Origin of the sequence: Hymenobacter sp. H14-R3, assembly GCF_030063445.1 — a bacterium.
Taxonomy (GTDB): domain Bacteria; phylum Bacteroidota; class Bacteroidia; order Cytophagales; family Hymenobacteraceae; genus Hymenobacter.
Genome location: NZ_JASITD010000002.1, coordinates 78,334 through 134,435, shown reverse-complemented (window position 1 = coordinate 134,435; position 56,102 = coordinate 78,334). Strand labels below are relative to the sequence as shown.

53 protein-coding genes and 1 tRNA gene (1 of these 54 running past the window's edge) are annotated in these 56,102 nt (G+C 62.3%); 21 read left to right on the top strand and 33 right to left on the bottom strand.

Features of this window, described 5'->3' with window-relative positions; genetic code table 11:
* The 4 genes from QMK33_RS02585 to QMK33_RS02570 form a co-directional block, all read right to left on the bottom strand.
* Positions 1-1,624, bottom strand: partial view of an ABC transporter ATP-binding protein gene (locus QMK33_RS02585; RefSeq protein ID WP_283562986.1) — the 5' portion only. It extends 227 nt beyond the left edge of the window; 1,624 of the gene's 1,851 nt are visible here — the first part of the coding sequence; its start codon is at positions 1,622-1,624; its stop codon lies off the left edge, out of view.
* A 370-nt stretch (positions 1,625-1,994) separates the two neighbouring features.
* On the bottom strand, positions 1,995-2,504 hold the full coding sequence (locus QMK33_RS02580; RefSeq protein WP_283562985.1) for an energy transducer TonB: 510 nt from the start codon (positions 2,502-2,504) through the stop codon (positions 1,995-1,997).
* A gap of 59 nt (positions 2,505-2,563) precedes the next feature.
* Positions 2,564-4,066 (bottom strand): sodium:solute symporter, encoded by a 1,503-nt coding sequence (locus QMK33_RS02575; RefSeq protein WP_283562984.1) that lies wholly within the window; start codon positions 4,064-4,066, stop codon positions 2,564-2,566.
* Between the two features lie 154 nt (positions 4,067-4,220).
* Positions 4,221-5,234, bottom strand: coding sequence for an MBL fold metallo-hydrolase (locus QMK33_RS02570; protein ID WP_283562983.1), 1,014 nt, complete (start codon positions 5,232-5,234; stop codon positions 4,221-4,223).
* A 120-nt stretch (positions 5,235-5,354) separates the two neighbouring features.
* Between QMK33_RS02570 and QMK33_RS02565 the strand changes: the two genes are divergently transcribed.
* Positions 5,355-6,083 (top strand): Bax inhibitor-1/YccA family protein, encoded by a 729-nt coding sequence (locus QMK33_RS02565; protein WP_283562982.1) that lies wholly within the window; start codon positions 5,355-5,357, stop codon positions 6,081-6,083.
* Positions 6,084-6,297: 214 nt separating this feature from the next.
* Here QMK33_RS02565 and QMK33_RS02560 read toward each other — a convergent pair whose 3' ends face one another.
* The 3 genes from QMK33_RS02560 to QMK33_RS02550 all read right to left on the bottom strand — a co-directional run bounded on the left by QMK33_RS02560 (position 6,298) and on the right by QMK33_RS02550 (position 9,933).
* Positions 6,298-6,978, bottom strand: coding sequence for a hypothetical protein (locus QMK33_RS02560; RefSeq protein WP_283562981.1), 681 nt, complete (start codon positions 6,976-6,978; stop codon positions 6,298-6,300).
* Between the two features lie 182 nt (positions 6,979-7,160).
* Positions 7,161-9,044: a M61 family metallopeptidase gene (locus QMK33_RS02555; RefSeq protein WP_283562980.1), complete on the bottom strand. Its 1,884-nt coding sequence runs from the start codon at positions 9,042-9,044 to the stop codon at positions 7,161-7,163.
* 202 nt (positions 9,045-9,246) lie between these two features.
* Complete coding sequence (locus QMK33_RS02550; protein ID WP_283562979.1) at positions 9,247-9,933, bottom strand: class I SAM-dependent methyltransferase; 687 nt, start codon at positions 9,931-9,933, stop codon at positions 9,247-9,249.
* A 240-nt stretch (positions 9,934-10,173) separates the two neighbouring features.
* On the opposite strand from QMK33_RS02550, the gene QMK33_RS02545 reads away from it, so the two are divergent.
* Together QMK33_RS02545 and QMK33_RS02540 are read left to right on the top strand one after the other, a co-directional pair.
* A tRNA-Leu gene (locus QMK33_RS02545) sits at positions 10,174-10,255 on the top strand.
* A 149-nt stretch (positions 10,256-10,404) separates the two neighbouring features.
* On the top strand, positions 10,405-11,130 hold the full coding sequence (locus tag QMK33_RS02540; RefSeq protein WP_283562978.1) for a phosphatase PAP2 family protein: 726 nt from the start codon (positions 10,405-10,407) through the stop codon (positions 11,128-11,130).
* Here the strand turns inward: QMK33_RS02540 and QMK33_RS02535 are convergent.
* The 4 genes from QMK33_RS02535 to QMK33_RS02520 form a co-directional block, all read right to left on the bottom strand.
* On the bottom strand, positions 11,123-13,501 hold the full coding sequence (locus QMK33_RS02535; protein ID WP_283562977.1) for a GAF domain-containing protein: 2,379 nt from the start codon (positions 13,499-13,501) through the stop codon (positions 11,123-11,125). The genes QMK33_RS02540 and QMK33_RS02535 overlap by 8 nt on opposite strands.
* A 75-nt stretch (positions 13,502-13,576) precedes the next feature.
* Positions 13,577-14,152 carry a hypothetical protein gene (locus QMK33_RS02530; protein WP_283562976.1) on the bottom strand — a complete coding sequence of 192 codons (576 nt, stop codon included), beginning with the start codon at positions 14,150-14,152 and terminating at the stop codon, positions 13,577-13,579.
* A gap of 95 nt (positions 14,153-14,247) precedes the next feature.
* A complete protein-coding gene (locus tag QMK33_RS02525; RefSeq protein ID WP_283562975.1) occupies positions 14,248-14,907 on the bottom strand; it encodes a hypothetical protein in 660 nt (219 codons plus the stop codon).
* Between the two features lie 206 nt (positions 14,908-15,113).
* Positions 15,114-16,526 carry a dicarboxylate/amino acid:cation symporter gene (locus QMK33_RS02520; RefSeq protein ID WP_283562974.1) on the bottom strand — a complete coding sequence of 471 codons (1,413 nt, stop codon included), beginning with the start codon at positions 16,524-16,526 and terminating at the stop codon, positions 15,114-15,116.
* Between the two features lie 129 nt (positions 16,527-16,655).
* Between QMK33_RS02520 and QMK33_RS02515 the strand changes: the two genes are divergently transcribed.
* Entirely contained in the window at positions 16,656-17,660 is a 1,005-nt protein-coding gene (locus tag QMK33_RS02515; protein ID WP_283562973.1) for a dipeptide epimerase, read from the top strand.
* Between the two features lie 98 nt (positions 17,661-17,758).
* Here QMK33_RS02515 and QMK33_RS02510 read toward each other — a convergent pair whose 3' ends face one another.
* The gene (locus tag QMK33_RS02510) at positions 17,759-18,328 is read right to left on the bottom strand and encodes a DUF6799 domain-containing protein (RefSeq protein ID WP_283562972.1); all 570 of its coding nucleotides are present in this window, start codon (positions 18,326-18,328) and stop codon (positions 17,759-17,761) included.
* 143 nt (positions 18,329-18,471) lie between these two features.
* Between QMK33_RS02510 and QMK33_RS02505 the strand changes: the two genes are divergently transcribed.
* Positions 18,472-18,927: a MarR family winged helix-turn-helix transcriptional regulator gene (locus QMK33_RS02505; protein ID WP_283562971.1), complete on the top strand. Its 456-nt coding sequence runs from the start codon at positions 18,472-18,474 to the stop codon at positions 18,925-18,927.
* Between the two features lie 91 nt (positions 18,928-19,018).
* Positions 19,019-19,657, top strand: a complete 639-nt coding sequence (locus tag QMK33_RS02500) for a YceI family protein (RefSeq protein ID WP_283562970.1) — start codon at positions 19,019-19,021, stop codon at positions 19,655-19,657.
* A gap of 92 nt (positions 19,658-19,749) precedes the next feature.
* Here QMK33_RS02500 and QMK33_RS02495 read toward each other — a convergent pair whose 3' ends face one another.
* Both QMK33_RS02495 and lpdA read right to left on the bottom strand, forming a co-directional pair.
* Positions 19,750-20,433: a hypothetical protein gene (locus QMK33_RS02495; protein ID WP_283562969.1), complete on the bottom strand. Its 684-nt coding sequence runs from the start codon at positions 20,431-20,433 to the stop codon at positions 19,750-19,752.
* A gap of 111 nt (positions 20,434-20,544) precedes the next feature.
* Entirely contained in the window at positions 20,545-21,939 is a 1,395-nt protein-coding gene (lpdA, locus tag QMK33_RS02490) for a dihydrolipoyl dehydrogenase (RefSeq protein ID WP_283562968.1), read from the bottom strand.
* 207 nt (positions 21,940-22,146) lie between these two features.
* Here lpdA and QMK33_RS02485 point away from each other — a divergent pair, with 207 nt between their 5' ends.
* The gene (locus QMK33_RS02485; RefSeq protein ID WP_283562967.1) at positions 22,147-23,001 is read left to right on the top strand and encodes a tetratricopeptide repeat protein; all 855 of its coding nucleotides are present in this window, start codon (positions 22,147-22,149) and stop codon (positions 22,999-23,001) included.
* A 92-nt stretch (positions 23,002-23,093) separates the two neighbouring features.
* Here QMK33_RS02485 and QMK33_RS02480 read toward each other — a convergent pair whose 3' ends face one another.
* Positions 23,094-23,627 (bottom strand): YfiT family bacillithiol transferase, encoded by a 534-nt coding sequence (locus QMK33_RS02480; RefSeq protein ID WP_283562966.1) that lies wholly within the window; start codon positions 23,625-23,627, stop codon positions 23,094-23,096.
* A 12-nt stretch (positions 23,628-23,639) separates the two neighbouring features.
* The gene (locus QMK33_RS02475) at positions 23,640-24,173 is read right to left on the bottom strand and encodes a YfiT family bacillithiol transferase (protein ID WP_283562965.1); all 534 of its coding nucleotides are present in this window, start codon (positions 24,171-24,173) and stop codon (positions 23,640-23,642) included.
* A 396-nt stretch (positions 24,174-24,569) separates the two neighbouring features.
* On the opposite strand from QMK33_RS02475, the gene QMK33_RS02470 reads away from it, so the two are divergent.
* Complete coding sequence (locus QMK33_RS02470) at positions 24,570-26,282, top strand: cellulase family glycosylhydrolase (RefSeq protein WP_283562964.1); 1,713 nt, start codon at positions 24,570-24,572, stop codon at positions 26,280-26,282.
* Between the two features lie 167 nt (positions 26,283-26,449).
* Here the strand turns inward: QMK33_RS02470 and QMK33_RS02465 are convergent, their stop codons facing one another.
* Positions 26,450-27,799, bottom strand: a complete 1,350-nt coding sequence (locus QMK33_RS02465) for a YfcC family protein (protein ID WP_283562963.1) — start codon at positions 27,797-27,799, stop codon at positions 26,450-26,452.
* Positions 27,800-27,874: 75 nt separating this feature from the next.
* On the opposite strand from QMK33_RS02465, the gene QMK33_RS02460 reads away from it, so the two are divergent.
* Positions 27,875-28,120 (top strand): hypothetical protein, encoded by a 246-nt coding sequence (locus QMK33_RS02460; RefSeq protein WP_283562962.1) that lies wholly within the window; start codon positions 27,875-27,877, stop codon positions 28,118-28,120.
* A 64-nt stretch (positions 28,121-28,184) separates the two neighbouring features.
* Here the strand turns inward: QMK33_RS02460 and QMK33_RS02455 are convergent, their stop codons facing one another.
* Positions 28,185-28,535, bottom strand: a complete 351-nt coding sequence (locus tag QMK33_RS02455) for a hypothetical protein (RefSeq protein ID WP_283562961.1) — start codon at positions 28,533-28,535, stop codon at positions 28,185-28,187.
* A gap of 203 nt (positions 28,536-28,738) precedes the next feature.
* Entirely contained in the window at positions 28,739-30,031 is a 1,293-nt protein-coding gene (locus QMK33_RS02450) for a PAS domain-containing protein (protein ID WP_283562960.1), read from the bottom strand.
* Between the two features lie 203 nt (positions 30,032-30,234).
* Here QMK33_RS02450 and QMK33_RS02445 point away from each other — a divergent pair, with 203 nt between their 5' ends.
* The 3 genes from QMK33_RS02445 to QMK33_RS02435 all read left to right on the top strand — a co-directional run bounded on the left by QMK33_RS02445 (position 30,235) and on the right by QMK33_RS02435 (position 33,087).
* Positions 30,235-30,645 (top strand): hypothetical protein, encoded by a 411-nt coding sequence (locus QMK33_RS02445; RefSeq protein WP_283562959.1) that lies wholly within the window; start codon positions 30,235-30,237, stop codon positions 30,643-30,645.
* A gap of 349 nt (positions 30,646-30,994) precedes the next feature.
* Complete coding sequence (locus QMK33_RS02440; RefSeq protein ID WP_283562958.1) at positions 30,995-32,161, top strand: sensor histidine kinase; 1,167 nt, start codon at positions 30,995-30,997, stop codon at positions 32,159-32,161.
* Between the two features lie 95 nt (positions 32,162-32,256).
* Complete coding sequence (locus QMK33_RS02435; RefSeq protein ID WP_283562957.1) at positions 32,257-33,087, top strand: LytR/AlgR family response regulator transcription factor; 831 nt, start codon at positions 32,257-32,259, stop codon at positions 33,085-33,087.
* An 81-nt stretch (positions 33,088-33,168) separates the two neighbouring features.
* Here QMK33_RS02435 and QMK33_RS02430 read toward each other — a convergent pair whose 3' ends face one another.
* From QMK33_RS02430 to QMK33_RS02415, 4 genes are all read right to left on the bottom strand, one after another.
* On the bottom strand, positions 33,169-33,756 hold the full coding sequence (locus QMK33_RS02430; protein WP_283562956.1) for a Uma2 family endonuclease: 588 nt from the start codon (positions 33,754-33,756) through the stop codon (positions 33,169-33,171).
* 38 nt (positions 33,757-33,794) lie between these two features.
* Positions 33,795-34,115 carry a LytR/AlgR family response regulator transcription factor gene (locus QMK33_RS02425; protein ID WP_283562955.1) on the bottom strand — a complete coding sequence of 107 codons (321 nt, stop codon included), beginning with the start codon at positions 34,113-34,115 and terminating at the stop codon, positions 33,795-33,797.
* 56 nt (positions 34,116-34,171) lie between these two features.
* Positions 34,172-34,417 (bottom strand): hypothetical protein, encoded by a 246-nt coding sequence (locus QMK33_RS02420; protein ID WP_283562954.1) that lies wholly within the window; start codon positions 34,415-34,417, stop codon positions 34,172-34,174.
* Between the two features lie 436 nt (positions 34,418-34,853).
* Positions 34,854-35,291: an ABA4-like family protein gene (locus tag QMK33_RS02415; RefSeq protein ID WP_283562953.1), complete on the bottom strand. Its 438-nt coding sequence runs from the start codon at positions 35,289-35,291 to the stop codon at positions 34,854-34,856.
* A 330-nt stretch (positions 35,292-35,621) separates the two neighbouring features.
* Here QMK33_RS02415 and QMK33_RS02410 point away from each other — a divergent pair, with 330 nt between their 5' ends.
* Positions 35,622-37,115, top strand: a complete 1,494-nt coding sequence (locus QMK33_RS02410; protein WP_283562952.1) for a TlpA family protein disulfide reductase — start codon at positions 35,622-35,624, stop codon at positions 37,113-37,115.
* Positions 37,116-37,207: 92 nt separating this feature from the next.
* Positions 37,208-37,966: a hypothetical protein gene (locus QMK33_RS02405; RefSeq protein ID WP_283562951.1), complete on the top strand. Its 759-nt coding sequence runs from the start codon at positions 37,208-37,210 to the stop codon at positions 37,964-37,966.
* 225 nt (positions 37,967-38,191) lie between these two features.
* Here QMK33_RS02405 and QMK33_RS02400 read toward each other — a convergent pair whose 3' ends face one another.
* The 5 genes from QMK33_RS02400 to QMK33_RS02380 all read right to left on the bottom strand — a co-directional run bounded on the left by QMK33_RS02400 (position 38,192) and on the right by QMK33_RS02380 (position 42,137).
* Positions 38,192-39,088 carry a DUF481 domain-containing protein gene (locus tag QMK33_RS02400; protein ID WP_283562950.1) on the bottom strand — a complete coding sequence of 299 codons (897 nt, stop codon included), beginning with the start codon at positions 39,086-39,088 and terminating at the stop codon, positions 38,192-38,194.
* 6 nt (positions 39,089-39,094) lie between these two features.
* The gene (locus QMK33_RS02395; protein ID WP_283562949.1) at positions 39,095-40,225 is read right to left on the bottom strand and encodes an AMP-binding protein; all 1,131 of its coding nucleotides are present in this window, start codon (positions 40,223-40,225) and stop codon (positions 39,095-39,097) included.
* Between the two features lie 24 nt (positions 40,226-40,249).
* A complete protein-coding gene (locus tag QMK33_RS02390; protein ID WP_283562948.1) occupies positions 40,250-40,699 on the bottom strand; it encodes a hypothetical protein in 450 nt (149 codons plus the stop codon).
* Between the two features lie 94 nt (positions 40,700-40,793).
* Positions 40,794-41,369, bottom strand: coding sequence for a riboflavin biosynthesis intermediates N-glycosidase (ybiA, locus tag QMK33_RS02385; protein WP_283562947.1), 576 nt, complete (start codon positions 41,367-41,369; stop codon positions 40,794-40,796).
* A 21-nt stretch (positions 41,370-41,390) separates the two neighbouring features.
* On the bottom strand, positions 41,391-42,137 hold the full coding sequence (locus QMK33_RS02380; protein WP_283562946.1) for a DUF1266 domain-containing protein: 747 nt from the start codon (positions 42,135-42,137) through the stop codon (positions 41,391-41,393).
* A gap of 247 nt (positions 42,138-42,384) precedes the next feature.
* Between QMK33_RS02380 and QMK33_RS02375 the strand changes: the two genes are divergently transcribed.
* Entirely contained in the window at positions 42,385-42,576 is a 192-nt protein-coding gene (locus QMK33_RS02375) for a hypothetical protein (RefSeq protein ID WP_283562945.1), read from the top strand.
* 61 nt (positions 42,577-42,637) lie between these two features.
* Here the strand turns inward: QMK33_RS02375 and QMK33_RS02370 are convergent, their stop codons facing one another.
* From QMK33_RS02370 to QMK33_RS02350, 5 genes are all read right to left on the bottom strand, one after another.
* Entirely contained in the window at positions 42,638-43,108 is a 471-nt protein-coding gene (locus QMK33_RS02370) for a DUF305 domain-containing protein (protein WP_283562944.1), read from the bottom strand.
* A 222-nt stretch (positions 43,109-43,330) separates the two neighbouring features.
* The gene (gene menB / locus QMK33_RS02365; protein WP_283562943.1) at positions 43,331-44,155 is read right to left on the bottom strand and encodes a 1,4-dihydroxy-2-naphthoyl-CoA synthase; all 825 of its coding nucleotides are present in this window, start codon (positions 44,153-44,155) and stop codon (positions 43,331-43,333) included.
* 110 nt (positions 44,156-44,265) lie between these two features.
* Positions 44,266-46,104, bottom strand: coding sequence for a 2-succinyl-5-enolpyruvyl-6-hydroxy-3-cyclohexene-1-carboxylic-acid synthase (gene menD, locus QMK33_RS02360; RefSeq protein ID WP_283562942.1), 1,839 nt, complete (start codon positions 46,102-46,104; stop codon positions 44,266-44,268).
* A gap of 50 nt (positions 46,105-46,154) precedes the next feature.
* Positions 46,155-47,390 carry a chorismate-binding protein gene (locus QMK33_RS02355; protein WP_283562941.1) on the bottom strand — a complete coding sequence of 412 codons (1,236 nt, stop codon included), beginning with the start codon at positions 47,388-47,390 and terminating at the stop codon, positions 46,155-46,157.
* Positions 47,390-47,824, bottom strand: coding sequence for a hotdog fold thioesterase (locus tag QMK33_RS02350; protein WP_283562940.1), 435 nt, complete (start codon positions 47,822-47,824; stop codon positions 47,390-47,392). The genes QMK33_RS02355 and QMK33_RS02350 overlap by 1 nt, the downstream gene beginning before the upstream one ends.
* Positions 47,825-48,031: 207 nt before the next feature.
* On the opposite strand from QMK33_RS02350, the gene QMK33_RS02345 reads away from it, so the two are divergent.
* The 6 genes from QMK33_RS02345 to QMK33_RS02320 all read left to right on the top strand — a co-directional run bounded on the left by QMK33_RS02345 (position 48,032) and on the right by QMK33_RS02320 (position 56,032).
* Complete coding sequence (locus QMK33_RS02345; protein ID WP_283562939.1) at positions 48,032-48,655, top strand: histidine phosphatase family protein; 624 nt, start codon at positions 48,032-48,034, stop codon at positions 48,653-48,655.
* Positions 48,656-48,741: 86 nt separating this feature from the next.
* The gene (locus QMK33_RS02340; RefSeq protein WP_283562938.1) at positions 48,742-50,451 is read left to right on the top strand and encodes a dihydrolipoyl dehydrogenase family protein; all 1,710 of its coding nucleotides are present in this window, start codon (positions 48,742-48,744) and stop codon (positions 50,449-50,451) included.
* Between the two features lie 105 nt (positions 50,452-50,556).
* Positions 50,557-51,576: an IS701 family transposase gene (locus tag QMK33_RS02335; RefSeq protein WP_349361670.1), complete on the top strand. Its 1,020-nt coding sequence runs from the start codon at positions 50,557-50,559 to the stop codon at positions 51,574-51,576.
* A 126-nt stretch (positions 51,577-51,702) separates the two neighbouring features.
* Entirely contained in the window at positions 51,703-54,252 is a 2,550-nt protein-coding gene (locus QMK33_RS02330) for a TonB-dependent receptor (protein WP_283562936.1), read from the top strand.
* Positions 54,253-54,407: 155 nt separating this feature from the next.
* Positions 54,408-54,953, top strand: a complete 546-nt coding sequence (gene hslV, locus QMK33_RS02325) for an ATP-dependent protease subunit HslV (RefSeq protein ID WP_283562935.1) — start codon at positions 54,408-54,410, stop codon at positions 54,951-54,953.
* A gap of 107 nt (positions 54,954-55,060) precedes the next feature.
* Complete coding sequence (locus tag QMK33_RS02320) at positions 55,061-56,032, top strand: deoxyhypusine synthase family protein (RefSeq protein WP_283562934.1); 972 nt, start codon at positions 55,061-55,063, stop codon at positions 56,030-56,032.
* Positions 56,033-56,102: the final 70 nt, after the last annotated feature.

The following is a 56,102-nucleotide window of genomic DNA, read 5'->3' as shown; positions in this document are numbered from 1 at the left end:
AGGAGGTGGCTTCGTCGAGAATGAGGATGGCGGGGTTTTTCAGGATGGCGCGGGCGATGGCCACGCGCTGGCGCTGCCCGCCCGACAGCTTGATGCCGCGGTCGCCCACCACCGTATCGAGGCCCTCGGGGAAGGCCGAAATAAACTGCCAGGTATTGGCGCGCTGGGCGGCTTCAATGATTTCGGCCTCGGTGGCGCCGGGCTTGCCGTAGGCGATGTTCTCGCGGATGGTGCCGCCGAAAAGCAGCGTTTCCTGGGGCACGATGCCGATGTGGCGGCGCAGGCTGGTGAGGTCGTAGTCCTTTACGTCGTGACCATCGACCACGATGCGGCCGCCGCTGAGCGGGTAAAACTGCATGAGCAAGCCGGCAATTGTGCTTTTGCCCGCGCCGCTGGGGCCCACGAGCGCGATTTTCTCGCCCGATTTAATGTGGAAGTCAATGTCTTGCAGCACGGCCACGTCGGGCCGGGTGGGGTAGCGGAAGGCCACGTGCTCGTAGCGAATGTCGCCCTTAATCTGGCTGGGCACCAGGCCGATAGCTGGCTCCAGGTGCGTGGGCTCGGGCGTTTCGTCCAGTATTTCCAGAATGCGCTCGCTCGCGCCCAGCGTGCTCTGCACCTTGCCGTAGAGCTCACCCAGCCCCGCCACCGAGGCCCCGATGTACACCGTGTAGAGCAGGAACGACACTAACTGGCCGATATTGAGGTGGTTGGGGTCGGTTATGGGCGTGTGTACCAGCGTAGCGCCGCGCCACAGCACCAGAATAATACCCCCAAACAGGCCGATAATCACGAACGACACGAAGCCGCCGCGGTAGAGGTTGCTTTGCAGCGCCGCCTGCACCACCTTGCGCAGCGAGGTGGTGTAGCGCCCAATTTCAAACTGCTCATTGGTGAACGCCTTCACCGAATTGATGGCTTGCAGGGTTTCCTCCACAATGGTGTTGGTGTGGGCCAGCTCCTGCTGCACCGTCTTGGCCAGGGTGCGGATTTTGCGCCCGAACAGGCCCGCTACCAGCACGATGGGCGGAAACGTGACCAGCATAAATACCGACAGCTTCCACGACACAAACATGATGAAGGCCAGGCCCGCCACCAGCGTAAATATCTGCCGAAACAGCTCGGCCAGCGTCAGCGAAAACGAGTCCTGAATCTGGGCTACGTCGCTGGTAATGCGCGAGGTGATGGCCCCCACGCGGTTTTGCTCGAAAAACGGAATGGGCAGCTGCACGAACTTAGCGTAGAGCGCCTGCCGGATGTCGCGCACCGTGAACTCGCTCACCTGCGTAAAAAACCAGATGCGCCCGAACGAAAACACGCCCTGCAATATCGTTACCAGAAACAGCCCCAACGCAATGTGGTTGATATCCAGCACCATACCGCCGGGCAGCGTGAAGGGCTTGTCGGTGGCCGCATCCACCAGCTTGCCGCCTATCCACGGAAATGACATGGTGCTGAGGCTGCTGAGCACCAGCAGCACCATGCCCACCGCAAACTTGCCCCGGTAGGGCAGCACGTAGCGAAAAATCCGCAGGCTGCGCTTGAGCGACTCTTTGTTAACTTTTGGTTTGGGTAGGTCGGCGGTTGCGTCGTTGCCGCTGGTATTCAGTCCACTTCTTGCCATAATTCAATCGGGCCGGCGAGGGGCCGGCCGGCTTATATACTAGACGCAAACAAGTCAAAATTGCTTTGAACTGTTTGCTAAACTTCTACAAAAGAACGTCATGCTTCGCCGGCGTCCACGCCGCTGAGCACAACGTTTTTACTTAGTAATCAACCTGAGCTACCAGCCAGCGCAACACCCAGGGGAGTTTCGCATCAGCCGGCCGACCGGTTGTCGTTGACAAATGCGGGCCGACTAGTTGTTAGTAAAAAGGTCACCCGCCCAGTCATCATTAAAAAACGCGGGCCGCCCCGTTACTACTGAAAATCAAGCGCCTACCAGAATAAACCGGTCGGCCGGCCCACGCCGGCCGGCTGGCGAGCGCCAAAACCTAGTTCAGCCCCGGCGCGTCCTTGGCCGAGCGCGGCACCTTGCGGTCGTTCTCAAACTTGACCACGCCCGCGTTGTCGAACGGCACGGGTACTTGTACCATTATGGGCACCGGCACGCCGCGCCGGGTGGCGGGCTGCCAGGCCGGCAGGGCCTGCACCACGCGCAGGGCCTCGGCGTTGCACTCGGGCGTTAAGCCCTTGGCAATGATGGGGTTGGTGAGCTTGCCGTCGGTGCCCACGGTGGCGGTCACGAGCACGTCGCCGGTCACGCGGGCCTGCTTGGCTTTCACCGGAATCTTCACATTTTGGGTGAAGAACTCGCCCATGGCCTCCTCGCCGCCCGGAAACTCTGGCGCGTGGTCGGGGCGGTTGTCGGCCCCGCCGCCGGCTTGCAGCTTCATGTTGCCGGGCGCGAGCACGATGGGGGCCTTGGCCGCCGGGGCGGGCCTGGTTTGGGCCAGGGTAGCCAGGGGCGCGGCCAGGGCCAGCAGAAATAAGCTAAAACGCATAGAATCAATAGGAAATGAAAAGTACGGGTGCTGCCAAAAGCGGCTACCCACACCCCAAGTTAGGACAATTGCGGGGCGGCTTCGGTTCGGTCGCCGGGCCGCGAAATCAAGAGTAGCCCCAGGTAGATGAGCGCGCCATTGAGCAGCAAAATCTCGAAGCCGAACTTATAGCCGCCCAGCCACTGCACCGAGTGCGACACGATGAGGTAGGTGAGGGCCACGCCCGCCACGCAGGTGGGTAGCACCAGCCGTTCGTGCAGCCGCCGGGTGGTGAAAATACCGAACGCAAACAACCCCAGCAGCGGCCCATAGGTGAAGCCGGCCGCCTTGTACACGGCATCAATCAGGCTTTGCTCGTTGAGGGCTCGGAAAATGAGGATAATCACAATCAGCACTATCGACCAGCCCATGTGCGTGAGCTGGCGCAGCTGCGTTTGCTTGGCCTCCGAATACTGCTTAATATCCAGAAAATCAATGCAAAACGACGTGGTGAGGGCCGTCATGGCCGAGTCGGCGGAGGCGTAGGTAACGGCGATAATGCCCAGAATAAAGATGATGCCCGCCGCCAGCGAAAACTGCGTGGTGGCCAGAAACGGGAACACCTTGTCGGTATCGAGGGTACCCTTCACGTTGAGCAGCTGCGGCAGGTGGGCCAGGTCGAGGCCCCGTGCGGCGGCGTATTTATACAGCAGCACGCCCAGCGTGAGAAACAAGATATTGACGCTCACGATGACGGGCGTGAACCAGAACAGGTTTTTCTGGGCCTCGCCGAGGCTGCGGCAGCTCAGGTTTTTTTGCATCAAATCCTGGTCGAGGCCGGTCATCACGATGGTGATAAACATGCCGGAGGCAAACTGCTTCCAGAAAAACTTATCATCCCGAAAATCAGCGAAATACACCTGCGACATGGGGCTGTCGTGCACCGTGCTAATGAGCTGCTTGAAGGAATAATTGAGCGCATCCGACATGAAGTAGATGCTCAACCCCACGCAGCTCAGCATGGCCATCGTCTGGAAGGTATCAGTCCAGAGAATAGTCTTGAGCCCACCCTTAAACGTGTAGAGGTAGATGAATAAAATACTGACCACCACCGTGATGGAGAACGGTACGCCCATCGAATCGAACACCGCCAGTTGCAACACGCCCGCCACCAGGTACAGCCGCAGGGCCGAGCCCAGCGAGCGCGAAATCAGAAAAAACAGCGCCCCCGTTTTGTAGCTCCAGTAGCCAAAGCGCTGCTCCAGGTATGAGTAAATACTCACCAATTGCAGCCGATAATAGAGCGGCAGCAGCACGGTGCCAATCACCACGTAGCCCGCCACAAAGCCCAGGGCCACAGCCAGGTAGCTCCAGCTTTTGCCATACACATTGCCCGGCACCGAGATGAATGTGACGCCCGAAAGCGAGGTGCCAATCATGGCGAAGGCCACCATGTACCAGGGCGCGTTGCGGTTGGCAATAAAAAAGCTTTCGCTCGTGGCCTTGCGCGAGGTGAGTATCGCAATAATGATGAGCACGGCGAAGTAGCCGGCAATCAAACTCAGAATAAGGGTTGGCGACATGTTGTTGGCTGTTAGCTATTGGCTGCTAGCTGTTAGCTTTTTATACCAGTCCAATAAGCCGACAAAGCTAAAAGCTATTGGCGCTTAACCGCTAGCCTGGTCCAGGGTTGAGAAAGCTAACAGCTAGCAGCCAACAGCTAACAGCCAAAAAAACCTATTCCCACTTCGTCCAGTCGAGCACTTCGCCCACGGCGGGGGCGTGCAGCTCGCCGCGCAGCAGGCCGCCGGCCGCCACCTCCGTAAGCAGGCGCAGGGGCTCGGAGGCGGGCTCATCGCTGAGGTCGAAGGTGCCGTGGTGCATGGGCACCACGTGGCCGGCGCGCAGCACGTTGGCCGCCTTGGCGGCCTCGTGGGGGTTTTGGTGGCTCTGGTGCATCATAAACGGCGGCTTGTAGGCCCCGATGGGCATGAGCGCAATGTCGATGGGCCCAAACGTCTGTTCAATCTGCTCGAAGTGGTCGGCGTAGCTCGTGTCGCCGGCGAAGTAGATAACCCGGTCCTCCGTCTTGATTAAAAAGCTGCCCCACAGCACTTTATTAAGGTCAAATACCCAGCGGCGGTGCCAGTGGTCGGCCGGCAGGAAGTAAATTTCGAAGGGCGCGGCCGGCCCCAGGTCAAACTGCTGCCACCAACCGGCCTCCTGCACCGGCAGGGTGGGGGCCATGCCGCGCAGCAGCGCGGCCGTGCCCAGCGCCGAGAGAGCCTTCATCTGCGGGTTTTGTGTGGCTAAGAGCTTGATAGTCTGCTCGTCCATGTGGTCGCGGTGGCCGTGCGAGAGCAGCAGGTAGTCGATATTGCGCACATCGGTGGGCTGGCAGGGCAGCGCGTGGCGGTGGCGCAGCGCTACTGAGCTAAACAGCACGGGGTCAAGCAGTAAGCTCACGCCCGCAATGCGCAGCAGAAAGCACGAGTGGCCCAGCCACACCAGCATGTCATCGGTCGAGAAAAAAGCTTCGGCGCAGGGCACCACGCGGGGTGCCCAGGTGTCGCGCTTCTTTTCCTCCTTCTGGGGGTTGGCCGTGAGCTGCCAGCGCAGCAGGGTGCTCAGCTGCGGCTCGTAGAGCGTGTCGCCGTTGCAGTATTCGGCGCCGATGAGCTTGTTGCCCAGGTAGCCGGGGCGAATGGTGCGCAGCGCCTCGTTGCGGCGGTAGTGAATGGAAGCAGACATAAAGGCAGGCAAAGCAAATGGCACAAATCGGCCGCAAAGTTGTTATAGTACCGTCGTTGTCGGCCAAAGTTCGTAAGTTGAGCTGCACAACGCCTTTCATCTGCCTAACTACCTTTTTTCATGAGCGATAACCAATTTTCGCCCGGCCGGTCCACTGCCCATCAGCTCTCCGCTGAGGATGCCGCCCGGATTCAGGCCAATTTCTTTGCCCAAGTCTACGGCTGGATGGCCGCCGGCCTGGCCCTCACCGGGGGCGTGGCCATGTTTGCCGCCGGCACGCCCGCCATCACCGATTTTATCTTCGGTACCAAGTTCGTGTTCTTCGGCCTCATCATCCTGGAGCTGGTGATTGTGGGCTTCCTATCGGCCCGCATCTTTCAGTGGAGCCGCACGCAGGTGCAGGCTGCTTTCATCGGCTACGCGCTACTTAATGGCCTCACGCTGAGTGTGATATTCTTGGCCTACACGGCCAGCTCCATCGCCTCCACCTTCTTCACCACGGCCATTATGTTTGGGGTGATGAGCGCCTTCGGCTACTTCACCAAGTCGGACCTGTCGGGCTGGGGCAAGCTGCTGAGCATGGCTCTAATCGGCCTGGTTATCGCCATGGTAGTCAACATGTTCTGGGGTAATTCGACGTTGAATCTGCTTGTGTCGTTCATCGGCGTCATCCTCTTCACCGCCCTCGCCGCCTACGATACGCAGAAGCTCAAGCAGCTGGCCTTCCTGGGCGTAACCGAAGGCGAGGATGTGCACGACAAGGCGTCCATCCTGGGTGCCCTCACGCTGTACCTCGACTTTGTGAATCTGTTCTTATTCCTGCTGCGCTTCTTCGGTCGTCGCCGTTAGGCTGCAAGTAATCAGTTAGTTAAAAGGCCGCGCCCAAAATTTGGGCGTGGCCTTTTTCGCGAAAGAACGTCAGCTTTGCGTAGCAGTAAGTAGCAGCAACAAGAACGTCCTGCTGAATGCAGCGAAGCATCGCGCTCGCCTCATTCAACAATGCGAGCGAAATGCTTCACTTTATTCAGCAGGACGTTATTTTTTATAAAAACTTGACTAACAGTTACTTGCTATTATTAATCAAAAAGCCTTCCGCCGCTTTGCGGTGGGCTTGCAGCTCGGCCAGCGCCGTGGACTGCGCCAGTTCGTAGCTAGCCAGCGCAACCTGAGTTTTTTGGCGCTCGGCGGCTAGCTGCCGCTGGGTATCGGCCAGTTGCTGTTGCTTGGCTTGCAATTGCTGGCTGAGGGTGGCCAGGTCGGCAGCCAGCTGGCGTTCCTGCTCGGCCAGCTGCACCAGGGGGCCGGGCGCGCCGGGGCCCACGGCCTCGCCCAGCTTCTCGCGGTGGCGCGCCAGCACGTGGTCGCGGTCGGCGGCCAGGGCTGCCTCAAACTGGCCGGCGGAGGTCAGCAGGCCCGGTACGGTGGCCCCGTTCACGGCTGAGAAGGCATTGAAGGAGGTCTGGTAGAGCATGGGGCCGTTCAGGCCCGCCGCCGCCAGGCTCTTCACCACTTTCAGGTAGGCCGGAAAGTCCTTGCCATCGCCGGCCAGCAGCCCGGCAACGTGGTCGAGGTGGCGCTGTTCGGCCTGGCCAGTAACGGGTAGCCCGGTGGCCTCGGGTGCGGCGAACGCTGGGCCCGTGTTGGCCCGGGCAGGATTGGTAACAAGCTTATTAACAAGGGTTTCGTTTCCCGGCTCTACAAAAAAGCCCTTAGCCGCCTTGGCCAGATTATCAAAAATTTCCATGAGCAAGTAGCGCGCGGGCGGAAAAGCAAGTGGGCCGGCAGCCGCCCGGTGTATCGCCAAACCTGCCGCGGCATTACACTACTGCTGCCAGAATGCGCCAGCGCCTCCCCCAATCGGCACCAAAAAGCCCCCTGCCTTCGGCACGCCGAAAGCAAGGGGCTTTTATCAAAGGGTAAAAAGGCTTACTTGGCGGCGCTGGCCAGCCAGGCGGCGCGCTGCTCCTTTTGGGCGGGGGTGGCGGTCATTTTGTCCACGCTTTCCATGCCCTGCACCTGCACGTTGGTATCCTCGGTGAGCACTACCTGCACGGCGCGCTCCTGGCCGGCGCGGTTGCGCACGCGCACGGGCACGAGGTCGGCGGGCGTGTGCTTGCGCATGATGCCTTCGAGGGTTTCCATGTTATCGACTTTTACGCCGTCGAGGGTCACAATCTGGTCGCCCCGGTCGATGCCGGCCTTGTAGAGACCCGAGCCGATGGTGGTGTTGCGCACCAGAATGCAGCGGCCTTCCTCGTCAAACTCTACCTGGCGGGGCAGGGCGGCGGCCAGCGCCTTCACGGGCACCACGGCCAGGCCCATCGTGGCTAGGTTTTCGCCGAAGCGCGGGGCCTCGTGGCCGTAGATATAGCGCCGGAAAAACGAGCCGGCAAAGGCCGTATCCTTGGCTACGGTGCCCAGCACGCGCTGCAAGTCGGCCACGGTGTAGGTTTTGGCGGGGGCCAGGCCGGGCGTCTGGTCTTTGCCAAACTCCTGCCACATGGCTTGCATGTACTTGTCGAGCGAAGTGCGGTAGCGCTGGCGCAGCTGCAAATCGAGTACCAAGGCCAGGCCCGCGCCCTGCACGTAGTACGATAGGTAGGTATTGTTGCGGTTGGTGGGGTCTATCGACACGGCCGCGTCGGTGAAGGCGGCCTGGCGGCTCATCTCCACGGGCGAGGTAAAGCGCGCGCCCGGCGAGTTGAGGCGGGCATTCACCCAGGAGCTTATCTTTTCGAAGAACTGCTCGTCGTCGTAAAAACCCGCCCGGCGCAGCACCAGCTCGCCGTAGTACTGCGTAAAACCTTCGCCAAACCAGAGCGCATCGCTCATATTAACGCGCTGAAAATCAAAAGGCTCCAAGCCCTGGGCGCGAATGCGCTCCGTGTTGTAGGCGTGGAAAAACTCGTGCGACACGGTGCCCAGGTTGCGCAGGGCACCTTCCTCGCGCAGGGGCAGCGGCGAGGTGAGCGAGGTCGAGTTGCGGTGCTCCATGCCGTCGCCGCTCGCTTGGGGTAGGTAATCGCCCAAAAAGGTGTACTTGCCAAAATCGAACTGCGGCAGTTCGCCGTTGAACACGCCGGCGGCCTCGCGCACTACTTTCTGGGTCTTTTTCACGAAGGCATCAACCTCAGTGGCGGTGCCGTTGTAGTAGGTCGCCATCTCGAAGTTGCGGCCGCCATCCTGCCAGGCGTGCAAAAACTGCGGTGCGCCCAGCACCACCGGGCTATCCATAAAGTACTGAAGGTTGGGCGCGGTAAACGTGGCTTTGTCCGTGCCGCTGGCGCGCAGCTGAGTGGCGGCCTTCCAGTTGGCGGGTAGCTCAAACTTCACTTCGGCCGCCCGGTTTTCGAGGCCCTGCGCGTAGCAAAACGTGGCCGGCATGTTGAGGTGCGCGTGCTGCTGGTCGATGCCCGCAAACGTGCCATCGGTGCGGTCGCCGTAAAGCGTATAATTGAACTGTACCGTGCCGTCGGCCCCCGGCGTCACCTCCCACGAATAGGGGTCGGGCCGGGTAATGGGTAGCAGCTTGCCCGCGCCATCGGTGGCCACAGTATAGTACACGTTCTTCACAAAATCGTGCAGCGCGTAGCGGCCCGGCGACGAGCGCGCCATGCGCACCACCAGCTTCTGGCCCGCTGGCAGGCCCGCAAACGTAGCTGCAATGCGTGCTTCGTGGTGCACGGCATTCGGAAAAGTAACTGCGTAGCGCACGGCCGGCCCCGCGCCGGCCCCCTGCGCCAGGGCTAGGCTAGGGAGCAATACCAGCCCTAAACCCGATAACGACCCGCTGGTAAGAAGTTTTTTCATAAAAAGGAGTTGAATAATGCTAAATTGTATCTTTAAAGGGTGCGACGCACCTATAGGCGATGCAAAGTAAAGCGCAAACCGGCGCTAAAAGCGGGGTTGCAGGCCAACTATTTCTCGCTACGGTTCCCAGAGTCAGGCTAGTTGCACCGGTCGGCCGGCTGCGCCGGCGGACTGAGGCAACTACCCTGATTTGGTGATTGCGCTAGGCTGGGCGAGCATTGTGCAGGACCAGCCCCGCCATTGCGCCGCCAAAAAATCGGTGCTCCCAGCCAGCTACCAGGCCCAGTTTGGCTAGCTCGGCCGGCCAGGGTGGCATCTGCCGCACCCGCAGGCCCACCGCTAGGCCAAAGAAGACGTACATGGCCGCCAGCAGCCAGTGCCGCCAGCCGCGTTGCGCTGGCCGGAAGTCAGTTACTAGCCACGGCGCGCCCGGCTGCCGGGCGGCTTGCAGGCGCGCCAGCGCCCCCGGCAGCGCCGCCGCCTCAAAGCAGTCTAGCACGAAAAACGTCACGATAACATCAAACTGCTCGCCGGGCCGCAGGGCAGCTTCGCTGCCCTGGCGCAGTTCCACGGCCGCGCCGGGCGGGGCGGGGTGCCGCAGTAGCCGGGCGCGGGTGCGTGCCAGCATGGCCGCCGAGGTTTCGAGGTACAGTACCTGGGCCTGGGGCCGCTGCCGCCAGATTTCGGTGAGCACCCAGCCCGCGCCGCCGCCCAGCACCAGCACGCGCGGGGCCGGGCCGGGTGGTAGCCCCGCCGCCAGCGTGGCGCGCTGCGCCCGCCGCAGTGCTCCCCCAAACGCCAGCCCCGCCAGTGCGTCGTAGAAGCTGGCCGCTGGCCCAAAGTCGGCGGCCGGCTGGCCGGTAGGAGTGGGGTGGGCAGAAGCAGCCATTAAAAACGTGGTGAATGAGCCGGCAAGTTGCGGGCAACCGCGGCAAAAGGCTGGGTAAAGTATTCGCTCCGAAAAATAAATGGGCACGCAAGTAGCTGAAAGACAATTTTCCGGCTTCCGGGCCGCTCACTGCCTACCTAAAAATGCAAGGTTATGCTTGCATAAAGCCGAAAGAAGCCCCTATCTTTGCAGCATCAAAAGCAACCGCCGACCGGGCGGCCCGATTTTTGAGACTCGTTTGCGCTTGTGGCGAAATTGGTAGACGCGCTGTCTTCAGGCGGCAGTTCCGCAAGGTGTGGGAGTTCGAGTCTCCCCGAGCGCACGATTATCCTGAGTAAAAAAGCCAGCCCCGCAACGGGCTGGCTTTTTTATTGGGCCGTGGCCAGCGCCCATAGCGGGCTGCGGAGTACCAGCGGGGCAGCCAATCCTGAAAAAAACCCGTTCAAGGAAGTTCTCTGTTAGTTGCCCGCCATGCCTGTTCCCCTTGTTCCACCCGATTCGCCGGCCTCTACGCCGGCCTCGCGTACGGCGGGCGTGGCGGGCCTGCTCACGGCCGAAGTACTGATTGGCGCGGTGGTTTTCGTGCTGACGTTTGGGCTGTTTTTCTACCTCACGCGGGTAATATTTCGCGAGCACTCGGAGGTGTTCGATGACTGGGGCTTTGCCCAAATGGACCGCCTGCGTGCCGCCCAGCCCTGGACGTACGGGGTGATGCAGACTATCACGTTCTTTGGCTCAGTTAAGTTTTTTGTGCCCGCCAGCATCCTGGTGCCGTTGCTACTGTACCGAAGCGGCTACGGGCGCTACGCCATAGAGCTGCTCCTGTCGATGGCCGGGGGCATATTGCTCAACGCGCTGCTAAAGCTCTGGTTTCACCGCGACCGGCCCAGCACGGCCCTCTTTTACCAGTACGGCCTGAGCTTTCCGAGCGGCCACGCCATGATGGGCGTGGCTTACTACGGCTGCCTGGCCTGGCTGGTGGTGCAGTACCGCGCGCGTTGGGGCGTGGCTGCGGCGTTGGTAGGCTTTGCCCTGCTCATTGGCCTCACGCGGGTGTATTTTCACGTGCATTACCCCACCGATGTGGTGGCGGGCTTCTGCGGTGGAGCGGCATGGCTGGTGCTGCTGCGCACCGGTATCCAGCTGTTTTGGAAAGAGAAGGGGGCGGCCGAGGAGGCGATTGGTAATTTTAATTAATTTTCACCGTTACGCGCAGCGCCAGCAAGCCTTTCACGCCCTGCAATTCTTCCAGCTCCAGCTCTTCCACCTCGGGCATTAGCAGGTTGCGGTCTTGCAGGTAATCGATGTATTCGAGGTATTCGGTGGCGTCGCGGGGCTGGGCGTACACCAGGGCCAGCTGGCCGGGCTGGGTGAGGCGCTCGCCGGTGCCCAGTACGGTAGCCTTGTCGATGCGCTTCTTAATTATCTCATACCGAATGTTATACGCGCCATCGACGTCGAACTGGCGCTCGTCTTGCCGGAAGCGGATGCTCAGCGACTGCGAGTGAATGAGGATGAGCTGGGTGGTGTCGAGGGGCACGGGCAGCTCGGCCTTGAGGGCGTGGGTGCGGCGCGTGATTTCCACCATCACTAGTAATTGCCAGAGACGCAGGTTTTTAAGAAAAACCAGGTCGAAGGGCTTGTCCTGCACCAAGCTGCCACCCACGTAAATGTTATATTCCACGCCATCGGTTTTGAAGCGCTGGAAGTAGTGCGGAAACATGAGCTGGGCCTTGTCCTCCTCCTCGTCGAGGTAGTCGCTGATGGCGTCGTTAAGGCGCGTTACGCTCTGCTCAAAGTCGCGGCGGCGGTGGTACAGAATACCCAGGCGGGGGTCTATCTGCTGCCAGTAGGCGGCGATGGTGGGCCGCAGCTCCACGTTGTTTTGGGCCAGGTACTCAAACAGCGGCTCTACCTCGGTGCGCAGCGAGTCGTAGATGCTCACCTCGTCGCCGCTGATAATGCCTTGGCGCAGGCGGCGCAAGTTCTTGGTAACGTAAAACTTAAGCTCATCTAATATCGGTAGCTGCTGAAAGTCGGACGCCTTTTTGAGCACCCGGTTGGCCAGCGTGAGGTGCTCAATGAGGTCGCCCTGCACGGCCTCGTTGCGGGCCACGCTGCTGCCCCGAATATCGCAGGAGCCGTGCAGCGGGTACACTTCCTCAAACACGATGGCCTCCATTTCGGCCTGGCGGTTGCCGTCTTCCTGGCGGGCCAGCAGGCGGCGCGCCGCGTCATTAAAGCGCCACTCCATGGTGGGGTGAATGGCGGTAAAGCGCTCTTTAACAACGGCCTGGATGCGGGTTTCCAGGTCTTCGGCGTTGCGCTTCACGGCCACCGCAAACAGTGGCAAAAACTGGTTAACCAGCTCTAGGTCAAACTCATCGAGGCTATTGGCATCGGGCGAGCCCAGCTCTAGCAGGCCCACCGTATCGGGGCCGTAGGGTAGCAGCGCCAAAATAGCCGAGTGAATGCCCATGCGCAGCATTTGCTGGCGCAGGCCCTCCGGAATGCCTTCCTCGGTGGCCACGTCTTCGAGCACCAGCGGGCGGCGCTCGGTGAGCAGGCGCTCGTAGAGCTGCCGAAACTCTTCCTCTAACTGCTGGCCAAGCAGATGCTTGGTGAGAAAGCTGTGGTTGATTTTGCGCCCAAAATCCACAAAGGCCTTTTTGCGCTCGTCATACGCGGCAATGCCTACTTGCAGGGCCGGCCGGGCAAAAAGCACCCGCAGCTTTTCCTGAATCTGCTCCAGGCGGTCGGAGGCTTGCAGCACGTCGCGCTCCAGCAGGTCATACTTCAGCTCCGACAATATTTCCTGGCTTGTCACATCCACTAGCTGAAGCAGATGGAATCCTTCGAGCACAAACAGTTCGGCCGGCAGCAGGCTGCGCCACAGGTCGAGGCGGTGGCGGTTGTGCAGCAGGTGTTGCACCTGCTCGGGGGTGAGCACGGGCTTGTCGCCCACCACCCGCACCCGCACAAATGCCGCATCAAAGCTCACGCCGTAGTGCCGGTAAAGACCTACCTTATAGTCTGGTACGGTAAAAATAAAGTTGTCCGGGCCGGGCGCTTCCGCCCCGTACTCGCGCACCAGAATGAGCAGGTAAGCCATGCGCGCCATGTGCACCTCCAGCATGGCCAGGTCCACGTTGAGGGGCTGCTTGATGGTGCGGTCGCGGCCCAGCAGTATCTCGGCAAAGCGCGACGTGTGGTAGAAGCTTTGGCGCTGAAACGGGGCCACCGCCCCGCTGATGGCCGTGGCCATAGTAGCGGGCGGAAACACGGCTAGCATGAGCGTGGCCACCACATCGGGGCACTCGTCGAGGGCCGTAATGCCGGGTAGCTCGCCCCGGCAGGCCAGGTTATCGGCTACTTGCTCCAGCACGGTGCGGGCCAGGCGGGCCACGCCGAGGTTGGTATCAGTGGCTCGCGCCTGCCAGTACTCGATGAGCGGCTCCAGGCTGAGGTGCGTAACGAAAGAAAAAACTGCGGGCGCCTCGGCTACCGGCTCCGGCAGGGGCGCGGCCGGGGCTTCGGGTGGCGCAGGGGCAAGTAGGGAAGCAGGCATAAAGCAGCGGAGTAGCAGAAAACAGGCGCGGGCAAACTACGCGCAATAAGTACGTTATGAAGCTCGCCAAAGGCTTTAACCAGGTTTGGCCAGCGTCACGGCGATGGGCTTACCATCAGTTTCGGTAGCGGGCTCGAATACCTTATTGACATTGAAAGTTTTCTTCGTGTTGTGGTAATAGGTGCAGCAGCCGTCGGCCTCATAATTACCCTTCAACACAATGTCGGTTATCCGAAACTTATACAGCATCGAGCCCTTGGCTCCGTCGTGCACGGTGAGCAGGTAATTATAGTCGCTCAGCTTACCGCCCGTAGTGCTGGGCGCAAACGGCGTGATATTACTGATAACAAGGGTATTAGCATCTAGCCCGGCGTCTTTGAGCTTGGCAATAATGGAGGCATCGCGTTGCTGGCCCCGTATCAGGAGCTGCGGGTCGGTTATTACCGTGGAGTCAGCGATGCTGTAGCGCTGCAGGTACACCGTATCCAGCTCAGTCTCGGTAAAGATGGTTTTGTCGCCGACGGGGGCGCTTTTGAGCGTTAGGTAGAGCGAATCGGCTTGCAGGTCGTCGCGGTTACACTGGGTATTGGCGCAACAGGCGGCCAGGGCCAGCAGGGGAAAAAGGACGAGGCAGCGAACGAGGGTTTTCATGGCCGGTATAACGAAAGACCCGGCCTCGGCAGTGCCCACCGGGCACGGCGCCGGGGCCGGGCAACAAAGATGCGGCGGCCGCGCCGCCCAAAAAACTATTGCTTGGAAGTGCCGCCGCCGGGCAGCGTGGGGTTGTTTACCTGGCCGCCGGCCATCATGAGGGGGCGCAGGCGGGTGGCGGCGGTGTCGAGCTGGGGCCGAATCTGGCCCAGGGCCTCGCGCAGGGCAATGACGTCGGCCAGGCGCGGGGCCTCGGTTTGCGAGTAGCCGCTGTACATGGCCACTTTCACGTTGGAGGTGCCCTTGCCGGTGTAGGTGCCCAGCAGCTCGCCGTTGGCATTCATCATCTGCACTTCGGCCTGAATATCAGTCTTATACCACTCAAGCGGCGCGCCGAAGATGCTGGGTATCAAGAAGGTAATAACCTGGGCGGCTTGCAGGCTGCGGCCGGTGCGGGTGGTTTTTACCTTGGTTACCACCAGGCGGGCGTAGCCGTAGGTGGCGGTATCGGTGGGCTCCAGCACATTGCGTTGTAGCTCGGCCTTAAACATGCGCAGCGGGTCTTCGGGCAGGGCCCCATCGTTCATGGCCAGCGGGCCGGGGTCGGCGGTGATTTCCAGCGGGGGCAGGCGCTTACTGATAGTAGCCGTGGGGGTAGAGGAGAAGGTGCCTTTCACCGACTTGCAAGCCCCGAGGCTGCCCAGTGCAAAGGTGGTCAGCCAAAGAACGCGGCTCGCAGGAGAATAGAATTTCATATAAGGAAAGTAGTACTACGGGGTAATGTTGAATTATGTAAAGAACAGATTAGCTGCTAACGGGATAAAGAAAAGAACCAGGCAAACATGGGGCTAAGTTAAAGAGCTGAACGCAATTACTGCCACTCACTACCCGCCTTCTCCCAGGTAAAACGTCCTAGTAACGTTTTGTTTGCTTATTCATAAAAATGATACTTTAGCGGTATCTAGTGGCCGGTCAGCTCGGCGGGCTCCACGGCCATCAGGTCGGGCGGGGCCACGTAGTTGTCGATAAACTCGCCCTCCCAGCGCGCTACTACGGCCGAGGCCAGGCAATTGCCGAGCACGTTGACGGCAGTGCGGGCCATGTCCATGAGCGCATCAATGCCCAGGATGATGAACACCGGCCAGGCCGGCAGGTTGAACGAGGGCAGCGTGGCCAGCAAAATTACGAGCGAGGCACGGGGCACACCCGCCACGCCCTTGCTGGTGAGCATGAGCGTGAACACGAGCAGCATCTGGTCGCCAAACGCGAGGGGCACGCCCGCCGCCTGCGCCACAAACACGGCCGCCAGCGAGAGGTAGAGCGTGGTGCCGTCGAGGTTGAACGAGTAGCCCGTGGGCATCACAAACGCCACAATGCGGCGCGGCACGCCAATGCTTTCCATGGCTTCCATGGCGCGGGGCAGGGCCGCCTCGCTGCTGGTGGTGGCAAAGGCAATGCTCACCGGCTCGGCCACGGCCGCCACAAAGCGCCGCAGCGGAATGCGCATGAGCAGCGCCACCGGCAGCAGGATTAGCAACACAAACGCAATGAGCGCGCCATACAGCGTAAGCAGCAGTTGAAACGCGTTGAGCAGCGGCCCGAAGCCCAGCTTGGCCACGGTGTAGGCCATGGCCCCGCCCACACCCAGCGGCGCAAAGTACATGACCACGTTGGTGAACTTGAACATTACTTCCGACAGGCTTTCGCACATGTCGAGCATCAGGCGGCGCGGCTTTTCGGGGGTGAGGGCCAGGCCGATGGCGAAGATGATGGCAAACACCACCACTTGCAGTACCTGCCCCTCGGCCACCGACTTGGCGATGTTTTCGGGGAAAATGTGCAGGATGATATCGGCCACCGACTGCGGCGCGGCCACGGCCAGCGTGTCGGCCTTTTCGGCAATGGCCGTGTTTTGGATGCCCACGCCGGCCTTGGTGAAATTGATGGCCGCCAGCCCGATAAACAGGGCAAACGTGGTCACTACCTCAAAGTAAATGAGGGCTTTAAGTCCCATGCGGCCCACCTGCTTGAGGTTGGCGTGGCCGGCAATACCCACCACCAGCGTACCAAAAACCAGCGGCGCGATAATCGTTTTGACCAGGCGCAAAAAGGCGTCGCTCAGCACTTTGAGGTGCAGCGACAGCGCCGGGGCATCGTGGCCCAGCTCAATGCCGATGAGCATGGCCAGCACTATCCAGGCGGTGAGCGAGCGGCGCGGGGCCACGGCCAGCGCAATGGCACCCAGGGCCGCCCAGCGAATGGCACTCAGCACCACCGGCGGCAGGCCCAGCAGGCCGTAGGTGGCGAGTAGGGTGAGGATAATGGCCAGGGCCGCCAGCCCTACAGCGAGCCCGGAAAGACGCGAAAACTTCATGAACTATTGATGGGGGGAAGGCCTATTCGGGTATAAAGTACGGTAGGCAGCGCCGAAACCGGCCGCTACCCCGCGCCCAACGGCCCCGCGCGCCGCACCTTTGCCCGCGTCATTTGCCCGCTTGCCCCCATGACTACCTGGACCCTCACCGCCCACGAGCTACCGCTGCGCTACCTCTGGAAAATAGCCCGCAACGCTTCCGCTACCAAGACCAACCTGGTGCTGCAAGCCACCCAGGCCGGCACCAGCGGCCGGGGCGAAGCCGCTCCCAACGTGCGCTACGGCGAAACCCCCGCCCTGCTGCAAGCCCAATTTACCGGCCTGCTGGCCCACGGCCTAACCCAGGCCGACACCCTGCCCGACCTCACGGCGCTGCTGGCCGCCCGGCCCGTGGCCCACGCCCTGCGCTTTGCCCTGGAATCGGCCCTCACGCACTGCCTGGCGGCTCGCGCCGGACAGCCGGTGTGGCAGTGGCTGGGCGTGCCCGCGCCCAGCCCGCGGGTGGCCACGGCGTTTTCGCTGCCCATTATGGAGCCGGGCGCGGTGGCCGGTTTTATGCAGGAGCACCGCGCCGGGCGGTTTAAATTATTGAAAATCAAGGTAAATCAGGAGGGTGGGCTCGACCTGCTGCGGGCGGTGGCCGCCGCCGTGCCCGGCCACCCGCTGCTCGTAGATGGCAACGAGGCCTGGCCCGATGCCGACAGCCTGCTGCGCTTTCTGGAAGAAACTGCCACCATCCCCGGTCTGCGGATGCAGCTGCTGGAGCAGCCCCTGCCCGCCGCCTGCGCCACCGACTACCGCTACCTGCGCCCCCGGGTGGGCGTGCCCCTGCTGGCCGACGAGTCGGTAACCGATACGGCTGATTTTGAGGATATTGCCCGGCAGTTCCACGGCGTGAATGTGAAGCTAATGAAGGCCGGTGGCTACCAGCGCGGCATCGAGCTGCTGCGCCAAACCCGCGCCCACGGCCTGCTGCCCATGCTGGGGTGCATGGTCGAAACGTCGCTCGGCATCTGGGCGGCGCTGCAAGTGAGCGCCCTGGCCGACGTGCACGACCTCGACGGCCTGCTCATTGTGCGCAACGAGCCGTTTGGGCTGGTGGATGAGGAGGAGGGAGCATTGCTTGTTAAATAATAAGTAGCTGATTTATAATCATTTATAATAAAAAGCACGTCATGCAGACCGTAAGGAAGCATAACGTGCTTTTTTTAAAGTAACTAGTAGGCTAACAGCTACTTAACTGCTTTTATCTGCTCATCCAAATCCAGCAACTGCTTGTCTACCGCGCCGGTGTCGGGTGGGTTGGGGTGGGTTTGCTGAAGCAGGGCCACCTTGCGGGTGAGTAGCTCTACCTTTTGGGTGAGCAGCTGCTCGCGCTCGTTGGGCGCGTTGCCAATGATGGTGGTGGGAGCGGTGCCTACCTGCACGTACTTATCATATTTAGCATTGGCAGTTACCGAGTTATCACCGCGGGCGGCCGCGGCGCTGGCGGGTGTGCTGAATACAATGCCACCCTCGGCATTGATGTAGTCGCCCTCGTGCAGGCTGGTGATTTTGCCGCCCGGAAACTCGACAATACCGCTTTTTACGTTAATTTTGGTGCCGTTGGGCAAGCGTACGTTTTGCGTGAGCGGCGTAATTCGGGTGGCCAGGCGCTGCACCACTTCGCCGTTGCGAAACACAAACTGAGCGTTGCGGTTGGGGCGAACGGGCGTGCCGCCCGACTGGGCCCGGCTGGAAAGGGCGGTGAGCGACAGCGTGGCGCCGAGCAGGGCTACGGCAAAAAAGTGGGGTTGACGCATAAGAGAGGTGAAAGAGTAGGGAAGAAGCAGGCTAAAAAGCTGGCCTTTCTACGCGACAAAAAAAAAATCGATGAATTTTCTTAATGATGTAGCTACATTCAATGTATGTACACTAAATTTGCATCCGTAATCAGTTCAACACCGTGCGCCTAGAAGACGAAATCAAGCAACCCACCTTCCAAAGCGAAGGCCAGAAAGCCTACCTGAACATCCTGTTCACATCGGGCTGGCTATCCTTGCGCCAGGCGGCCGCCTTCCGGCCCCTTGGCATTACACTGCCGCAATTTAACGTGCTGCGCATTTTGCGCGGCCAGCACCCGCTACCCGCCACCGTGGCCCTGCTCATCGAGCGCATGCTGGATAAAACCAGCAACGCCTCGCGCATTGTGGACAAGCTGGAGGAAAAAAAGCTCGTCACGCGCACCGTGTGCCCCGCCAACCGCCGCGCCGTGGACATCCGCATTACCGAAGCCGGCCTGGGCCTGCTGCGCCAGATTGACGAGAGCGGCCTGGTCGATGTGCGCCAGAACGGCCTGAACACGCTCACCGACAGTGAATACCAATTGCTTAACCAGCTACTCGACAAAATTCGGGCATAAAAATTGGCTGGCGCCTCCCTTGATGTGGTGCCAACCTATTGCCCACACTAGTTTTCATTCTCCCTTTTTTCTTTTTTAAGTACCCCCAACCATGAAAAAGTTCTTGATGCCCGCCCTGCTCGGTGCTGCCCTGCTCGCTGCTCCTGCTGCCTTCGCCTACACTGCCCCCACTAAGGTAGCTGCTAAGGCCGTGGCCGTGTACAAGCTGCAGCCGCAGCTCAGCACCCTGGGCTGGGAAGGCAAAGCCGTAACGCACGGCCACAACGGCACGATGCAGTTTACGGGCGGTGATTTGCAAGTAAATGGTAACCAGGTAGTTGGTGGCATGGTAACCGTGGACATGAAGACCATGAAGGCCACCGACATCACCGATGCCGAAAACCACGCCAAGTTTGTGGGCCACATGAGCGGCGACGACTTTTTCAGCTCGGAGAAGTTTCCTACCTCGACCTTCAAAATCACCAGTATTAAGCCCATTGCCGGCGCCGCCGCCACGGCCGATAATGCCACCATCAACGGCGACATGACCATCAAGGGCGTGACGCAGGCCATCAGCTTCCCCGCCAAAGTGGGTGTGAAAAACGGCGTGGCCGCCGCCACCGGCAAGGTGACCATCGACCGCACCAAGTTCGGCCTGAAGTACGGCTCCAAAACCTTCTTCGACAGCATTGGCGACAAGGCTATCAACGATGACTTTACGCTGGTTTTCAATATTGTAGCCAAGCAATAATTTCTGTTGCGTGCAACCACGCTGCCCAAGTCAAAAGGCCGCTTCCCAGCTTGGGAAGCGGCCTTTTGACTTGGGCAGCGTGGTTGCAGCGGCTAATTAAAGAGATGAAGACCAATCAAAAACGGGTCGTTGGGCCCAAGGCGGGGGTTGAGGGTAAGCCACAGCGCACGGGGCTTTGTGGGGCCGGGCACAGTCAGGTAAAAGCGCAGGTTATGCTGGCTGGGGGTGCGGCCATTGACTCGCGCGTAGCCCAGCAGTTGGTAGCTGGCCAGTGGGGTCAGCTGCTGGGTAATCGCGGCCAGGCGCGGGGGCATGTTACCGGGGCTGGTGGCCCCGAAGGCCGCCGGGTCCAGGCGGGCCACAACGTATTGGTAATCTTGCCGTTGTAGGGCAGCCATAATGGTAGTGAGGCGGCTCACCCCCTGGTCGGCCAGTGCCAGGCTAGCCATCGAAAAGGGGAGCGTGTGGCTGGCCTGGCCTTCTATTAGCTTGATGCTGAGGTAGTCATACGCCGTGCGCTCGGCGGCCGTCATCTGGTGGTAGAGCAGGTAGGCACAATTAGCGGCGGGCACTTCGAGGTCGGTGCCGTAGGTAGAGGCAAAGTCCACATCGCCAAGGCTCAACTGCAGAAATTTACCCTGGGGCTCACGCGCGTTGGCCGAGAAATGACTGCCTTTCAGGTAGGTGGCGTGGCCGCCATAAAATTTTTCCACCACGTGGAGAGCCTTGTTCTCGGCGTCGGAAGTGCAGCCAGCCAGCCCAAACAACGCCAGCATAAGCCAAGCGGTATTTTTTAGCATCATGGTTCGAGCAGTAGCAAGCCAACTAAAACCCCGGCAGGAGCGCTGCCGGGGTTACTGCCGCCGAGGCGGAAACATAGCAGTAGGCTACAGGTGAATTACCTCATCATAGGCGGCCGCCGTGGCTTCCATAATGGCCTCGCTCATGGTGGGGTGGGGGTGCACCGATTTAATGATTTCGTGGCCGGTGGTTTCGAGCTTGCGGGCTACCACTACCTCGGCAATCATCTCGGTCACGTTGGCCCCAATCATGTGGGCACCCAACCACTCGCCGTATTTCTTGTCGAAGATGACTTTTACGAAGCCATCTTTCACGCCGGCCGCGGCGGCTTTGCCGGAGGCCGAGAACGGAAACTTGCCCACCCGGATGTCGTAGCCCTTGGCCTTAGCCTCGGCCTCGGTGAAGCCCACGCTGGCAATTTCGGGCTGGGCGTAGGTGCAGCCGGGAATGTTCTGGTAGTTGAGCGGCTCGGGGTGGTGACCGGCTATTTTCTCGACGCAGATGATGCCTTCGGCCGACGCTACGTGGGCCAGCGCGGGGCCGGGCACAATGTCACCGATGGCGAAGATGCCGGGTACGTTGGTCTGGTAGAAATTATCGACCACCACGCGGCCTTTTTCCACCTTAATGCCCAGCTCTTCGAGGCCGATGTTTTCGAGGTTGGTTTGCACGCCCACGGCGCTTAGTACCACATCGCAGGCAATTTGCTGCTCGCCCTTGGCCGTCTTGATAAACACCTGGCAGCCCTCGCCGCTGGTGTCCACTTTGGTTACCTCGGCGCTAGTTAAGATAGTGATACCCAGCTTGCGGTACGATTTCTCCATCTGGCGCGATACCTCCTCGTCCTCCACGGGCACAATGCGCGGCAGGTACTCCACAATGGTTACCTCGGTGCCCATGGTGCGGTAGAAGTAGGCAAACTCGACGCCGATGGCGCCCGAGCCCACCACCACCATGCGCTTGGGCAGGTTGTCGGGGGTCATGGCCTTGCGGTAGCCGATGATTTTTTTGTCGTCGATGGGCAGGTTGGGTAGCTGGCGGGCGCGCGTGCCGGTGGCCAGAATAATGCTCTTGGCCTCCACGATTTCGGTGGTGCCGTCGGGCTTGGTTACCTCTACCTTGCCGGGGGCCAGCAGCTTGCCGGTGCCCACCACGGTTTCGATTTTATTCTTTTTGAACAGGAAATTGATACCCTTGCTCATGCCATCGGCCACGCCGCGGCTGCGCTTGATAACGGCCTCAAAGTCGAAGCCCGCCTCTTTCACCGTCAGGCCGTAGTCCTGGGCGTGCTGGAGGTACTCGTATACCTGGGCGGTTTTGAGCAGGGCCTTGGTGGGGATGCAGCCCCAGTTGAGGCAGATGCCGCCAAGGCTTTCGCGCTCGATGACGCCTACTTTCAGCCCGAGCTGCGAGGCGCGGATGGCGGCCACGTAGCCACCAGGCCCTGAACCAATTACTACCAGGTCAAATTGCAATGCCATGAGGTTTAGTTGTGCGGAGGAATGGAAAATGGAAAAGCCCAGGCCGAAACCGGGGCGGGCAAATATAACCCCGGTGCCGGGCTACGGGTTCGGCGGGCTTTTTGCAGGGCCGCTTACTCCCAAAGCGCGACCCTGGCCGCGCTTTTCCGTAGAAGTCCCGGATGCCCCAATACCTGGGTCGGCTAGCCAGCTTATTTATATTACCTAATGCGCTACTTGTCTACTACTTACGTACCCGTTGCCCTGGCATTGCTGGCGCTGGCCACTAGTTGCGCCACTACTACCGAAACCGACCGGCCCACCGTTAGCTCCTCCGCCGACGTAACGAGGAGCGCGCCCACCGTGGCTTCTCCCGAAACCCCTGCTACCGATGTGACGGCCCTGCCCACGCCCGACCCCGCCGCCCCTGCGGTGGCCGCCGACGAAACCCTGGACGCGCCCTCGGCCGAGGCTACCTCGGCCGTAGCCGACCCCACGGCGCTATCGGCCAGCGCCGCCAGCGCCGAGCGCGCTGCCGAGCGCAAGCTCAGCGCCGCCGACTACCGCTACCAGCTGGCCCGCGCCAACCTGGTGCTCAAAACCAAGCCCAAGGACGCCCGCGCCCACCTGGAGCGCGCCAAGGCGCAATCCAACCTGAAAAATTATAAAGAGGCCAAGTCCGACTACGTGGTGGCCCTGCGCACCATGCGCGGCAACCCCGACGTGTACTACAACAAGGCCGTGAACGAGCTGATGCTGCGCGAGTACAAAGCGGCCTCGACCGACTTTAGCGGCGCGGTAAAATTCCGCCCCGATGATAAAGAAGCTTTCTTCGGCCGCGGCGTGGCCAAAATGCAGATGTACCAGTACAAGGCCGCCGTGTCGGACTTCAGCCGCGCCCTAGCCCTCGACTCGCTCTACGCCGACGCGCTGGAATACCGCGGCATTAGCTACGCCAGCTACGACCGCCTGCCCGAAGCCCGCAAAGACCTCACGAAGGCCGCCCAGCTAAACCCCGAAGCCGAAAAAAGCCTGCGCCGCTATGGCAAAGGCAACAGCATGGTGCGAGGCGGGAATAAGTAGGTGAGTAATTGGAGTAAATGAGTAGGGGGAGTGCGGTCGTTCTCACAGTTGAACGACCGCACTCCCCTTACTTATTCACTCCTGTTACTCACTTACTTCTCCAGCAGCCCGAGGTGGCCCAGGTGGTGGCGGCCGTGCCAGGTGTACTGCACCAGGGCCTGGTCGAGGCGCAGGGTGGTGTCGTAGCGCGGGTGGTAAAAGGTGCGCTGCCACTGGGCTTCATCGAGGTGCTGAAGCAGGCCGCCCCAGCGGGCGTGCAGGCTCTCTAACAGACTCAAGGACACGGCCAGGGGCGTGGTTGCCACGTCGGGCAATTCGGCCCAGGCCGCTTCGTCGAAGGGGCGCACCGTGGGGTTGTCCTCGGTGAGCGCCAGCCGAAAGCGGCTGTATAGGTTGAGGTGCGTATCGGCCAGGTGGTGAATGACTTGGCGACCCGTCCAGCCGCCGGGGCGGTAGGGCAGCTCGATGCGCGGGCCGGCGGCCGCGACGGCGGCGGCCAACTGGGCCGGCAGCTCGGCCAGCTGCTGCAGGTAGGGCGCCCGCTCGGCGGGCGTGAGGGGCGCGGTGGGCAGCTGCAGCCGGCCAATGGGGAAGCGGAGCAGGTCGTCGGGCGAAGAGGGGTTCATATTAAGAGCGGGCTAAGCAGCCAGTAAGTTGAGGTGGGCCAGGTGGTGGCGGCCGTGCCAGGCGTAGAGTACCAGCGTTTGCTCCAGAGTCGAAGTTTTTTCGGTGCCGGGGTGGTAAAAGGTGCGCTGCCACTGGGCCTCATCGAGTTGGTGCAGCAGCGTGAGCCAGCGGCTGTGCAGGTTATCTAACAAGCTCAATGATACGGTGATGGGCGAGGCGGCCACGTCGGGCAGCTCGGCCCAGGCCGCTTCATCGTAGGGCCGGATGGTGGGGTTGTCCTCCGTAAGAGCCAGCCGAAAGCGCACGTAAGCGTTTACGTGCGAATCGGCCAGGTGGTGAATTACCTGGCGGCCCGTCCAGCCGCCGGGGCGGTAGGGCAGTTGCAGGCGCTCGCCGCCCATGCGGCGGGCCGCCGCCGTGAGCAGGGCCGGTAGCTCGGCCAGCTGCTGCAGGTAAGGAGCGCGCCCGGCGGGCGTGAGGGGCGTGGTGGGCAGTTCGGGCGGGCCAATGGGGTAGCGCAGCGGGTCGGTTTCGGGCGTGAGCATGGAGGGAAAGCCAGGGAATAGAAGGCCGGATTGGGTAGGTAAAAGTACTAGCGCCGGCTACGCGCCCGCGCCAGCCGCCGCAACCGGCGACAAGGCCAACGAACGAAAAAAGCCCGGTAACGCAGGGTTGTAGTAAAGTATTGATAATAAGAATTTTGTGAGAAATGAAGGCTGGTAAGGTTGCTTTTTGGCTTAAAACAATTAATAACTATACTATAAAGGAAATTTTGCTGATTAATGCAGGTAACTACCTGGTAAGCACGTAGATTTAGAAACGCGCTTGCTTTAAGCCCCAGCTTTTGGCACTGCGGCCCGCGGCTGGGCGGCGCGTGCGCGTACGGCCCGGCCGCGGGCATCCTACCTGCTTCTACCCTTCACCATTTCCTTTTCCAACCCATGCAAAACCTCTCTCAACCCCGGGCCGGCCGCTTGCGGCGGCACCTGACGCACACCCTGCTGGCGGCCCTGGCCACCGTGTGCGGGCTCCCGGCCCAGGCCCAGGCCCAAACGCCCGTGGCGAAGTACGGCGCCCTCCAGGTAAAGGGCAACCGGATTTTGGGCCAGGCGGGCCAGCCGGCTAGCCTGGCGGGCAACAGCCTGTTTTGGAGCAACAGCGGTTGGGGCGGCGAGCGCTACTACAGCGCCAACGTGGTGGGCTGGCTGAAAAACAACTGGAAAGCCAGCGTAGTGCGCGTGGCCATGGGCGTGGACGAGACCGGCGGCTACCTCGAAAACAATGCCCGCGAAAAAGCCAAGGTAAAAACGGTGGTTGATGCCTGCATTGCGGCCGGCCTGTACGTGATAATCGACTGGCACTCGCACCACGCCGAGCAGCACCAAGCCGAGGCCATCGCGTTTTTCAAGGAAATGGCCACCACCTACGGCAACAAGCCCAACGTGATTTATGAAATCTACAACGAGCCGCTGCAAGTGTCGTGGAGCGGGGTGGTGAAGCCGTATGCGCAGGCCGTAACGAGCGCCATCCGGGCCATTGACCCCGACAACCTGATTGTGGTGGGCACCCCCACCTGGTCACAGGACGTGGATGTGGCCGCCAACGACCCCATCGCCGGCGTCAACATTGCCTACACGCTGCACTTCTACGCCGCCTCGCACAAGGCCGCGCTACGGGCCAAAGCCAGCACGGCCCTCAGCAAAGGCGTGGCGCTGTTTGTGACCGAATACGGCACCTGCGATGCCTCGGGCGCGGGCGCGGTCGATGCCGCCTCCACCCAGGAGTGGATGACGTTTCTCAAGCAAAACAACCTGAGCCACTGCAACTGGGCCCTCAACGACAAGGCCGAAGCGGCCTCGGCGCTGGTGCCCGGCACCAACCCGGCCGCCGCGTGGGCCGATAGCTACCTCACCACCTCGGGCCGCCTTGTGAAAGGCTACGTGCAAAGCTGGAGCGGCAGCCCAGCGACTACCCCAACACCCACGCCTACGCCTACCCCAACACCGACGCCCACCACGGGCACCAAGGTAGAAGCCGAGGGCTACCATGCGATGGCCGGGGTGCAAACCGAAAGCACCACCGACACTGGCGGCGGCCTCAACGTGGGCTGGCTCGATGCCGGCGACTGGATGGCCTACACCGTGACGGTACCCACGGCGGGCAGCTACACCATTCAGTGCCGGGTGGCCAGCCCCGGTACCGGGGGCCAGATTAGCCTGGAGCAAAACTCGGGCACCACGCGCCTGGGCACGCTCACGGTGCCCAACACGGGCGGCTGGCAAACCTGGACCATCATCTCGCGCACCGTAACGCTGCAAGCCGGCCAGCAGGATATTGCCATTGGCGTGCCGGTGGGCGGCTACAACCTCAACTGGTGGAGCTTTGCCCCAGCCAGCGCCCCGGCTTCGCTGGCCGCCGCAGCCGTGTACCCCAACCCCGCCCAGCAGCAGCTGCGCCTAACCCTGGCCGAGCCCGGCACCGCCACCCACCTCACGGTAGTGAACGCGCGGGGCAAGCAGGTGCTGAGCCAGGACGTGCCGGCCGGCACCGCCCCCGAAGCCACCGTACCCCTTGCCACCCTGGAGCCCGGCACCTACCTGCTGCGCGTGGTCACGGGAGCCCGCACCACCACCACCCGCTTCGTGAAAGAGTAGCGGCGGAGTAACGAGCCAGCGCTTTTTGGCTAAAGAAAATCCCCGCCAGCGCGAGCCAGCGGGGATTTTCTTTAGAGCGGATTGCACAGCAGTGTGCTCTTTTGGTATCATTTTTAATTGCCTCTTACACGATACACTGACTTGGAAACCGCTCTAACGCCCGCGTCTTACCCCAGCTTCAGCCAGATGCCCAGCAGCACGGCCACCGCGCCCAGGGCCAGCAGCAGGCCGTAGAGCGGGCCGGCAAAGCGCAGCCACTGGTCGTAGCGCACGCCAGTGGCGGCGAGCATGGCCATGAGCGCGCCGTTGGTGGGCGTGAGCAGGTCGGTGAGGCCCGCGCCGTACTGGTAGGCCAGCACCGTTACCTGCCGGGGCAGCCCGATGAGGTCGGAGAGGGGTATCAGCAGCGGCATGGTGAGCACGGCCTGGCCGCTCACGCTGGGCACGGGCAGGTGCAGGGCCGCTTGCACGCCCATCATGCCCAGGGCGGCCAGCGCCACGGGCAGGTGAGCCAGCGGCGTGGCCAGGCCCTGCACAATGGTATCGACGATGTGGCCCTGCTCCAGCACCACGAAAATGGCCCGCGCAAAGCCCACCAGAATGGCCGAAAACGCAATGTCGCGGAAGCCCACCACGAAGCCCTCGGCCGTGCCCGTGAGGCCCAGCCCGCCCACCAGCCCGGCCGCCACGCCCAGCATAAAAAACAATGCCGCCATCTGGTCGAAGTCCCAGCCCAGGCTCACCACGCCGTAGGTGAAAATGCTGAACGCCAGTAGCATAAGCAGCAGCACCAGGCCGTGGCGGCCCGCGCTGGCGGCCCCGGCCGCCGCCGCTGGCGCCGAGGTATCGGGGGCGGTGCGGTAGCGGGTAGCATGGCGCATGGTGCCTACTATCCAGATAGCCAGGCCGATGGCCAGAAACACCAGGCGGTAGCCCCCGGCCGACAGCAGCGGCAACTGCGCCAGCTGCTGCGCAATGCCCACCTGAAACGGGTTGATGGGGCTGAATGCCGCCCCCACCAGCGCCGCGCCCAGGCTGGCCGCAATGGCCGTGAGCACCGGGTAGCCTAGCCGCCGCATCAGCACCAGCAGCACGGGCAGCAGGGCAATTATCTCCTCGCCCATGTTCTCCAGCGCGCCCATGGTGGCAAACAGCAGCGCCACCACCGGAATAACGGCCACCTCACGCCCCTGCGCGTGCCGCAGCAGCCAATCGACCCCAAAGCCGAGCGCGCCCGTCTGGTCGACCACCGTGAAGGCCCCGCCGGCCAGAAAAATCATGAATACCACGGCCCCGGCCGCCGCCAAACCTTTGGGGATGGACACGGCCACTTCGAGGGGGCTCACCGGCGTGGCCGGCACGGTGTGGTAGGAGCCCGGCACCACCACCTCACGGCCGGTGGCGGCGTTGGCGCGGCGCTCAAACTGCCCGGCGGGCAGCACGTAGCTCAGGGCCGCCGCCGCCATGATAAACAGGGTTAGTAGCACTAACGGGTGCGGAAAACGAAACGACTTCATGGGTGCAAAGTTGCGGCCCGCGCGCCGAGTGCGCCGCGCCGGCCGGCCCCGCCGTAGTACCTTCGGAAAACCCCTATGACGATTGCCGCCTTCAAAAACCTGCATCAGCGCCAGCAGGCCGAGCACCTGGCCCAGCACGGCCACGCCCTGGCCGAGCGCACCGAAGACAGCTTCGAGCTGCACCTCTTCGCCGTCGAAACTTACTACGCCGAGGTGTGGCGCAGCCGCGGCGACGAGGCCATCCTGTTCATCCACGTTTTTGAGCGCGCCAGCGGGCTAACTGATTATCTGCCGCTCATTTCGATTAGCAATTACCAGTGACCAGCAGGAACGTTAGGCAGACCGAAGGGAAGCATGACGTTCCTGCTGGTCACTGGTAATTGCCTCAGCTGCTGCGCTCTACGGCGGTGAGTAGCTGGTCGATTTCGGCAGCCAGGCGCTCAATCTGCTCCAGGCCGGCGCGGGCCTGCTCCATTTCGCCGCGCTGGTGCTGGCGCACCAGGGCCTGGCTGGTATCCAGGGTTTGGCGAATGAGCCGCTCAATGCCCGCAATTTCGGCGCGGTGGCCGTACTGGGGCTTGAGCACCGCGTGCAGCCACTGGCCCAGGGGGTTATCCTGAAACGTGAACAGACTGGGCTCCGGCTCCCGCACCCCGTAGAGCACCGAGCGCAAGCGCGACTTGAACAACACCTGCTTCACGCGGGCTTGCTGAAAGTCGAGGGCGGTAAGCTCCATAAATGAGGGTGGAAAAGGCGGGGAAGGCGCGGGCCTGTGGGGGCAGTGCCAGCGGCGTGGAAGCGCTGGCTGTGCAAGCCTGCGGGCAGTAAAAAAGCAATGCGCGCCGGCCGCCTAGCAAATAAACGGCCAAAGTAGCAAAAAAGTACTTGTGGTGGTAATATGTTGCGGTAGAGAGCCGCGGCCAGGCGCAACGGTTGCAGCTATTCCAGCGCCTTGCGCGCGTTTACCAGCTCGGTTACCTCAAAGGCAAAAACCATAATGCCGCCCACTTCGCCCCGCTCGCTAAAGCGCTGGTAGGTGAAGTTGAAATAGGCCGGGTGTAGGCTGGCCGGGGCTTCGCGGGCGGGGCCCTCCGGCGCAGGCAGCTCAACCAGCAGCTCATCACCGATGAAGGTTTCACCCGTTTCCAGTACGTTATCGAGCAGTTGCACAATGCCTTGGGCCACTACTTCGGGCAGGGCTTCGGCCACGGGCCGGCCCAGGAGCTGGCGGTCGGGAAAGCGCGCCTGGTAAGCAGTATTCACAAACTCGCAGCGGTGCTCGGGGCCGCGCAGGATGCAGATGAGCGCGGGCGCCTGCATAAACAGACTTTGATAAGTATTGCGCTGATTTTCAAAAAGTTGATAATTCTGATAAGCCTGTTCCGAAAGCAGGGCTTGCTGCTCGCTGGCCGACAGAATCTCCTGCACCATCATTTTCTGGTCGTGAATATCAGTTGCGCCCCCTACCCACAGATTAACCTGGCCCTCGGCGATGCGGCGGGGCTGCGCCCGCGACAGTAGCCAGCAGTACTGGCCGTCGTGGCGGCGCAGGCGGTACTCTACCTGGTAGGGCGTGCCGCTGGCCGCGACCTGCGCCCACTGGGTGCGCACGCGGGCGCGGTCGTCGGGGTGCAGGTCGCCGAGCCACTGCTCGCCCAGCTCCTCGGCCATTGCCTTGCCCGTGAAAGCCAGCCAGCGCGGGTTGAAATAATCGCGCTGGCCATCGGGGGTGGCCGTCCAGATGAGCACGGATAAGTTGTCGAGCATAAACCGGGGGCACTCCTGCTCGGCGGCCAGCTGCTGCTGGGCTTCGGCGGCGGCCAGGGCGGCGCGGTGCTGCGCCGTCACGTCCTGCGGCATTTGCAGAAGGTACTGCACCTCGCCCTGCGCGTCGAGCAGGGGGTAGTGCGTGAGCTGCCAGTAGCGCTCCTCAATGCCGCCGCCCTGCGCGGCGGGGCGCTCCAGGTCGTAGCGCAGCAGGAGCATAGTATCGGGCTGGCGGGTGCGGCGCACGTCTTCCTGCGAGTCGAACAGCTGCCGCTGGCTTTCGGGGGCCGAGGGGAAGGCCTCAAAAATGGAGCGGCCCACGGCCGACTCGCGCGTGCGCATCGACGCGGCCACGTGGTGGTCGGAGTTGTCGAGCACGGTGCCATCGGCGGCCAGCAGCAGATAGGAGCCGGGCAGCGCGCGAAAGAGAGCTTGGTAATCGACGGGGAGCGCGGGAGCAGGCATGGAGCAATACAGGCTAGAAAAGGCGCAAGGCAGGAGCGCCCGGTTTTCTAAACGGGTACCCCCGGCCCGATCTTTAGCAACAAGCTTGAGCCGGGCGGGCCGACGGTTGGGGGCCCGCTTTTGCGGCCTGGGTAGCTTTTAATTGGCCCGGCCGCCGGGGCCGGGCACCTTTGAGCCACTTTCCTGCCTCCTTCGCCAGCCCCGTGAAAGCTACCCTCCTCCTCGCCGCCCTGCTTGCCTTGGGCCCCGCCCTTGCCCGCGCCCAAAGCGGGCCCGTGCTGGCCCCGGCCCACGCCGCCACCCAGCTTAGCGGCCCGGTGCTCGACGCGGCGGGCCGGCCGCGGCCGGGGGCCAACGTGTTTTTAAAATCGACCTTCGACGGGGCCATGGCCGCGGCCGACTGGCTGCCCCGCTACTACCAGGCCTACGCCTTGATAGGCAATGTTTTTCAAAGCAAGGAGGATGCCGACGCCAAGGATAAGACCCTGGACCGGGCCGAGGCCGCCCTGGCGCTAAAGTGGGCGGCGACGGGTCGGAGCTGCTCACGCTGCAAGCCTATGGGTACCAGGCGCGGCTGGGCAGTTCGCTCATGCAGCGCGCCCAGCAGTATCTGAGTACGGTGGAAGAAGCTGTGGACCAGACCCGTAACTTGAACCCTGCCAACCCGCTCCCCTACTTGATGGAGGCCACGTGCACTACACCCCCGCGGCGTTTGGCGGGGGGGGGGGCGGCCGCCAGGCCCCTCTACGAAGCCGCCAAGGCCAAATACGCCGCTTTCCGGCCGGCCGGGCCGCTGGCTCCCAACTGGGCCGCTGGCTCCCAACTGGGGCCAAGGCCAGCTGCTGGGTCGCCTCAAGCAGGATGACCCAGCCCCAGCGCAGGCCGCCCGGTAAGCGCCCGGCCGGCTTTTTTTCATTGAGCGCGCGCGGCGGCCGGGTCGCTGCGCGCCTGGCTTCTACATTTATGACCCGTTCGTTTTTTTCGCTGCCCGCCGTGCCCGCCCTTTTGCCGCCTGCCTCTGCCGCCCCGCCCTACGCCAACGCGGCCCCGCCCGGCACGCCCTGGGTTACTACCGTGGAGCGCTCCAACGTGCGGGCCTTTGGGCGGGTACTGGGCTGGATAGCGCTGGTGTGCGCCGGCACGGCGCTGCTGTTTGCCCCGCCGCCCTGGCGCGACCCGCTCAACTACGGCATCTCGGTGGCCATTGCTTTCAGCTACGCGGCGGGGCTGTGGTTTGCCAATGCCTACACCGCCGACCTGCTCAACGTGCGCACCGGCTGGGGCGAGCAGCCCATCCGGCGGCTGCTGCTCACGGTGGGCCTGTCTCTTTTAGCGTCGCTGCTAGTGATTGTGCTGGTGAGCGAGGGGTATTCGGTGCTGCTGTTTCACCAGCGCCTGGGCTACTCGCTGCGCCACAGCTTCTGGTCGCAGTCGGCTTTTCCGCTGCTGGCTACAGTGGTTATTTCGATGTTTTTGCACTCGCGCTCGTTTTTGCTGGCCTGGCGCGAGGCCACCGTGCGGGCCGAGCGCCTCGAAAAAGAAACGGCCGTGGCCCGGCTCGACTCGCTACGCCGGCAGGTGGACCCGCACTTTTTGTTCAACTCGCTCAACGCCCTCACCAGCCTGGTGGAGGAAAACGACCCCGCCCGCGCCGTGCGCTTCATCCGGCAGCTCAGCAGCGTGTACCGCTACGTGCTCGATAGCCAAAGCCAGGAGCTGGTGTCCCTGCGCGAGGAGCTGGCCTTTGCCGAAGCCTATGTGTTCCTCCAAAAAACCCGGCTCGACGAGGCGCTGCAAGTCGAGTTCACGGGCGTTGATAAAGATAATAATCAGTTAATCAGTAGCTTATATCTACCGCCGCTGGCGTTGCAGCTGCTGCTCGAAAACGCCCTTAAGCACAACGCCGCCTACCAGGCCGACCCCCTGCGCCTGCGCGTGGCCGTGGATGTGGCCGCCGCCACCCTCACCGTGCGCAACACCCTGCGCCCCCGCCGCCTGAGCGCCAACGAAGCCTCGGGCCGCGGGCTGGCCAACCTGCGCGCCCGCTACGGCTTCCTCACCCCGCGCCCCCTGGTAGCCGGCCCAGCGGGCGAAGAGTTCGTGGTTACTTTGCCGCTACTAGCCCTGTAGGGTAAGCTTTAGCTTGCCGCCGCAGGGCCGCCGCCCGCGCCCCGTGAAAAAAACCGCCCGCGCCTCGCGCCACCTAGTTCGTTTGTAAAACCCTGATGATAAGAGCCTTAATTGTTGAGGATGAGCCGCTGGCCGCCCGCCGCCTGGCCAGCCTGCTGCACAAGCAAGCCGTGCCGTTTGAGCTCCTCGGCCCCGCCGAGTCGGTGGTGCAGGCCGTGGCCCTGCTGCAAGCCGGCCCCGCACCCGACGTCCTCTTCCTCGATATTCACCTTGCCGATGGTCTGAGCTTCGAACTGTTTGAGCAGGTGCAGGTTACGTGCCCCGTTATTTTCACCACCGCCTACGACCAGTACGCCCTGCGCGCCTTCAAGGTCAATAGCGTCGATTACCTGCTCAAGCCCATTGACGAAGAAGAACTTAGCGCAGCCGTAGAGAAACTACGGCTGCGCCTCGGCCCCACCGATGAGTCCAAGATTGGCACAAAAAGTTCGGTTTCCAGCACAACTCCACTGGCGCTCGACGCGGCCACGCTGGCCCAGCTGATGCAGCAATTGCGGCAGCCCGCGCCCACGGCCAGCTACAAGGCGCAGTTTGTGGTGCGCGTGGGCGAGCACCTCAAGGTGGTGCCGGTGGAGCAGGTGGCGTACTTCTTCAGCCTCGAAAAAACGACGCTGCTGCACAGCACCGACGGCCGCAAGTACGTGGTCGACTACACCCTGGAGCAGCTCGAAGGTCTGCTCGACCCGGCCCGGTTCTTCCGCCTCAACCGGGCGTTTCTGGCCCAGCAGGCCGCCATCGCCGATATTATTCACTACACCAACTCGCGCCTGCAAACCATCCTCAAGCCCGCCCCGCCCGAGAGCGAAGGCCCCGTGCTGGTGAGCCGCGAAAAGGTGAGCGTGTTCAAAAGCTGGCTCGATAGGTAAAATGGAGGGTAAGCGTTAGCCTGCCAGGCAGGTAGCAGTGCGCATTAGCCGGGGTCTTTACCACAAAAGCCAAGCTGAAACTTACCCTGCGTTGCGCAGGCGGCGCAGCTCCAGGGCAAAGCCGGGCAGCACGGGCTCGCCGCTGAGGAGCTGGTCGAAGCCCACTACGGGCCGCACGGGCTGGCCCGGCGCAAAAATGTAGACCGACTCGCTGCCCGGCGCAAGGAGCCAGCCCAGCCGGGCACCGGCTTCGAGCCAGTGCTCCATCTTGCGCATGGTGTCGGTGAGGCGGTCGGAGGGCGAGAGCAGCTCGGCCACGAAATCGGGGCAGATGCGGGCAAAGCCGCGGCGGTCGTCGGGCCCCAGGGCGTCCCAACGGGCCTGGGCAATCCAGCTGGCATCGGGCGAGAGCATGGCTCCGGTCGAAAGCGTGAAGCCCGCCGAGGAGTCGAAGACAATACCTAATTGCTTATCCTCGTTCCAATTTCCTAACAATCGGGTTAACTGGCTATTAAAAGCACCGGTTTCTGAGCTGGCGGGTGGCATAATGGTGATTTGGTGGCTGGCATCGCGCTCGATGCGCAGGTCGCGGTGGTCCTGGCAAAACTCAAAAAACTCCTCGTCGGTGAGGCGGTCCAGCACCGGCGTTTTCAATTTGATACTATCCATGGCAGCGAGCAGTTGAAGGCAACAAGATACGAAAAAGCTCAGCCTTCCAGCCACGCCTTCACGGCGCTGGCTTTCTCCTTGCTCACTACTATTTCGTCGGCGGGGGCGGGGTGCAGCGCTACCAGCAGCTTGCCGCCGAAGTGGGGCATCAGCCGGCGCACGGCCGGCAGCTGGGCAATGAGCTGGCGGTTGAGCCGGAAAAACTGCGCCGGGTCGAGCAGGCTTTCCAGCTGCTCCAGGGTGTAGTCGACTACGAAGCGGCGGCCGTCGTGGGTGGCGAGCGTCACGGTTTCGTGGTGGCTCCAAAACCAGGCGGCCTCGGCGGCGGGCAGGGGCAGCAGCGTGTCGCCCTGCCGCACTAGAAAGCGCGTTTTATGCGGCCGTTGCGGCCGGGGCAGCGCATCGAGCAGGCGCTCTAGCCCGAATGGGGAATTGGAAGTTGGGAAGGCAGAACTTGGGGTGGGTTCTTCCGCGGAGGTTGCATCACTTCCGGCTTCTTCATTCCCCATTCGCTCAGCTTGGCCAGCGCTGCTTGCAGCTCGGGCAGCTTGAGGGGCTTCAATAAATAGTCGATGCCATTGGCCCGGAAGGCTTGCAGGGCGTACTGGTCGTAGGCGGTGGTAAAAATGACCGGGCTGCGCACCAGCGTTTGGGCATACACGTCGGGGCTGAGCCCATCGGCCAGCTAGATATCGCTGAGAATGAGGTCGGGCGCGGGGTAGCTGTCGAGCCAGGCCAGCGCGCCAGCTACGGTGTCTGGCACGGCCAGCACCTAGGCCGTGGGCGCGGCCAGGGCCAGCCGCCGCTGCAGGCGCTCGGCGGCGGGGTATTCATCTTCCAGAATCAGGATGCGGAGTGGTAGCATGGCAGGCTATGCGGGCAGCAGACACAGGGCTACCGCTGCCAGCGCTACTTGGAACCAGCCCGCCTTTGCCAACACTGGGTTGACACGGTGGCCTATGTGCAGTGCATTAGTAACTGATTTATAATGTTTTACGAATATTTTGGCCGCCATGTAAGGGGTGGCAGCAAGGGGAGGAATGGCGCACGCTTCCATGATTTTGGCTCAAAAAAGTTTGTATTTGGTACAAAAGGGTTTACGCCGGCTGTGTAGCTGGCCAGCGCTGGCGCACGCCGAAATACACCAGCAGCCCCACTGGCCCGAACAAGAACGTGAGCAGCAGCGCCGGCACCAGCGCCCAGTGCGGCACGCCGCGCCGCTGGGCATCGCGCACTTCCCAGGCCCCCGCAAACAGGTCAAAGCACAGGTAGTGGACCCAGCCCGCTAGCAGCGCCCACGGGTCCTGAAACAGCGCCGCCACCCCGGCCAGCGAGCCGAAACCCCCCTCAGCCCCGTGCCCATTCAGGTAGTGGGTGGTGATGAGCGCGGCGTAGGCCAGGGCCAAGCCCAGCGACCACGTTCCGCTGAGTACCAGCACGTTGGTAACGCGCCAGCGCGGGGCCAGCACCAGCAGCGCCCAGCCGAGCAAGGCGAGCGGGTTGGCGAGCGAGAACAGCAAATCGGGAGTGAGCATGAGCGGTGGAGAGAGGTGGTTACTGCGTCAAAACTACCCCTTGCCTCCTCCGCTTGCTAACCCAACGGCAGCGAAGCGCCACAAGCGGCCGGCGAGCCGGCTTGGTGACGGGGCGAAGCAACAGGCGCGACTGGCAGGGCTGGGGTGGGCCCGGTTATCTTTGCGGGGCCGGGGCCACCCGGCCTTGCTAAGTAGCTAGTTGAAATTGACTTTACATCGTCTTGTTCGTAAGATACTGTTAGTCAGACCAGAAGCTAGTAGCCAAAAGCCAACAGCTCACTACTCATGGGTGCCAGGTTGATTGATTGCGCCGTTTTTTCAGTGAAAAAAGTGGCTTTGCTACTGCTGGCTGGGCTGCCGCTGCTGGGGGCCGCGCAGGCGCGCCGCCCGGCCCGGCCCGGTAGGCTGCCCGCCTTGCGGGCGGCGGCAGTGGCCGCGCCGGTAAGCGGCGGCGTAGTGGTGAGCGGCCACGTGGCCAAGCCCACGGCCCGCACCATCAGCCTCAGCTACGGGCCCGATTGGCGCGGGCGCTTCACCCAAACCGTGGAAGCCCCGGTGAGCGCCGCCGGCGATTTTCGGCTGGTGCTGCCCCTCCTGGCTGCCCCCGCCGAAGCCCGCCTCGACTACGGCAGCTCGGCGGCTACCCTTTACCTGGCGCCCGGCAACGCCCTGCGCCTCACCGTTGACCCCGCCCGGTTTGACCAGTCGCTGGCCTTTGCCGGGGCTGGGGCCAATGCCAATGCCAATAACTACTTGGCCGAAAGCTACTTAGTAGCTAGCCGCGACGATGAAGCCCGCCGTACCCCCGATGCCCGCGCCGCCACCCTCAGTGCCGCCGCCCTGCGCACGGCCGCCGCGGCCTACCGCCAGCGCCGCCTGGCCGCCCTGGCCACCTACGCGGCGGCCCACCCACTGCCGGCCGCCTTTGTGCACCAGCAGCGCCAGGCTATTGATTACGAGTGGGCCGGCTCGCTGCTCAGCTACACTTCGCGGCAGCCGGCGGCGCGGGTGCGCGACGGCTACGCCACGCTGCCGGTGGGCTACTACGATTTTTTGCGCGACATGCAACTCAATCGCCAAGATTCGGCCCTGAGCCAGAGCGCGTTCCAGAGCCTGCTGATGACCTACGGCTTCACCCAGCTCAACGACGCCGCCGGCAACCTGCCCACTGGCCCCGGGGCCGGCGCGCGCCTCTACCGCCTGGCTACCGAGGCCCTCGGCGCGGGCTCGGTGCGCGATGTGGCCGTGGGCCAGTACCTGCTGGGTAAGGTCGAGAGCGAGCACACCGATATTCGCCCGCTGCTGCCTGACTTTCAAGCTAATAACCGCGACTCGACCATTGCCCGCGACCTGCGCCAAGCCGTGCGCACCCACCTGGCCCTGGCCAGCGGCCAGCCCGCCCCCAATTTTACTTTGACAGATGCGAGCAACAAAAAACTGTCGCTCAGTAGCTTACGTGGAAAAATAGTTTACCTCGATTTTTGGGCCACCTGGTGCGGCCCCTGCCTGGCCGAAATGCCCGCTAGCCTGGCGCTGCGCCAAAAATTTGCGGGCCGCGACGTGGTTTTTCTCTACGTGTCGCTCGACAGCAAAGCGGCCGACTGGCAGAAGTATCTTATTGATAAACAAGTAGTTGAGTCTAATGCGGTGCAGCTGCACGACCCTGGCGCGTTCAACGGCCCGGCGGCGCGGGCGTTCAACGTGCAGTCCATCCCGAGCTACTGGCTCATTGGGCGCGATGGGCGCATCATAACCAACAGCCCGCCCAAGCCCTCCAACAGCCCGGCCATCGACACCGCCCTAGAAGCGGCCCTGAAACCCTAGCCAGGGTTGGCCTGTTGAGCTTCTCTGACTATTACCTATAACGGTTTGGGCGCGCCAGCCAGCCCGGGCCCGTGAAGAATACGGCTTGTTCCTTGTTACCTACTACGCTACTATTTCGGCTGCTTCGGCTGCTGGCGGGCCGGGGCCTGCTGCTTGCGGCGCTGCTGAGTGCCAACCTGGCCCAAGCCGCCGAAGCCGCGCCCGCCCCGCCCGATTCGCTGCGGTCCCCCGTGTTTGCCCGCCGCAAGCTGGTGGTGCAGGTCGATTCGCGCTACTCCATCATCAACGACCACTTTTCCACCATCAATGGCATTAAGCTGGGGCTGGAGTGGCGCGGCCGGGTGCGCACGGGCGCGGCCTTTTACTTCCTCAGTAGCCGCATCCCTACCCGCCTGGAGCCGCCCGACAACGCCGCCGACGAAGCCGATGCTACCCTGCGTTTCTACAACGTGGCCCTCTACGGCGAGTACATTGTGCTCGAAAATGCCCGCTGGGAGCTGGGGGCCAACCTGCAAGGCGGCATGGGCGCGGTGCGCGTAGAGTACACCGATGACGAATTCTACCGCCAGCGCTCGCCGCGCGATTTCATTGCCCTCATCGAGCCTTCCATGGCCGCCCAAATGCGCCTCTTTACCTGGGCCAGCCTGGGCGCGGGCGCGGGCTGGCGCCAACCCCTATTTGTGACGCCCGTGGTGCGCCGCGAGGTCAGCGGCCCCATTTTTTACGTCCGGGCCAAAATTCTCATCGGCCCACTCATCAGAATCACGCGTCGCCACGAGCCCTTTTTCTCGCAAAAAGACCTGCGCGTACACGGCCTCGACCGCAGCACGCGCCAAAAGTTTTTGCGGTAAGCGGCGGCAGGGAGAGGGGGCAAGAAGCCCGTCAGGCTTGGTTAAATTACGCGGAAGCCGCCGGTCATTGCGAGCGCAACGCAGTGGCGCGTGGCAATCTCTCCTAATTGTCGGGTTAGTAACCCTAATGTGAAGGAAAGGTTGCCACGCGCCACTGCGTTGCGCTCGCAATGACTGGCGTTTTTCATAAGTTATATACCTGAAAAAAAGGTATTTAGTCAGGCGTCATTTCCCCGTTGAATACGTGAAGCCCACTGTCAGGTTGGTGTTGAGGGCGCTGCGGTTTTCCACGGCAATGCTTTCGAACGAGTAGGAGTAGGCGGCCGTGAGGGCCAGGTGCCGGCTCACGCCGAAGCTCAGGCTGGTATTGGTGTTCACGCGGTAGTCGCCAGCAAAATTCTGGAGGGAGGGCTGGTAAAAACCCAGCGCCGTGAGCACCACCGGCCCCTTGCTAAAGCGCAGCTTGAGGCGCGTCGAGCTGCGGGGCACCTGCCGTAGCAGCCCATCGAGGTACGCCGTGTGCTCATAAAGAAAGAACTGGCTGAGCGTGACCTCATTGCGCAGCGTGTCGAGGTAAAACTGGTAGCCCACGCCGCCGCCGCCCACCAGCCGCCGCCTGATGGCGCGCAAGTTGCTCTGCTCACCCTCGGCCAGGGCGTAGTACTTGAGCCGCCCGCGCCGGTAGGCGGGCGTGAACAAGCCCAGCAGCTCGCGCTCGCGCAGCACGCCATCCTGCTTGCCGTAGCTGAAGTTGAGCGCCGCTGGCAGCAGCCAGTGCTTGCCCAGCGCCAGGTTGCCGGTGTGGCTGGTAGTGAGGTACATCCGCTCCACGGTGCCGGTACTGTAGATGCCCGTGAGCGCCGCCGTGTAGCGAATGCCCGTGCCACTCACGTTGTAGGTTTCAAACTCGGAGGAGGGCACCCCGCCCGCGGCCCCGCTGCTGGCGGCTACTACCGGGGCGGCCGTGGTGTCGGCCGCTACTTTGGGGCTGGGCGCGGTGGCGGCCGAGTCGGGAGCCTGGGCCAGGGCCGGGCTCGCAAAAACGAGGCTGGTAGCCATTAGCAGGCCACCACGCCGCCGCCGCTGCCGGTGGCGCGCAAAAAATTGGTATAACGTATTCATTAACAACTAGTAGCGTTCGCGGCGCGGGCTCTCCGCGCCGCGCAGCGTGGCCGCCCGGTCGAGCTTGCCCGAGGCCGTAGCCTTGAAGGCGGGCACGTACTGCACGCCCTTGGGCACCTCGTATTTGCCGAGGCGGGCGGCCAGCAGGCCCAGCAGGCGCTTTTCGGCGGCGGCGGGTAGGGCGGCGCCCTCCACGTAGGCGGTTACGGCCTGGCCGAGGCGCTCGTCGGGCCGGCCGGCCACGAAGGCGCGGCGCGACTGCCCCAGCTCGGCCAGGGCCACGTCGAGCACCTGCTCTACCTTCTCGGCCTGCACCTTCACGCCGCCCGAGTTGATGACGAAATCGACCCGACCCAGCCAGTCAAACGTGTGTTTGTCAACGAGTTCGATGCGGTCGTTGGTGGTGATGAGCTGGTCGTCGGTCACGTCGCCGCGCACCGTGAGGCAGCCGCGCTCATCCTGGCCCAGGTGCAGGCCCGGCAGTACCCGGTAGTGCGGCGAGGCCTGGGGCCCGTTGAGCAGCCGCAACGCCATGTGCGAGGCCGTTTCGGTCATGCCATAGGTGAGGTACACCGGCACTTTCAGCTGCTGAATCTCGCGCAATAAACTCGGCTCCACGGGCGCGCCACCCACCAAAATGGCCCGCATCTGATTGAGCCGATTGGCCCGGCCCGCCGCCAGCACCGCCCGCAGCTGCAAGGGTACGAAGGCCGCAAAGTCAAACTCAGCTTCGGCCGGTACCGCCTCAAACGGGTCGGCGTGGGGCTCCACCACCGTCAGGTGCAGGTGGCGCTCCAGGCCGCGCACCAGCATCATCTTGCCCCCGATAAACTCGGCGTTGAGGCAGACCAGCGCCCGGTCGCCGGGCCCCAGGTCGAAGTAGTCGCCGGTGCGGGCCGCCGACGCGGCCAATTGCCGGCGCGTCAGCACAATAAGCTGCGGCTGCCCGGTGCTGCCCGACGTGCGCAGGCCAAACTCCTGGGCGCCCGTCAGCCACTGGCGCAGCAGCTCCAGCACCCGCGCTTCGTAGCCGTTGAGGGCCGTGTGCGGGTTATCAGTTTGCTTAATGGATTCGTAGCTGAACTCGCGGCCGTTGAGCAGGAGCGAGGTGGGGAGGTTGGGGGAAGCAGAAGCCATACTATGAATAAGAAAAAGCGCCCGCTAGCTGAGTAGCCAGCGCTGGTAGGTGCGCGCCGAAGGCACCAGCCGCCAGCCCAAAAGTAGTAGCAGGCCAACATAGGCCACCAGAATTACGCCCTGGTGCGTGAATAAGTTGGCAGCGAGCAGAGGTAAGCTCGATAAGCCCACCAGGCTATTGCGCACGACCAGCCGGCTTTGGTAAATACGCATGTTTTCAGCGTACGGCCGCCGCAGATTAGGCCTGATGCGCCGGCAAACAGTATACAGAACCATGCCGAGTAGCAGCAGCGCCAGCGTAAGGGCTACCCAGATTGGCCAGGTAATGAGCCACGAGTTGCCAGCCACGGCCGTAGTTAGCTTCCCTTTCCCCGCTAGCGCCGCGCCACTCATCAACAGCCCCTGCACCCCAAAGTGCAGCCAGTGGCTCCGCCGAAAGCGCTGGATGGCCAGGTTATATTCTGCGTCCGTCATGGCAGGCAAGTGGTGCTGAGGAATTCTGAATGATTGCGGGCTTTGGTAAAAAACTGGTGTGGCCGGCCGCCGCCCGGGCTTTTCCTACCTGGCCTCAGTAAGCGATTCCGCTGGCCGGCGCTCGCAGCTGGTCGCGCACTTCCATCAGGGCAAAGCCGAGCAGGTTGAGGCCCTGCCACTGCTTCGGGTTTTCGGCCCGCTCGCTGTCGGCGGCCAGGCCAATACCCCAGATGCGGTCTACCGGGCTGGCCTCCACCAGCACGCGCTCCTTGGTATGGAGGATAAATTCTTGTAAATCAGGGTGTTGCTGAAACTTGGCCAGGTTGCCGCGTACCACTAGCGCCATGCGTTGGCTGGTCCAGGTGGCCTCGTCAAACTGCCGCACCTGCCGGCCCAGCGCCTTAGCTTCGGCCGGCGACTTGGCCACCATAATCTGGTTAAATACTTCCATGTCGCTGAATACTAGTGCCTTCTGGGCCATCATCCAATGCTCAGTGGTAGCATAGCGCACGCCGTCCACCACAAACGGGGCCGGCCACCACTGGCTGAAGCAGGCCGCCGTGAGGTCGCCGCTCTTGCTGCGCTGGTGCCCCCAGAAAAAGAGAAACTTCGTTCTCTTTCCCTTTTCAAAATTGGCAATAAGCCAGGGTAAGTCGTAAGTCAATAACATAACTATTTGTTTAAAAGGTAGTTAGTTTACCGGGTAGGGCTGCCACGGAATGCTGCGCCACGGGCTGGCGGGCGACTCGACCAGAAAAGTGGTGAGCCGGGCTATGTCGGCGTGGTTTTCCAGGTCGGGGTTCCACATGAGGCGGCCGGCCACGAAGCTCGTGGCAAAGCCGTCCCAGGAGTCGAATTCGAGCAGGGCCAGCCGCGTGGCCGCGTCGATGTAGGGCCAGGCCTGCTCCCAGCTCAGGTAGCCGTAGTCGTGGCACCAGCGCGCCACGGTTACCATGCGGGCATAGTCCCAGGCGGCAATGCTGGTGACGAAGCGCTTTTCGAGAAACGGGTTGGCCGCAAATATGGCCTGCCAGCGTTTGGGCTGGCTTTTGAGCTGGGGGCGCAGCTCCTGGCGGTGGCCGGTGTGCTGGAGCCGCTCCAGGCGCTCGATGGCCTGCGCGGTGTTGGTGATGCCCCACCACTGCGCCAGGCTTTCTTTGCCGCCGGCCAGGCCCTCGGGGGTAAGCGGCGGCAGCACCCGGATGGGGTCGTCGTTGTAAAAAGCCAGCACGCCGCCCGTGGCCAGCGCCCGTACCTCGGTAGCGCTGAGCGGCCGCCGGGGCTGGGCTAGGTCGTAGCAATGCACGCTGCGCGCCCCGTACTTGCGGATGTTGCTACTCGTGCGGGTCAGCGTGCGCGCGTCCTTATTCGCCAGCAGGCCCAGCAGCGAATCGACCGCAGCGTCGAGCGCGGAATTAAATTTTTCTTGCAGCCACATGCGTTTGTAAATTAGAGAATGGCTTTGGACCCTTTTACTGGGGTTGCCCTGGTAGGCAAAGCGGCAATGGAGGAGGGCTAAGCGCCGATAACGCGCCCGGAAACCTACGCAGAAAAGCCTGCGCTGGTCAGCAGCCAGGGGCTCCTATACTCCTCGGCAGGGTGTAATAAGTGGGTTATGCTGGGGGAGTTGGCTTGGTTTTGTCGAAAAAAATCAGTATATTACGGTACATTAGCTCCCACCCACCATGCCAACCTACCCGCATTCCTCGCCCGAATCGGTGCCGGCCACCGGCACTATTGCCACCACCGCGCCATGCCCCAAGCTCGCCGCCCTTAAGGCCCGCGCCAAAGCCCTGAAAAAAGGCCGTAAGCAAGAGCGACTCCGGTTTTTCTCGGGCTTGTGCGCCAGTCTGCACGCGCTGGGCTTTAGCTTCTAATAGACTGATTGCTACCGATATCTGTGTATAAAAAAAGCCCTGTTCAGGGCTTTTTTTGGGTCTACTGCGAGGCTTTGAGCCTTTTTATCATCGCCTTCATCTCGCCAATCTCGCGCCTCTGGGCTTCAATAATGCCATCGGCGAGCTTACGCACTTCGGGGTCCTTAATGTTGGCCCGCTCGCTGGTAAGAATGGCGATGGAGTGGTGCGGAATCATGGCCTCCATCCACAGCACATCACCCACCAACGACTGGGTGCGCATCAGAAAATACACGACTACAAAAAATAGCATGCCCGCGCCGCCAATAAGCAGGTTGAGGCTGCGCTTGGGGTACATCGAGCCCATAAAACCCAGCATAAGAAAGCCCATCGGCACAATCATCAGGCACGTCATGTAAAAGCGCATGAGGCTGAAATACACGTGGTCCCACTCGTAGGTGTTGAGGTACATCACCACGTACATGAGCACGAAGGACGCCGCGAGCATCACGAAAAACTTGGGGTAGTGGCTGGGTTGCATTTGCCGCTGCATGGCTGGAAGGGGCTAAGTAAAGAACTCGTTCTAACGTATGGGTTAGCAAGGGGTTATGCGCCGGCGGCGGGACCCGGCGGCTTCAGTCTTCTTGCCAGCCCAACTGATTTTATGGTTAATCAACTAGCTGCCAGCCTGGTAAGCGGGCAATAAAAAACGTACAGAATTCCTGCCTTGGCAGAAATCCTGTACGTCTGGCTATCGAAACCTGCACGCCGGCGGCTACGGGAATTTCGGAAACTTTGAGAAGTCGGGCTGGCGCTTTTCGAGGAAGGCGTTTTTGCCTTCCTTAGCTTCCTCGCTCAGGTAGTAGAGCAGCGTGGCGTTGCCGGCCAGCTCCTGAATACCAGCCTGGCCATCGAGCTCGGCGTTGAAGCTGGATTTCAGCATGCGCAACGACAACGGGCTCTTCTGCAGTATCTTATTGCACCAGGCCACGGTGGTTTCCTCCAGCTGGGCTAGGGGTACTACCTTGTTTACCAGGCCCATATCGAGGGCTTCCTGGGCGTCGTACTGGTCGCAGAGAAACCAGATTTCGCGGGCTTTTTTCTGGCCCACCACGCGGGCGAGGTAGCTCGCGCCAAAGCCGCCGTCGAACGAGCCCACGTTGGGGCCCGTCTGGCCGAAGCGGGCGTTGTCGGCCGCAATGGTGAGGTCGCACACCACGTGCAGCACGTGGCCGCCGCCGATGGCCCAGCCCGCCACCATGGCAATTACGGGCTTCGGAATGCTGCGAATCATCTTCTGCAAATCGAGCACGTTGAGGCGGGGCACTGCGTCGCCGCCCACGTAGCCGCCGTGGCCGCGCACGCTCTGGTCGCCGCCCGAGCAGAAGGCCTTGCCGCCCTCGCCGGTAAAAACGATGACGCCGATATCGGTGCGATTGCGGCAAATGGTCATGGCCTCAATCATCTCATCCACCGTGAGCGGCGTGAAGGCGTTGTGCACCTGCGGCCGGTTGATGCTGATTTTGGCAATGCCCCCGTGCTGGGAGAAAATGATTTCCTGAAACTCCTTAATCGGAGTCCACTCGATGGGTTCGGACATAGGTTTGAAAGTAAAAACTCAGCGTACCTCAGCGGTAATTTCTAGAACATCCCTCGGGAAGTTACCGCTGAGGTGCGCAGTGGTAACCCGCTGAGGTACGCTGAGAAAAATTAGGAAAATGCTTGCTTCACCGCGGCGCGGTATTCTTCAAAAAAGGCGGCGTTGGTTTTGCTGTCGGTGAAGATTTCCAGAACCGCCGCGCCGCCTTCGGCCGCAAAGAAAACCGGTAGCGCGGCATTGAGTTCAGCAAACGACGACACCGGCAGGTAGCGCAGCTTGAAATCGCGGCACAGGTTCTCGGCCGTGAGCGCCTGCGTGGTTTCAAAAAACTCGTCCAGCTCCGGCTGCTGGCGCGGCCCATCAATGAGCCGGAAAATACCGCCGCCGTGGTTATTAAATAACACTACCCGTAGGTTGGGCGTGGGGTAATTGTGCCAGAAAGCGTTGCGGTCGTAGAAAAACGCCACGTCGCCAGTGAGCAGCACTACCGGCCGCTCGGGCTGCGCCAGCGCTGCGCCCACCGCCGTGCTGTTGCAGCCGTCGATGCCGCTGGTGCCCCGGTTGGCGAATACTTCAACATCAGCGTCCACGCCAATAATGTTTGCGTAACGTACGGCCATGCTATTGGCGAGGTGCAGGGCGGTACTTTCGGGTAGGCTAGCCAACGCGTGACGCATGGCCGCAAACTCGTTGAAGGGGTGACCCTCGGCAGCAAAAAATATGCTGAGAAACTGTGTGGCGGCAGCGTCGGCGTGCTGCCAAGTAATGGGTAGGGCAGCAGAGAGGATGGGATTCGAACCATCGATAACCTTTTGGGACATCTGCGCATCCGCAGAGAAGGAGGGATTCGAACCCTCGAACCCGTTAGAATCAGTGGTTTTCAAGACTGTAACCGCTACGTTCGGGTTATAGTCCTCACTATCGGACACTGCCAACTGCTGAAAAAACACCGCTGGCTGCACCCGAATAATACGCGTGAGCCGCCGAAACGTGTCGGCCACTTCGCCAGCGGGTTGTAAGTGCCAGTGTTGAGCGGGGGCCGCGTCGCGCAAAAACAGTTTCAACGCCTTCGAAATCAGCGACTGCCCGAAGGTAATGAGCAAGTCGGGCCGTAGCGCTTCCTTTTGCTCCTTCGATAGGCCTGCCAGAAAAATATCTTGCCGACGTACGCCGGGTACGTCGCCCACATTCGCAATGCTATCGGCCACTACTTGCGCCTGCTGCGCCTCGGCAAACTCGTAGAGCGCCGCCGTGAGGGTAGCACTTTCGGACTGCTGGCCGGCCACTACCAGTACGCGACCAGCGTTGCGTAACTGCCGCCGCAAGTCCAGGATTTCGGCTGGTGGCAGGATGGTATTTGTATGGTCTTCCCGAATAATTTTCACATCCTGCTCATACACAATGTCTTCCCCCGGCTTCGGATAAAACGGCTCGCGCAGCGGAATATTTACCTGCACCGGCCCGGCGGGCCCGGCCTGGGTCAAATTAATTGCCTCGTTAATTATCCGTTCGGCGTGCCACTTGGCATCGGGGTGCGTGGTGTCAGCCGGGAAATCAAACGCGCCTTTGGCGTGCGCGCCGTAGAGGTTGCGCTGCCGGATGGTCTGGCCGTCGAGTTGATCAATCCATTCGGGCGGTCGGTCGGCGGTGAGGATGAGCAGCGGAATCTGCTGAAAAAACGCCTCCGCCACGGCGGGCGCGTAGTTGAGGCCGGCCGTGCCGCTGGTGCACACCAGCACCACCGTTCGGCGCGTGGCCTGCGCAATGCCGAGGCCGATGAACGCCGCCGCCCGCTCATCGGGCACCACGCGCAGCTTGCCCCGGTAGGCCGGGTGCCGCGCAAAGGCCAGCGTGAGCGGCGCCGAGCGCGAGCCGGGCGATAAAATAACGTCGGTAATCCCGTGCCGGGCGCAGATTTCGGCGATGTTGAAAACGGCTTGGTTGTTCATTTAACAGGTAGCGAGGAAAGGCAGCAAGACGTTCTTTTCGGTATTCATACTCAAGTCAAAACCGCGCCCACGGTTTGCAGCTTCATCTCAGTTTCCTGCCACTCGCGGGCGGGGTCCGAGTCGGCGGTGAGGCCGGTGCCGGCGTAGAGGATGGCCTCGGTGGGCCGCAGCTGCAAGCAGCGCAGGTTCACGTAGAGGCCCGAAACACCGGGGGCCGTCACGTTTACCGGCCCCAGAAAGCCGCTGTAGTAGGCCCGGTCGTAGCCCTCATAGCGGCTCAAAAAAGCCAGCGCCGCCGCCTTGGGCATGCCGCCCACGGCCGAGGTGGGGTGCAGCAGCCGCAGCATATCGGTGCCGAGCGAAGCGGGGGAGGGTACGTTTTTCAAATCGACCTCAAAGTCGGTGCGCAGGTGCAGCAACTGGCCGGCCACGGCGGTGCGCGGGCCCGCCTCGTGGTAGTCGCGCAGGCGCAGCTGCTTGAAGCAGCTCACGATGTAGCGCGCCACCAGCGCCTGCTCCTCAATCTCCTTCTGCCGCCAGATGGCCGCCTGCGGCGGCACGCCCGGCACCAGCGGTTGGGTGCCGGCCAGGGCCATGGTGTGAAACTGGCCATCGGCCGTCACCTCGGCCAGCACCTCGGGCGAGGCCCCCAGCCAGGTGCCCACGCCCGGCACGCTCACCAGCGACACAAAGGCACGGCCGTACTTCTCGCACAGCCCGGCAAAGGCCACCAGCGGGTCGAACCCGGCCGGCAGCAGCCGGTGCGCCACCCGCGACGACACCACTTTCACCACTTCCTTGGCTACGATGGCCGCCACGCCGGTGCGCACCAGCTCGGTATAGTCGGCCTCGGTGGTGGCGGGCGGGGCGGGCTGTGGGCCGTAGTGCCAGGCTAGCGCGGCGGGCGGCGGCAGGGCCAGCCACGCCGTGATGTTGCCCACCAACGCGCGCGCGGCCGGCGACAAGCTCACCACGTCGGGCCGGGCGAGGTCGTACTGCACATCGGCGGGCAAAAACAGCGCCGGGTTGTGGTCGGAGTCGCGGAACGGGAAGAACGCGAAGCCGGCCGGGGCCTGCGCATCCAGGGCGGGCGGCAATCCAGTATAAGTATCTTCTAACGAGCGACTTATAAGAATGCGCGCGTGCGCGCCGTCCGGCGCGCGCCAGATGGCCAGCGGCCGGCCCGTGCGCAGGGCCCCGGCCGCCAGGTGGCGCAGGCGAGCTGGGGCATCGAGGCCCGCGGCGGCGGCGGGCCAGGGCAGAAGCCGGGGTTCAGCGGGTTGCATCAGGCGGCTTTTTCCTTGGCGGCCGGCAGGTCAATCACGGCCATCGTGATGCGGCTGATGCACACCAGCGCGCCGGTTTCTTCGTGGGTAATGCGGATTTCCCACACCTGCGTAGTGCGGCCCACGTGCAGGGCGGTGGCGCGGCCGCGCACCCAGCCGCTGCGCACGCCCTTGATGTGGTTGGCGTTGATTTCCAGGCCCACGCAGGCCTGGCGCGTCACGTCGATGCGGGTGGCTGCTCCGATGCTGCCCAGGGTTTCGGCCAGCGCCACCGAGGCCCCGCCGTGCAGCAGGCCCATGGGCTGGTGCGTGCGGCCATCCACGGGCATGCGGCCTTCGAGGTAGTCCTCCGTAATGTCGGTGAGCTCAATGCCCAGCGCGTCGGCCAGGGTGGGGCGGTGGGAAGCCCAGATTTTTACGTCGTCGAGAGTCATTCTTTTGATTGTGTTGGGCTAAAATCGTCTGTCATTGCGAGCGCAGTGCGGCAATCGTATCCGCACGATACTCGCGCCAGTCGTTCAGCCATCGTGCTGGTGCGATTGCCGCGCTGCGCTCGCAATGACAATCGATTTTTACGCGAACAACGAATAGCCAACCCGTACTTTACGGCATTGTTCGGCAAAACTACTCCGCTTCCGCCCGTGCCAGTTCAGCAACTCTACCTTCTTCGCCACGGCCAAACCGACTTCAACGTGCAGGGCATTGTGCAGGGCAGTGGCATCGACTCCGACCTCAACGACCGGGGCCGGGCGCAAGCCGCCCAGTTTTGGGCCGTGTATAAGGAGGTGCCGTTTGCCCGCGTCTACACCTCAGGCCTCAAGCGCACCCAGCAATCGGTGCAGCAGTTTATTGAGGCCGGCCTGCCCCACGAGCGCCACCTGGGCCTCAACGAAATAAGCTGGGGCAACCGCGAGGGCAGCCGCATCACGCCCCAGGAAGACGCCGAATACGGCCAGGTGCTCACCGAGTGGACGCTCGGCAACGACCACGCCCGCCTGCCCGGCGGCGAAAGCCCGGCCGAAGTAGCCGCCCGCCAGCGCCCGTTTATCGAGCTGCTGCAAAGCCGGCCCCACGATGAAATCGTGCTCGTGTGCCTGCATGGGCGCGCCCTGCGCGTGCTGCTGTGCCAGCTCCTGGGCTACCCGCTCAGCTGCATGGATGGCTTTGAGCACCAGAACCTCTGCCTCTACAAGCTGCACTACACGGGCGCGCACTACACCATTCGCAACTTTTTAGACGTAAGCCACTTGGGGGCTGCTTCCTAACTTAGGCAACCCACCGGCCGAAAGGCCAATTGTTTCCCCACTTTTTGGCGGCTAATTTTGGCCCTCAATCCCAATCTGTAATTCCGATGGCCGAAATTATCAAAATGCCGAAAATGAGCGACACGATGACCGAAGGGGTTATCGCGGCCTGGCTCAAGAAAGTAGGCGACAAAGTGAAAGCTGGCGACATCCTGGCCGAAGTCGAGACCGACAAGGCCACTATGGAGCTGGAAAACTACGAGGACGGCATCCTGCTCTACATCGGCCCCAAAGAGAAAGATTCTGTACCCGTAGATGGCGTACTGGCCATTGTGGGCAAGGAAGGCGAAGATATTTCGGCCCTGCTCAACGGCCAGGGCGGTGGTAGCACCCCCGCGCCGGCCGCCGCGGCGCCCGTGCCGGCACCTGCCGCGCCAGCCCCGGCTCCCCAGGCTGCTGCTGCGCCTGCCCCGGCCGCCGCCGCCGCGCCCGCCAATGGCAAAAAAGCCACGGTAGTGCGCATGCCCAAAATGAGCGATACCATGACCGAAGGCACCATTGCCGCCTGGCTGAAAAAGGTGGGTGATAAGGTAAAATCGGGCGACGTACTGGCCGAAGTCGAGACCGACAAAGCCACTATGGAGTTGGAAAACTACGAGGATGGCACCCTGCTCTACACCGGCCCCAAGGCCGGCGAAGCCGTAGCCGTTGACGGCATCCTGGCCATCATTGGCGAGGAAGGCGCTGATATTCAGGCTCTACTAGGTGGCCAAAGCGGGGCCCCGGCTCCGGCCGAAACGGCCCCGGCTGCCCCCGCCGCCGAAGCCGCGCCGCAGGCCGAAGCCAGCACCGGCCGCCTCATTGCCTCGCCCCTGGCCAAAAGCATCGCCAAGGACAAAGGCCTCGACCTGCGCCAAATCAAAGGCAGCGGCGAAAACGGCCGCATCGTAGCCCGCGACCTCACCGACGCCCAGCCCAGCACCAGCCAGCCAGCCGCTGCGCCGGCCGCCGCCGCGCCGGCCTCGGCCCCGAGCGAGTACATCCAGGCCGCCCTGCCCGAGCAGGCGGCCGCCAACCAAGGGTCAGCGCAGGCTAAGCCTGCTGCCGCGCCCGCCCCGGCTCCGGCCGCTGCCGAAGGCACGTACACCGATACCCCGGTGTCGTCGATGCGCAAGGTGATTGCCAAGCGCCTGTCGGAGAGCTTGTTCACGGCCCCGCATTTCTATCTCACGATGGAAATCCTGATGGACAAGGCCATGGAAACCCGCGTGAAGCTCAACGAGCTATCGCCGGTAAAGCTGTCGTTCAACGACTTGGTGCTCAAGGCTTCGGCCCTGGCCCTGCGCCAGCACCCGGTTATTAACTCGTCGTGGCTCGGCGATAAGATTCGCCAGAACAAGCTTATCCACATCGGCGTGGCCGTGGCCGTGGACGAAGGCTTGCTCGTGCCGGTTGTCCGCAACGCGGATGGCAAGGGCCTGTCGCAGATTGCCACCGAGGTGAAGGAGCTGGCCGGCAAGGCCAAAAGCAAGAAATTGCAGCCCGCCGAGTGGGAAGGTAGTACCTTCACTATCAGTAACTTGGGGATGTTTGGCATTGATGAGTTCACCGCCATCATCAACGAGCCGAATGCCTGCATTCTGGCCGTAGGTGGCATCAAGCAAACCGCCGTGGTGAAGGATGGCGCGCTGGCCATCGGCAACATCATGAAGGTGACGCTGAGCTGCGACCACCGCGTGGTAGACGGCGCCACCGGCGCGGCCTTCCTGCAAACCCTGAAGAGCCTGCTCGAAGACCCGATGCGGATGCTGATTTGAGGCTAGTTGTCAGGGTAATACCTGCAAAAGAAGCTTAGCTATCCAAGAAAGTCAGCCCTCACCGGCTGACTTTCTTATTTTTAGAACTTACGCAAAAGGCGTAACTTGAAAAGAAAAGCCATGAAAGTGACGGCGCAACTCTATGGGCAGTTTTTGGTGAGCAGCCAGGTGAATTATACGGGCACGTACCTGGCCGAGCATCTGGCGGGCCTGACGCACGACAACGTGCGCTACTTTCTCAAGACCAGCCACTTCACGCCGCGTCAGCTCTGGCAACAGGTGCGCCCGCAGGTGGTATTGAGTGCGCGGGGCTACGTCTTGTTTGACGATACGGTGCTGGATAAACACCACAGCCGCCGCATCGAACTCGTGCGCCGCCAGTACAGCGGCAACGCCCACGGCGTGATTGCCGGCATCGGCCTGGTCACCTGCGTGTACGTCAACCCCGAAACCGACCAGTTCTGGTTGATTGACTACCGCCTCTTCGCGCCCGACAATGACGGCAAGACCAAGCTCGACCACGTGGCCGAGATGCTGGCGCAACTGGCCCCGCGCGGCATTCCCTATCGCACCGTGCTGATGGACAGCTGGTACGCCACCACGGCCCTGTTCAAATGGCTGCTCAACGCAGAAAAAACGTTTTACTGCCCGTTGAAAAGCAACCGCCTCGTCGACGATTCCGGCGGCCAACAGCCCTACCAGCCCGTGGCTTGCCTGTACTGGTCGGCAGCAGAAGTAGAAACCGGCAAAATCCTGAAAGTGAAGGGTATGCCGAAAGACTGCAAACTGAAACTTTTCCGCGTACTGGTGTCTCCCCACCGGACGGACTACCTCCTCACCAACGAGGTCGAGCCCTTGAACACGGCCGCTGCTGAACAAGAAAGCAGTGTCCGCTGGACCATTGAGCAGTTTCATCGCGAACTCAAACAACTTACCGGCGTGCAGGCCTGCCAGTGCCGACTGGCCCGCAGCCAGCGCAACCACATTGCCCTGGCCGTGCGCGCCTGGACCTGTCTCAAACAAGCCGCCTACCAGACCAAAAAGACTGTTTATCAACTTAAACAAGGGTTTTTGGATGCGTATATGCGCCATGAATTAATGCAGCCAACACTGGCTTTTGCGTAAGTCCTAATTTTATGCCATTATGCACCTCCAAGTCATAGGTGATAATCTGGAAACACGTGTACATTTGGCGCTCACCGTCAGCTATGTAAACGCATGAGAAATAAGCTACTAATCTTGCCCTTCGTTGTGGTAACAAGTGCGGCCTACGCCCAAGCGCGCACCCTTGCGGGGCAGGTGCAGGATGCCGCCGGCCGGCCCGTTATCGGGGCCACGGTGGTGGAAAAGGGCACCAACAACGGCACCGGCACCGATGGCAACGGCCGCTTTGTGCTGCGCGCCCGCACCGCCCAGCCCCGGCTGCTCATCAGCGCGCTGGGCTACGCCAGCCAGGAGGTGAGCGCCGAGGGTGGTGCGCTAACGGTACGCCTGGCCGCCAACTCCACCGCGCTGGCCGACGTGCAGGTGGTGGGCTCGCGCAGCCTCAACCGCTCCGTTACCGACTCGCCCTCGCCGGTCGATATCATTGACGTGCAGCAGGTAACGGCCAAAACCGGCCAGCTCGACGTCAACCAGCTGCTGCAATTCGTGGCCCCTTCCTTCAACTCGAACCGCCAGACCGGGGCCGACGGAGCCGACCACGTGGACCCCGCCAGCCTGCGCGGCCTGGGCCCCGACCAAACCCTGGTGCTCGTGAACGGCAAGCGCTGGCACCAGTCGTCGCTCATCAACCTGTTTGGCTCGCGGGGCCGCGGCAACACCGGCACCGACCTCAACACGATTCCGGCGGCCAGCATCGAGCGCATCGAGATTCTGCGCGACGGCGCGTCGGCCCAGTACGGCTCCGATGCCATTGCGGGCGTCATCAACATCGTGCTCAAAACCAGCACCAATGAGCTGACCGCCAACGCCAACTACGGCGCGTACACGGCCAAGTACCGCTTCGATGATAAGACCTTCGACGGCGGCAACTTCAACGCTAATGCCAACTACGGCGTGGCCGTGGGCAAGGGGGGCTTCGTGAACCTGACGGCCGATTTCAACCAGCGTCAGCACACCCAGCGCGCCAACGTGCCCGCCCCCGACGGCATTCAGCGCCGCGAGTACGGCGACCCCAAGGCCACCAACACCTCGGTGTATCTCAACAGCAAGCTGCCGCTGAGCGAGAATATTTACGCCTACGTGTTTGGCGGCATCAACGTGCGCCGGGGCGACGCCTACGCCTACACGCGCTTCCCCACCGTTGGCGATGCCAACGGCGACCCCATTCCGAACCCGCGCAGCAACGCCACGCTCTACCCCAACGGCTTCGACCCCATCATCACCAGCGCCATTTTTGACGGGCAGGGCGCGGCGGGCGGGCGCGGCACGTTTGGGGCCTGGGACGTGGACCTGAGCAATAGCTTCGGCTCGAACCGTTTTCACTACGGCGTGAAAAACACGCTGAACGCCACGCTGGGCGCGGCCTCGCCCACCACCTTCGACGCGGGCGGCTTCCAGCTCCAGCAAGATGTGGTAGACCTCAACATTAGTCGGCGCTTCAAAACGGTGGGGCAGGGCCTCAACCTGGCCTTCGGCAGCGAATACCGCCGCGAATGGTACCAGATTTTTGCCGGCGAGCTGGGCTCCTACAACAACTACGCGCCCAACTCGGGCATTGCGGGCGGGTCGCAGGGCTTTCCCGGCTTTCAGCCGCGCAACGTGCTGAAGGCGAGCCGTAACAACATCGGCGTGTATGCCGATGCCGAGCTGGACGTGACCAAGGCCTGGCTGGTAGAAGGCGCCGTGCGCTTCGAAAACTACAGCGACTTTGGCAGCAACGTAACCGGCAAGCTGGCCACCCGCCTCAAGCTCAGCGACGCCTTTTCGCTGCGCGGCACGCTGAGCACCGGCTTCCGCGCGCCCTCGCTGGCCCAGATTAACTTCAACACCGTGTTTACCAACGTGGTAGGGGGTAAGCCGGTGGATATTCTGCTCGACCGCAACAACGGGCCGGTGACCACGGCCGTGGGTATTCCGCCGCTCACGCGCGAGCTGTCGCGCTCGGCCAGCGTGGGCATTACGGGCCGCGCCGGCTCCATTTTCACCTTCACCGTGGATGGCTACTACATCCACATCCAGGACCGCATTGTGCTCACGGGCACCTTCGACCAGACCGATAGCGCCATTGGGGCCACGCTGGCCAGCCTGAACGTGGGCCAGGCCCAGTTCTTCGCCAACGCCGCCTCTACCACCACCTGGGGCCTCGACGCCGTGCTGGCCAACACCGTGGGCGTGGGCAGCGGCCGCCTCACCACTACCCTGGCCGGCAATCTCAACCGCCTGAACGTGACCAGCGTACAAACCACGCCGCTGCTGGCCGGCAAGGAAGAAACATTTTTCGGCGCCCGCGAGCAGGCCTTCGTGAAAGCCTCCGCGCCGCCCTTCAAAGTCAACCTCACCCTCGACTACAGCCTGGGCCGCTTCGGCGCGCTAGTGCGCTTTGTGGAGTTTGGCGGCATAACGCTGATTGATTACAACGGCAACAATAACCGCTACGACCCGCGCCTCACCACCGATGTGGCCCTGAGCTACGCCCTCACCAACCAGCTGCGGCTGTCGCTGGGCAGCTCCAACCTGTTCAATAAATACCCCAATTTCTTCAACCCCCAAGCCACCGAAACCGGCGGCGCCTGGGACCCCGTGCAAATGGGCAGCAACGGCCGGATGCTGTTTGCCAAGCTGCAAGCGAAATTTTAGGGAGGTAGCGTGGACGCTGTGAGTCCGCGCGTGGGCCGTTGCTACGCGCGGACTCGCAGCGGCCACGCTACAGCGGTGCCAAGCGGCCGGGCCCAGCGGCCCGGCCGTTTTGGTAGGAGCGCGCCCGCTAGGGTAGGGGGTTGTATTTTTGCGCCATGCTCCCAAAAATTCGCTCCACTACCGTGCTCGGCGTGCGCCACAACGGCCAGATTGCCCTTGGGGCTGACGGCCAGGCCACGATGGACAAGACCGTAGCCAAAAACAACGTGCGCAAAGTGCGCCAGCTCAACGATGGCAAGGTGGTGACCGGCTTTGCCGGCTCCACCGCCGATGCGTTCATGCTGCTCGACCGCTTCGAGGAGAAGCTTGTCGCCTACGGCAACAACCTCAAGCGCGCCGCCATTGAGCTGGCCAAAGACTGGCGTAAAGACCAGTACCTCCGCAAGTTAGAAGCCATGATGGTGGTCTGCGACAAGGACGAGCTGCTCATCGTGAGCGGCACCGGCGACGTGCTGGAACCCGACATGGACGTGGCCGCCATTGGCAGTGGCGCCATGTATGCGCAGGCCGCCGCCCTGGCCCTCAAGAAGCACGCCCCGCACCTCACGGCCCGCCAAATGGTGGAAGACGCCCTGCACATCGCGGCCGATATCTGCATCTATACCAATCACAATTTGATTATCGCCGAGCCGGCTTCTTAGCTTTTCGCTAATAGCCACTAGCTATTGGCTTCTCGTACAAGAAAGCTTACAAGGCTTAATCTCTCAAGAGCTAACAGCTAGCAGCTATTAGCTAACAGCTTAATAATATGCAAATCACCAATTTCCTCAAGCACCACTACCGCCACTTCAACGCCGCCGCCCTCATCGACGCGGCCGATGGCTACAACAAGCACCTCGCCGAAGGCGGCAAAATGATGATTACCCTGGCCGGCGCCATGAGCACCGCCGAAATGGGGATTCAGCTGGCCGAGCTGATTCGGCAGGATAAAGTGCAGATTATCAGCTGCACCGGGGCCAACCTCGAAGAGGATATCTTCAACCTCGTGGCCCACGACTTCTACGAGCGCGTGCCCAACTACCGCGACCTCACACCCGCCGATGAGCAGGCCCTGCTCGACCGCCACATGAACCGCGTAACCGACACCTGCATCCCCGAGGAAGAGGCCATGCGCCGCCTGGAGCACGTGGTACTGAAGTTTTGGGAGAAGGCCGACAAGGCCGGCGAAGCCCATTTCCCCCACGAATTCTTCTACCAGATTCTGCTCTCGGGCGAGTTGGAGCAGTACTACCAGATTGACCCCAAAGATTCGTGGATGCTGGCGGCAGCCGAGAAAAACCTGCCCATCATCTGCCCCGGCTGGGAAGACTCGACGCTCGGCAATATCTACGCCGGCCACGTCATCACCGGCGACATCAAGAACGTGCACACCATGCGCACGGGCATCCAGTACATGATTTACCTGGCCGACTGGTACACCAAGCAGGCCACGAACGAGAGCAAAGTCGGCTTCTTCCAGATTGGCGGCGGCATTGCCGGCGACTTCCCCATCTGCGTGGTGCCCATGCTGCACCAGGACCTGGGCCGCACCAGCGTGCCGCTGTGGGGCTATTTCTGCCAGATTTCGGACTCGACTACCTCCTACGGTAGCTACTCGGGTGCCGTGCCCAACGAGAAAATTACCTGGGGCAAGCTGGGCCAGAACACGCCAAAGTTCATTATCGAAAGCGACGCCACCATCGTGGCTCCGCTGATTTTTGCCATCGTGCTGGGGCAATAATCGCGCAGTAAATTACCAAAAAGGCCCGCCGCTGAATCTCAGCGGCGGGCCTTTTTTGCGCGTTGCGCTC

Coding starts and splice junctions, on each gene's coding strand:
- QMK33_RS02580 (WP_283562985.1), bottom strand. CDS start 2,504: ATGCGTTTTAGCTTATTTCTGCTGGCCCTGGCCGCGCCCCTGGCTACC.
- QMK33_RS02575 (WP_283562984.1), bottom strand. CDS start 4,066: ATGTCGCCAACCCTTATTCTGAGTTTGATTGCCGGCTACTTCGCCGTG.
- QMK33_RS02570 (WP_283562983.1), bottom strand. CDS start 5,234: ATGTCTGCTTCCATTCACTACCGCCGCAACGAGGCGCTGCGCACCATT.
- QMK33_RS02565 (WP_283562982.1), top strand. CDS start 5,355: ATGAGCGATAACCAATTTTCGCCCGGCCGGTCCACTGCCCATCAGCTC.
- QMK33_RS02560 (WP_283562981.1), bottom strand. CDS start 6,978: ATGGAAATTTTTGATAATCTGGCCAAGGCGGCTAAGGGCTTTTTTGTA.
- QMK33_RS02555 (WP_283562980.1), bottom strand. CDS start 9,044: ATGAAAAAACTTCTTACCAGCGGGTCGTTATCGGGTTTAGGGCTGGTA.
- QMK33_RS02550 (WP_283562979.1), bottom strand. CDS start 9,933: ATGGCTGCTTCTGCCCACCCCACTCCTACCGGCCAGCCGGCCGCCGAC.
- QMK33_RS02540 (WP_283562978.1), top strand. CDS start 10,405: ATGCCTGTTCCCCTTGTTCCACCCGATTCGCCGGCCTCTACGCCGGCC.
- QMK33_RS02535 (WP_283562977.1), bottom strand. CDS start 13,501: ATGCCTGCTTCCCTACTTGCCCCTGCGCCACCCGAAGCCCCGGCCGCG.
- QMK33_RS02530 (WP_283562976.1), bottom strand. CDS start 14,152: ATGAAAACCCTCGTTCGCTGCCTCGTCCTTTTTCCCCTGCTGGCCCTG.
- QMK33_RS02525 (WP_283562975.1), bottom strand. CDS start 14,907: ATGAAATTCTATTCTCCTGCGAGCCGCGTTCTTTGGCTGACCACCTTT.
- QMK33_RS02520 (WP_283562974.1), bottom strand. CDS start 16,526: ATGAAGTTTTCGCGTCTTTCCGGGCTCGCTGTAGGGCTGGCGGCCCTG.
- QMK33_RS02515 (WP_283562973.1), top strand. CDS start 16,656: ATGACTACCTGGACCCTCACCGCCCACGAGCTACCGCTGCGCTACCTC.
- QMK33_RS02510 (WP_283562972.1), bottom strand. CDS start 18,328: ATGCGTCAACCCCACTTTTTTGCCGTAGCCCTGCTCGGCGCCACGCTG.
- QMK33_RS02500 (WP_283562970.1), top strand. CDS start 19,019: ATGAAAAAGTTCTTGATGCCCGCCCTGCTCGGTGCTGCCCTGCTCGCT.
- QMK33_RS02495 (WP_283562969.1), bottom strand. CDS start 20,433: ATGCTGGCGTTGTTTGGGCTGGCTGGCTGCACTTCCGACGCCGAGAAC.
- lpdA (WP_283562968.1), bottom strand. CDS start 21,939: ATGGCATTGCAATTTGACCTGGTAGTAATTGGTTCAGGGCCTGGTGGC.
- QMK33_RS02485 (WP_283562967.1), top strand. CDS start 22,147: ATGCGCTACTTGTCTACTACTTACGTACCCGTTGCCCTGGCATTGCTG.
- QMK33_RS02480 (WP_283562966.1), bottom strand. CDS start 23,627: ATGAACCCCTCTTCGCCCGACGACCTGCTCCGCTTCCCCATTGGCCGG.
- QMK33_RS02475 (WP_283562965.1), bottom strand. CDS start 24,173: ATGCTCACGCCCGAAACCGACCCGCTGCGCTACCCCATTGGCCCGCCC.
- QMK33_RS02470 (WP_283562964.1), top strand. CDS start 24,570: ATGCAAAACCTCTCTCAACCCCGGGCCGGCCGCTTGCGGCGGCACCTG.
- QMK33_RS02465 (WP_283562963.1), bottom strand. CDS start 27,799: ATGAAGTCGTTTCGTTTTCCGCACCCGTTAGTGCTACTAACCCTGTTT.
- QMK33_RS02460 (WP_283562962.1), top strand. CDS start 27,875: ATGACGATTGCCGCCTTCAAAAACCTGCATCAGCGCCAGCAGGCCGAG.
- QMK33_RS02455 (WP_283562961.1), bottom strand. CDS start 28,535: ATGGAGCTTACCGCCCTCGACTTTCAGCAAGCCCGCGTGAAGCAGGTG.
- QMK33_RS02450 (WP_283562960.1), bottom strand. CDS start 30,031: ATGCCTGCTCCCGCGCTCCCCGTCGATTACCAAGCTCTCTTTCGCGCG.
- QMK33_RS02440 (WP_283562958.1), top strand. CDS start 30,995: ATGACCCGTTCGTTTTTTTCGCTGCCCGCCGTGCCCGCCCTTTTGCCG.
- QMK33_RS02435 (WP_283562957.1), top strand. CDS start 32,257: ATGATAAGAGCCTTAATTGTTGAGGATGAGCCGCTGGCCGCCCGCCGC.
- QMK33_RS02430 (WP_283562956.1), bottom strand. CDS start 33,756: ATGGATAGTATCAAATTGAAAACGCCGGTGCTGGACCGCCTCACCGAC.
- QMK33_RS02415 (WP_283562953.1), bottom strand. CDS start 35,291: ATGCTCACTCCCGATTTGCTGTTCTCGCTCGCCAACCCGCTCGCCTTG.
- QMK33_RS02400 (WP_283562950.1), bottom strand. CDS start 39,088: ATGAATACGTTATACCAATTTTTTGCGCGCCACCGGCAGCGGCGGCGG.
- QMK33_RS02395 (WP_283562949.1), bottom strand. CDS start 40,225: ATGGCTTCTGCTTCCCCCAACCTCCCCACCTCGCTCCTGCTCAACGGC.
- QMK33_RS02390 (WP_283562948.1), bottom strand. CDS start 40,699: ATGACGGACGCAGAATATAACCTGGCCATCCAGCGCTTTCGGCGGAGC.
- ybiA (WP_283562947.1), bottom strand. CDS start 41,369: ATGTTATTGACTTACGACTTACCCTGGCTTATTGCCAATTTTGAAAAG.
- QMK33_RS02380 (WP_283562946.1), bottom strand. CDS start 42,137: ATGTGGCTGCAAGAAAAATTTAATTCCGCGCTCGACGCTGCGGTCGAT.
- QMK33_RS02375 (WP_283562945.1), top strand. CDS start 42,385: ATGCCAACCTACCCGCATTCCTCGCCCGAATCGGTGCCGGCCACCGGC.
- QMK33_RS02370 (WP_283562944.1), bottom strand. CDS start 43,108: ATGCAGCGGCAAATGCAACCCAGCCACTACCCCAAGTTTTTCGTGATG.
- menB (WP_283562943.1), bottom strand. CDS start 44,155: ATGTCCGAACCCATCGAGTGGACTCCGATTAAGGAGTTTCAGGAAATC.
- menD (WP_283562942.1), bottom strand. CDS start 46,104: ATGAACAACCAAGCCGTTTTCAACATCGCCGAAATCTGCGCCCGGCAC.
- QMK33_RS02355 (WP_283562941.1), bottom strand. CDS start 47,390: ATGCAACCCGCTGAACCCCGGCTTCTGCCCTGGCCCGCCGCCGCCGCG.
- QMK33_RS02350 (WP_283562940.1), bottom strand. CDS start 47,824: ATGACTCTCGACGACGTAAAAATCTGGGCTTCCCACCGCCCCACCCTG.
- QMK33_RS02340 (WP_283562938.1), top strand. CDS start 48,742: ATGGCCGAAATTATCAAAATGCCGAAAATGAGCGACACGATGACCGAA.
- hslV (WP_283562935.1), top strand. CDS start 54,408: ATGCTCCCAAAAATTCGCTCCACTACCGTGCTCGGCGTGCGCCACAAC.
- QMK33_RS02320 (WP_283562934.1), top strand. CDS start 55,061: ATGCAAATCACCAATTTCCTCAAGCACCACTACCGCCACTTCAACGCC.